We start from the raw sequence: 57,671 nt of genomic DNA on the forward strand, positions 1-57,671 counted from the left end.
AAAATCAGCGGAGTCGAAGTTGACGGGTCAATCGACCCAGTCCCATGGCTCACTCTGGGCGGCAGCGCCAACTACACGAACGCCCGCTTTACCAGCAACATCGTCAACGTCGTCGATAATCCGCAGGCGCGTTTCGATACCTATCCCGATACGCCAAAATGGGCTGGCGCGGCGTATGCCAATGTGAAGGTGCCCGTATCGGACCGGCTGACGGCAAATCTGCGCGGCGACGTCTACGCTCAAACCTTCACCTATTTTAGCTCCACTGCCAAAAGCTTGACGCCCGGCGCACGAATTCCCGGATACGCACTTATCAATCTACGCGCTGGCTTGGGTGACGTACAAAAGGGGTGGTCATTGGCGGCAGTGGCGAAGAACATCTTCAACACAGTGTATTATACCGGTGGTGTAGGTTTTGCGAACATCTTCACCCTAAACACTGCGGTGCCCGGCGATCGCCGGACCTTCCTTATCGAGGCACGCTTTAACTTTTAACGAAACGGAGAATCACCATGGGGGAACGCCTGCAGGGGAAGGTCGCCGTCGTCACCGGCGCAGGTTCTGGTATGGGCTTGGCAATGGTAGAACGATTCTGTGCCGAAGGTGCTAAGGTCGTCGCGGTGGACGTTACGGGCGCGCAAAATGACCTGGCCATGCGGATCGGACCTAACTGTATCGGCGTGATGGCCGACGTGTCGCGCAGCGCCGATGTCATAATGATGTTGAACACCGCAATCGATCGATTCGGACGGCTTGATATCCTCTGCAATAACGCCGGAATACAGGGACCTCTCGCACTGACCGCCGACTACGCGGAAGCTGATTGGGATCGAGTGTTAGCCGTCAATCTGAAAGGTGTCTTTCTTGGCATGAAATACGCCATTCCGCTGATGTTGCAAACGGCGGGCCGAGGATCCATCGTCAACACCTCATCCATGGCGGCACTGGTGGCCTTTCCGCAACTTCCGGCCTATTCGGCGTCAAAAGGCGGCGTATCGGTCCTCACGCGTCAGACGGCAGCCGAATATGCCAGTCAGAATATTCGGGTGAATGGCATCCTGCCCGGGGCAATCGATACTGGCATGACCCGCGGCATGCCAGCAGACTATCTGAAAGGCGCTGTCGATGCCACGCTGATGGGCCGGATCGGCACACCGGCCGAAATCGCGAACCTCGCCCTATTCCTCGCAAGCGACGAAGCTTCGTTCATCACCGGCACTCTTACCGCCGTCGATGGCGGCTACACGCTCCTGTAATGACACCGCCGCAGCCCTACCGTCTCGTCAACGCGCGTCCTAGCCCCTACGGACGCAAGGTCGCCATCGCTTTGATCGAAAAGGGGATTCCATTCGAAGTCATCGATGACGAGCCTTGGTCCGATCATACCCGCACGGGCGACTATGGTCCCTTGCGTCAATTGCCGATCCTTATCACGCCGGATGGGTACAATGTCTGCGATTCGAGCCATATCCTTGACTGGCTGGAGATTGTTCACCCCACCCCCAGGCTCCTGCCTGCCATGCAGTCCGAAAGGATCTTCGCTCTAAACATGAGGACGTTGGGCGAGCGATTGATGGAGATCGCGCAGGGTCTCATCTTCGAGATGTACCGTGATTCGCCAAGCAGCGCCTATATTGCTCGGCAGACACAAAAGATCTACGGCGGCTTGGTGGAGCTCGAACGGTTATCGGCGCTGCTACCAGCGCGCGCGACTCACGACATTCATCACGGTCATATCGCAGTCGCAACCAGCCTCCTGGTCTGGGAGTTTGTCGTTTCCGACGGCGTAAGTTTGCCAATCGATGCCCTTATCTGGCGAGGAACTTACCCTTGTTTGACGTCGATGATAGAAAACGTATCAAGGAGACAATCGTTCGTCGACACCCTCCCAATGTCGATGACCGTTAATATAAAGTCAAAAATTGCATGATCCTTGGTAGAGTTTGAGTCTATTTTCAGTCAAATATTCTTGAAATAACTGGGGATAATATTAATTTGCCATAAGTACTACGCGTCCGGGCACGTGTGATTTCTTAAAATGTGTAATGATACGATGTGTTACCGGATCGTCACGACCTTGACGTCAACGGCATCCGCGATTTTCTTCCAGTTTTGGTCGCTCGTCCATGCCGCCAATCCGTCGCGCTGGCAAGCGCAAGGCTGAGCCCTGCTTCGGCCGTTATCGCGTGCGTCCTCCCGGCAATCTGGGCACGGGCTTTGTCCGCTGACACAACGGTGAATGGCAACGGATCTAGCATAGCGTCGACCTCCCGCTCGGGCATACCTGCATGAATGAAGTGGGTCACCACCTCGGCATAATTCACGCTGCTCACGCGGGCGCCCGCAATTCCTGCGGCGACCTTAGCCGATCCCTTTTCGCCCTTGATCATGGCAATAAGCGCCGACGCATCCTGCACCATGGTCATTCGCCGCTATCCTCGCGACGACGATTAACGAATGCGTCAAGCGATGCCTCCGGATTACCACCGGTATACTGCTTGACTAGCGCCTGGGCTCTCGCCGCCGCTTAGTTCGGAGTTCGCAAAACGACCCCGTCTGCTGTCTCGTCGAGTAGATTGCACCTCCACCGGTCAGGTCCAGCCGCTTACGAACGTCAGCTGGCAGGCTCATCCGCCCGTTCGGAGTTATGTTGATCTGTAGCGTCATAGCGACACCTACCCACATCTGTAGCCTTATTATTAATCGGTAGCTTCTCGTGCCATAGGTGGCAATCGAGCCAAGCGTTTTCACATTCAGCTAGGTATGTCGTACTCAACGAATTAATCCCGGATTACGAAGCCGATCTGTCGCAAATCATCATCGTGGAGAACGTGGATTTGGATCCCGCATTGGAACCCAGTCCGTCAGTTCAGCTTTTCTCAAAACAGGCGACTGTCGGTCGCTATGGACTCTTCCCGACGGCAAGCGAGAAATTCCCGAGGGCTGAGCCTGCGTGGGCAAGTGCTATTAAGTCTTAAGCGTTCTCGTTACCACGCCCCACGCTTCGTTCTCACCGCACTTCAAAAAGGTTGATCCGATTGCCATGATGACGGAATGCGCAGTCACGGCAGGTCAGCAGAATGACCTGCATTCGTGTTGCAGCGTCGGTTAGCATCTCGGTCAACAGATTTAAGCGGGTATCGTCCGAATAGACGAGCGGGTCGTCCAGGATCAGCGACACCGGCACACCTTGCCTGAGTAGCTTGTCAGCGAAAGCTAGCCGAGTGAGCACCGCCAATTGCTCCTGCGTTCCTCGCGCGAGATCGCCACAAATCTCACCCAGGCCACCACGCGTGATCGACGTCAGGTCCAGATCATCCCCAAAGCTCGGATCGTAACCAGGCAGTAGCCGTTCGATGTGCCGACGCGCATCACGGTCGTACCATGCTCGCGCGCTTCCTCCAGTTCGAATTCGAGAAGAAGCAGTTCGGTGTACCGCTGGCGAGCCCGGCCGACTTCAATGTGGCATGCTCGTGCCGCAACCAATTTGTTGCCGGCCTCGAGTACGGCATGCGCAATTTGTTGCCGGCCTCGAGTACGGCATGCGCCTTGCGCCTTGCGCCTACACGTACGGGCTACCCGTAGTTACTCAAGCATGGCGTTTCGTCGGGCGACACCAGCAGAGGCCCGTTAGCCCCCTGCCCCACAGCCTGAACGAACGTCCGTTTACCGCGATCGCCACCCGATAGCGGCCGTTCCGCTTTCCACCAAAATGAGCAATCTGACGATGTAAAACTGACTGAGACTGTTGAAAACGCTTGCGTGGGATTGGCGTCACCGATGGCTGGTAACGAATGGCTTTGTAAGAAGCGCCGCGTATCAGACCGGCGATTCCTGCCGGGCAAGCAGCCGAGATTGTATGTCGCGGCAGCCAAAGTGAACTCCTCGACTGCTCCGGCCAGGCCCCGCAGCTTGAGCGTTCGTAGCTTAAGGTTACGTTTCAGGTGACCGAACACGCGCTCGATCCGCTGACCGGCAAAAATAAAGCGGTTTAGCTCGATACCGCATCATCGTTTCGTACACCCTGACGGGCAAAGCATTTTTAATCACGTCTTGCAGAGTGACTTTTTGTCACTTATGGCTGGTAGCAGTTGTTCACGAGGAAGGCCGATGCCTAACCACGAGCCGATTCTACGCGGCGATATCATGGCCAAGGCTGAAATTCCTCGAGACGTAATGACGTTTTGGGTTCGCGGGGGTGTGCTGCGTCCGATTGCAGCGCCTACGGGGACCGGCTTCAAGCTCCGCTTTCCTTGGTATGAGGCGAATATCGCCGCGATCATGAACCAGCTCCGTATCCTCGGGGTGAATATTGAGGGGATGCTTTCGATAGGCCGCGTCTATCGCGAGGCCATTGCCTATTTCGACGGATTTGGTCTGAACCGTGACCAAGTTTATGGCCTGTGGTCGCTTTTTATCATCGAAGGCAATTTCGTCGCGAGCGAGTTGAAGCGGGCAGAGTTACGGGACCTCGTAAACTCACCAGGCTTCGATCGTGACCAGCACCCGCGCATTGTGGAAGCGTCCGTCGCGCTTTCCGAAGCAGAGCAGCGAGAAGAACTTAAGACGGCTATGCTCGCAGCAGCAGGTGAAATTCACGGAGAAAGGCGCCTGACTCGCGAAATCATCGAAATCCGGGAGAAGATGGAACGCGAGGACTTTTACCGGCACCTGGACGCTTATTTGACCGTCACCGAGCAACCAGACGCGGATGATCCCGCTGGCTACAGCGCCGACCTTGAAGAAATGACCTATTTTTGGCGGACCGGCGAAGGCGAGGAATATCGCTTTGCATGGGGCGCGGAAGCGAGCGACGAGGCCACCGGGGATGGCGCAAAGTCCATGATCGCTGTCGACGTCACAGCCGTTCTATACGAAGTCTGGAACCGTTCGAAAGACGGAACTTCCGCATGATCGTGGGACCTAGCAACCCGGCTGGCCCGTACGCTTCGTTGGAGTCGGTGCCGAGGCCCTGCCCGGTTAGCGAGGCTTCCCAAGTTTTATTGGTCCGCTGGTGGCTGTCGCTACTCGAGGCGTACAGCGTAACCAGCAAGCCGCGCCTGCGACCGCCAAAGGCCAAGCGCACCCGCTAATTTCGACACGTCCGCCCTTACCTTCGCTCGGAACGCGCTTCCGAGAACGTCACCACCTTGCCGGAACGCATTTGATGATGAACGCCAAGTCAATGGCCGCCCCAACAGCAGCTTCCGTTGCAGCGATCGATAATCGGCAGGCTCCGCGTACCGTTCGCGCAACGCCACCCGTCGCCGGCAAGACGCTTAACCCTGACCGCAAGTACAAAGAGCCAAGTAGCCGGAATGGTCGTGTGTTCGAAAGCACGAAGAGCGTCGGCGGGACCGCTGCCAAGGGGGCAGCATGAACGCCCCATCAATCGTGAAGCTAGCAGGGAAAATGACCCGCGCTGCCGAGCGAGGGAAAGGGCTTCGGATAGACTCACCCGACCTCGACCTACTCGGGAGCCTCGGGCTCTTCGACATCATCAATCGCGCAGTAGCCGACTACCTGAAAGAACAGACACAATGTCGCGACGCACTCCGCCGCTTTACCAAAGAGGAAAATACTGGCTTGCAGCAGATGAACGGGCAGACGGAACCCTTCGGACCCCCAATCTCTACATCTGGTGGTACGACAGCGAAACGCGACGCGAGCGCAGCACGTCGACGGCTACAAGCGACGTAGCGGCGGGCATTCTGGCGCTCGACAGGGTCTACCTAGCTGACAAGAACGAAGCACCAGCGTTCTGCCACGCATGCGGTCAGCCGCTCGCGCAGGCGCAGGCGTATCTGCTGACCGACGCCATCGCAGACTATAAAATCGAGTGGGGCAACACGCGTGCCTCAGCCGACACAATCTCGGGCCGGCTGGCACATGCCGTCGCGTTCCTCGATGCGGAGCAGGCTTTGGGCGCGGAAAGTCGCTTCGGTCACTCCACGAGCTGCGCCACTGCGTGCGGCACCGTCTTCGTCAACGCCTTCCGCGCCTGGTCTCGATTGCAGCCGGTCGAATGGCGAAATGGCAAGGGCGAAGTGACTGTGTCCCGGCCGCGCTCGCCGGCCGCGACCGAGGCATCGATCGCGCAGTTGATCGCCGTCTTAAATCATGCCGCGAACGCGGAGCCTGCGCGCTCCGACAAGCGACCCATCTACAAACCGCTCCCAGCCCGCCAAGTACAGCGGCAGCGCCGCACGCGAATCGGTGTCGAGGAGCTGGCGAAAATGTTCGCCTATGCAGCCGAGCCTGATCGTCAGCGCGGTTCGCTCCACGCTTTCCTCGTTGCTTCGGTCTGCACGATCGCGCGCCCTGGTGCGGTCGTCGACATCAGCGTCGCCCCGGATCGCGAGCAGTGGTGGCCCGGCTCACCGACGATCGACCTCAATCCCCAGGGGCGCACGCAGAACAAGAAACATCGCGCTGTTCTGCCGGTGCTGCCGCTGCTCGATCGCTGGCTGCGCGAAGAATACGAGACGTACATGGCGCTGAAGATACCGGATCGCGCCGGTCGGGGCTGGCTCGTGAACTATCACGGTCGCGCCATTCAAGACGTTGATCGCGCGTGGGATACGATGCTCAAGAATATCGAAATGCCGGCCGGTCGCGAGTGGCGTCCATACCTGCTGCGTCACAGCCTCGCAACGCTCGCCCGCAACAACGGCGCGGAGAAGTGGGATCTGGAAGGCTTCATGGGCCACCGTGCCGGAAGCCAAACCGAGGTCTACGCCATCGGTGAATTCCCGACAGTCGTGCGCGCCCTGAACCACATCATCGCCTCGATTGAGAAGCTTGCTCCGGGCTCGATGCACCGGAACGCTACCGGAGTTGTCGCCGCTGGAAAGCTGGCAGGAGACAAAAAAATGTGATTGTTTTCAACAAGATGTCGATGGTGCCGCTTACAGGACTCGAACCTGTGACCCCCGCATTACGAATGCGATGCTCTACCAACTGAGCTAAAGCGGCCCGATGCCAGACGTGCCTGGTCGAGGGGGCGGCAACTACCAGCGGTTTTGCGGACTGACAAGCGGTTTGCGAGTTTACCCGGTGTTTACCAAGCGCAGCGCACAAGCGCGGCAACGATACGGGGATCTTAGGGCATGACGACGGCACGCAGCGTAGCGGACGGACGCGAAGCGGGCGCGGATATTTTAGCGCGAGGGGAAACCGCGACGCAAACGACGGCGGACGCCGACGCGCGCGCTTCGACCGATGCAGGCGTCAACGACGTGATGTTCGATCTCGGCGGCGACGAGCGAAGGATGCACGTCCGCGCCTATAACCACTGGGTGTCGCTGCTCGACGGCCGCCCCTATCCGTCGATCGCGAACCTCGAGCCCGAGACGATCACCGATTTCGGCCCGCACAGCGTGCTGCTCGATTTCAGCCACGGCATGGGCGACCCAAAGATCGCGTATCTCGGCCGCGCATTGCGCGAGGAATGTGGGCTGGAAGGGCCGATCGCAACGATCGCCGACGTGCCGAGCCGCTCGCTGCTGTCGCGGCTGACCGATCACTATCTCCAGATCATCGCCAATCGCGCGCCGATCGGCTTCGAGGCGGAATTCGTCAGCAGTCGGGGGCGGACGACGCTGTACCGCGGGATCCTGATGCCGTTTGCATCGGGGGGCGTGACGATCGACTTCATCTACGGCGTGATCAACTGGAAGGAACTCGCGGACGCCGATTTGCAGGCGGCGCTGTCGGCGGAGCTGGATGCAGCGGTTCACGCGACGCCGCAGGGCTCGGGCACAGCCGCGCAGGTCTGGGCCGATGGTCCGAGCGGCGGCTTCGATGTGTTGTCAGCCGAGCCGATGCCGGTTCAGGCGCTGGTGCTGGATGATCCCTTGGCTGCCGACTATGTGCTCGCCGGTCCATTCGGCGAGCAACTGGCGATGGCGCGTGAAAATGCGGCGCAGGTCCGCGCCGCCGAGGCGCGCAGCCGCGCCGCGCTCCACCGGACGCTGGGTCGGGCGCATGATCTTGCGGTGTCGACCGAGCACGACGACGGCGATCTCGCCACGCTGTTCGCGGCCGCCTGCCTGCCCGGCCAGACCGACGTGATGATGCAGATCGTCACGCTGGTCTTTGGCGCCAATTTCGAGGCGGCCCGGCTGGAGACGTTCGCGGCGGTGTTGCGCCATGCGCAGCGGCATCAGGTGCCGGCAGGTGGTTTCGCAAGCTTTATCGGTGGTTTCGACGGCGATCTCGCCGCCATCGCGGCCGCCGAACGATCCGCATCTTAGGTGCGCCGCAGCATATTCCTTCGCACCTGCCACAAGGGTTGAGATAGCAGAATTGCGAGCGCATAGGCCTTGACCTATGGCTGACCAATCGCTGAAAACGCTCACCGAAACCCTTGCGGGCCGGTTGACCGAACGGGCCCTTCCGGGCGAACTCAAGGACTTCGGGGCGAGCGAGGTCGCGCAGGCCGCGGCGTTCGTCGCCGCGACTGCCGCGCACCGCGATGACGGTGCGCCGGCGATCGCGATCGAGCCGATCAGCGCGGACGACACGCGGCGGCGGATGCGGCTGGCGATCGTCAACGACGACATGCCGTTCCTGGTCGATTCGATCGCGGCGGCGATCGGCGCGCAGGACATCGCGGTCGATCGAATCATCCACCCCGTCGTCCGCACGACGCGGACGCCCGACGGCACGCTCCATGCAATCGATGCGGATGGTCAGGGCGCAGGCCGACCCGAATCGATGATCTATCTCGAGATGGAGCGTGCCGATGCGCGCGACCGTCGCGGGCTGATCGAGGACCTCACGGCTGTATTGGCCGACGTCCGTGCGGCGGTGACCGATTGGCGCGCGATGCAGGCTGCGCTCGACGACGATATCGCGACACTGCCCGAGGGCGAAGGTGCCGCTCTGTTGCAGTGGTTCCTGAACGGGCATCTTACTCTGCTTGGCCACCAGATCTGGCACCGTGACGGCAGCGGCCACGCCGCGCTGGGCATCGCGCGCAACGAACACCGCGTGCCGATCCTCGCCGAGGCGTCGCGTGCGCTCGCGATCACGTGGTTCGAGGCTGGCAACGATGCGCCGTTGTTGCTGAAGTCGAACCTGATCTCGACCGTCCACCGCGCCGTGCCGCTCGACCTCGTCGTGGTGCCAGTGATGGAGGGCGCGACAGTCGCCGGGCTGTCGATCTACAGCGGGCTGTGGACCAGCGCCGCGTTGGCCGCGATGCCGCGCGACGTGCCGGTCCTCCGCACGCGCCTCGCCGCGATGAAGGCAAAGTTCGGGTTCGATCCGCGCGGTCATGCGGGCAAGGCGCTGACGCATGCGTTCACCGCATTGCCGCACGACCTGGTGATAGCGTTCGCGCCTGACGCGCTGGAGGATCTGGCGCTGACCGCGATGAGCATCGCGGATCGGCCGCGGCCGGCGCTCGTACTCGTCGAGTCCGCGCTCGGGCGTCATTTGTTCGGGTTCGTCTGGCTCCCGCGCGACGACGTCACCACCAGCCGCCGCGTCGCGATCGGCGACATGCTGGCGGAAGCGGCGAATGCCAGCGTGCTCAACTGGTCGATCGCGCTGGAGGACGGCGAGGTCGCGATGATCCGCTACACGCTCGATCTGCGCGGCGATGGCCGGATGCCCGACGTCGCGCCGCTCGCGCTCCGGTTGCAGCGGATGGTGCGCGGCTGGGTGTCGGACGTCGAGGCCGCACTGGTAGAGACGTTGCCGCCGCCGCGTGCGGCGCGTCTTGCGCTCAAATGGGCGGCCGCGTTCCCGCAGAACTATCGCAACCTCAGCACGGCAGCCGAAGCTGCCGAGGACATCCAGCGCATCGCCGCGCTGAACGATGCGGATGCACGCGGCGTGCGCCTCGTTCCGGGCGAAGCGGGCACCGATCCGCAGCTGAAGATCTACAAGCTGGGCGGTGCCCTCCCCCTGTCCGACGCAGTCCCGGTGCTGGAGAATTTCGGCTTCCGCGTGATCGGCGAATTGCCGACGCGGTTGCGCGACGACAGCGTGCCGTTCGTGCATGACTTCGTGCTGGAGGCGAACGACGCGGCGCAGCAGAGCGATGCGCCCGTGCTCGAAGGCGCGATCGCCGCAGTGCTGGAAGGCGCGGCCGAGAACGATGCGTTCAACCGGTTGATCGTCGAACTCGGGATGCGTCCCGAGGCGATCGTGCTGTTCCGTGCGTGGTTCCGGTATCTGCGCCAGGCGGGGCTTCCGTATGGCCTGACCACCGTGGTCGATGCGCTCCGGCGTGCGCCGAAGGTTGCCACCGCTCTGATCGCGCGGTTCACCGCGGTCCACCACCCCGATCACCCCGGCGACGCGATCGAGGCGGACCATGCGATCGAAGCCGGGCTCGATGCCGTCACGGCAATCGACGACGACCGCATCCTGCGTGCGTATCGCAACCTTATCGCGGCGACACTGCGGACCAATGCGTTCACTCCGGCGGCGTCGGAAGCGCTCGCGTTCAAGCTCGACAGCCACCTCATTCCGGGCCTCCCCGCCCCCGTGCCGTGGCGCGAAGTCTGGGTGTATTCGCCTCGCGTCGAAGGCATTCATCTGCGTGCAGGCCCGGTCGCACGCGGTGGCCTGCGCTGGTCAGACCGTCGCGACGATTTCCGCACCGAGATCCTCGGGCTGATGAAGGCGCAGCGCGTCAAGAACGCGGTCATCGTGCCAACCGGCGCGAAGGGCGGCTTCTATCCGAAGCAACTCCCTGCCCCGTCGAACCGCGACGCATGGCTGGCCGAGGGGACCGAGAGCTACCGGATCTTCATCCGCACGTTGTTGTCGATCACCGACAACATCGTCGAGGGCAAGGTCGTGCATCCGGACGGCGTGACGATCCTCGACGGCGAGGACCCGTATTTCGTCGTCGCCGCCGACAAGGGCACCGCGACGTTCAGCGACGTGGCGAACGCGCTCGCGCTCGAACGCGGCTACTGGCTAGGCGACGCGTTCGCCTCCGGTGGCTCGGTCGGCTACGATCACAAGGCGATGGGGATCACCGCCAAGGGCGCATGGCTCAGCGTCCAGCGGCACTTCGCCGAGCGCGGGCTCGACGTGCAGAGCGAGAGCATCACCGTCGTCGGCTGCGGCGACATGTCGGGCGACGTGTTCGGCAACGGCATGTTGTTGTCGAAGACGCTGAAGGTCGTCGCGGCATTCGATCACCGCCACATCTTCCTCGATCCCGATCCCGATCCAGCGACCAGCTGGGACGAGCGCAACCGCATGTTCGCGCTGCCGCGGTCGAGCTGGGCGGATTACGACGCCAGCCTGATCTCGAAGGGCGGCGGCGTGTTCGCGCGTACCGCCAAGGTCGTGAAGCTGTCGCCTGAGGTGCAGGCTGCACTCGGTGTGACCGCGAGCGAGATGGAGCCGGGCGCGCTGATCTCGGCGATCCTCAAGGCGCCGGCCGACCTGCTCTGGTTCGGCGGCATCGGCACCTATGTGAAGGCGGCATCGGAAGCGAACGTCGCGGTCGGCGATCCGGCCAACGACCGCCTGCGCGTCAATGCCGAGGACCTGCGCGTCATCGCGATCGGCGAGGGTGCGAACCTCGGCGTCACACAGGCGGCGCGTATCGCGTTTTCGGCACGCGGGGGTCGGATCAACACCGACTTCATCGACAATTCGGCCGGCGTCGACTGCTCGGATAACGAGGTCAACATCAAGATCGCGCTCAACCGCGAGATGATCGAGGGGCGGCTCGAGTATGAGGACCGCAACACCCTGCTCGCCAGCATGACCGACGACGTCGCGCACCTCGTGCTGGAGGATAACCGACTCCAGACGCTAGCGCTGTCGATCGCCGAGGCGGATGGCGCGGTCGCAGTGCCAAGCTATGTGCGCGTGATCGAGATCTTCGAGGGCGGCGGCAGGCTTGATCGTGCGGTCGAGGGGTTGGCGTCGAACGACATTCTGCTGCGTCGCGGCCAGGATGGACTGGGCCTCACGCGGCCTGAGCTGGCGGTGCTGCTGGCGACCGCCAAGCTCGGATTGCAGGACGCGATCGAGCATGGCGATATCGCCAAGGACGATGCGCTCAAGCCCGACCTGCACGCTGCCTTCCCCGCAGCGATGCGCGCGCGCTTCGAGACGGCGATCGACGAGCATCGGCTGCGGCCCGAGATCGTCGCGACCAAGCTCGCCAACCGGATCGTCAACCGACTGGGCATTCTCTACCCGTTCGAACTGGCGGAAGAGGAAGGCGCGGCGATGGGCGATATCGCGGCGATGTTCGTTGTTGCCGAGCGCCTGTTCGACCTGCCGGCCTTGTGGGCGGAGATCGAGACGGCGGTGATGCCCGAGGCGGCGCGGATCGCGCTGTTCGACGAGGTGGCGGTCGCGACCCGCTCGCAGATCGCCGACCTGTTGCGCGTGTCGGCGCCGGGCGCCGTGCCGGGCGAAGTCCTCGCGCGGCTGGCGAAAGGGATCACGCAGCTCGACAGCCAGACCGCGGCGTTGCTGCTCGAAGAGGCGAGCGCGCAGAGCAGTCGCATCGCGGGGCAGCTCGAAGCGGTCGGCGCGCCGGGTGATCTGGTGCGCAAGGTTGTCCGCCTGTTCGAGATGGACGGCGCGGTCGGCCTGGCCGATCTCGGCGAGCGGATGACGCTCGACGAGGCGATCCTCACGCGCGCGTTTACGCATCTGGGTCAGGCGCTCGGACTCGACTGGGCGCAGGCGAATGCCGCGCGGATCAGCCCGACCGATCCGTGGGAGCGCCTGCTGATCGCGGGCCTCGCGCGCGATTTCCAGCAGTTGCGGCTCGAATTCCTCGCACGTCGCGGCGCGCAGGATCCGCAGGGTGCGGTCGAAGCGTGGCTGACGGCAAACGCTACGCGGGTGGCGCAGTTCAAAGCGGTCATCGACCGCGCGCGTCATGCGGCGGTCCCGAATGCGGCGATGCTTGCGCAGATCGCCGGCCAGGCGCGGGTGCTGCTGGGGCGGTAACTGGCAAAACCCCTCTCCCCGCCGGGGAGAGGGAGGGGCCCGCACGCGCTTGCGTGTGGGAGGGTGAGGGGCATGAGGCTCGGGGCGTGGATCCCAATTACCCCTCACCCTCCCGTCGCGAGAGCTCCTCCTTCCCTCTCCCCGAAGGGGCGAGGGAAAGCTTACGCCGCCCGCCGCGCCGCCAGTTCCGCCTTCCACCCCCGCGCGCGCCACCACATGATCACCCCGGTCACCGCCAGCACCGCCGGCAATATCCCGCCCAGGAAAATGATCACCTGCCACAGCGCACCCATGTTGGTGCCGTCGTGGATCCGCCGCATCCACCGCGTCACGCCGCCTTGAAGCCGCGCCGCCGCCGCGGTCGCACCACCGGTATCGTCGGCGATCTTCACCCCGACCGGCGTCGTCCCGCGCGCGAACGTCACCGTCCAGTCGGCACTGAGATCGGTCGGCCATGCGACACTGCGGAGTGGCGCACCACCCGCCAGGACGCGCGCCTTGCCAATCACCACGGCGAGCGGCTGCGCCGGCTTGGCCAGCGGTTTCGCGCGCATCATCGCGCCGCGATCGGGCCCGCCTCTCGGCCGCGACGCCTCCCCCGTGATCTTGCCGAAGAATTGCGGGAACGAGATCCACGCGCCGGTCAACGACAGCACGAACAACGGCAGCGCGATCCAGAACCCGAACAGGTGATGCAGGTTGGTATCGACGTTGCGATGTCGCCGAAACCGCAGCCCGCGCGACCATTTGCCGACCGTCGGCCACCACAGCCATAGCCCGGTGAAGCACGACACCATCATCGCCACGCCGATCCAGCCGACGATCGAGCGTCCGACGCCGGGTATTTGGAGGCTACCGTGCAGCACGTGCAGAAACCGCACGAGCCCACCGTTCGACGGAGACATCTCCAGCACGCGCGCGGTCGGCGGATCGAGATACACCATCGTCCGCTGCGGCGGTCCCGGTCGACTGGGCGCGGTCCCGTCCACCGCTGCCGCGATCACCACCGGCCCGCCATCCTCGGGCATCGTCAGTTGCGCGATCCGCTCGCCGTGCGTGAGCCGTGCCGCCGCCGACGCGACATAGGCGTCCGGACTGAGCACGGTAGTACCCGACACCGCATAGCGACTCGGATCGACGATCCGGTCGAGCGCATCGTGCCACACCAGCGCCGCGCCGCTCAGCGACAGCGGAATGATCAGAATCGCCAGGATCAGCCCGATCCACTTGTGGACCTGGAACCACGCCCGTCGCATCGCCAGCTTGCTCATCACTCGAATACCCCCTGCACGCCGAGCGTGGCACGACAGGTAGCCTCAAGTCCATTCGCTCGAACGCTGGAAACCGCGGGAATGAATAGGCGGCAGCCTCAGGAAGTGCCGATCCGAGCCCTCACCCGCCAGCACCGCCATACGCTCTTGCCGCTCCCCGACACCCCAGGGAGCGGCAAGCTCGTTTTTAGAACCGGTCGGCGCGCTGCCCCAGCAGCGTTACCTCGACGCGACGGTTGAGGCGCATGCCGGCCGCCGTCGCGTTGGTCGCGACCGGCTGGTTCTCGCCGTGGCCGACCACGCTGAACCGCGCGCGCACCACGTCCATGTCGTCGAACGCCTGTCGGACGCTCGCCGCGCGACGCTCGGACAGGTCCTGGTTATGCGCATCCGTTCCACGCGAATCCGTGAAACCGTCGATCGCAACACGGACACCAGGGTTGCCGCGCAGATAGCGCGCGAGCGGCCGCAGCTTCTCAATCGCGCCGGGACGCAACACGTCGCTGTCGGTGCGGAACAGTACGTCCTCCTGCAGCGTCAGCGTCGCGCCGCGCGGGGTCTGGCGGAAGCCGTAGTTGCGCATCGCGCCACGGTCCCAGGTCGTAGTGGTCTCGACGACGGTGGCGCCGCCGCGGTCGCCGCGATAGCCGCGCGGGTCACGACCATAGGCATCCCAGTCGAAACGGTCGCGGCGGGCGCCCGCAATCCGTGCGAATTCGCGGTTGGCGTCGTCGGCCTCCCGGGGGCTGATCCGGCCATCGCCGTTCGCGTCGAAGTTCGGCATCACGAACGCGCGACCTCGCGGCGTATTGCGCAGTTCGGGGAAAAGCACCGGAACGCCGGCGCCTTCCAGACGATAGCCGGGGCGCAACCACGGTGCGCGGCTCATGTCGTAACGACCCTCCGGGCGACCGCCGTCACGGACCTGCGCAAAAACGGGGGCGGTAGTCGCTGCGACCATCAGTACGCCGAGCGCGGCGCGCGTGAAATTCCGGGTCATCTTGATCTCTCCGTGTCTTCGATGAACGGAGCTTTGCCCGCGCCCGCTTGAACGCGCGGTGAGTCCGATCGACAGCGCGCGTTCAGCCTAACGCCCGACCGCGATCCGCGTTGCACCGCCGTCGATCGCGTCGAACAGCGCGTCTTCGGTACCCGTCATCCACACCTGCCCGCGACCTGCGAGCCGGTCGAACAGCGCCGCGCGGCGCGACGGATCGAGGTGCGCGGCGACCTCGTCGAGCAGGAGGACGGGCGGCTGGCCGGTCCGCTCGGCGACAAGGTCGGCATGCGCGAGGACGATGCCGAGGAGCAGCGCCTTCTGCTCGCCGGTCGAGGCGAGCGAGGCGGCGCGGTCCTTGTCGAGGTGCGTGACGATCAGGTCGACGCGGTGCGGGCCTGCGAGCGTGCGCCCGGCGGCGGCGTCGCGCGCGCGGCCCTGTGCAAGGTCGGCTTGCAGACGGATGGTGTCGCCGGCCCACCCTTCAAGCGTGAGGCCGGCACGAGGGAACGGGCCGTCGTCCTGTTCAGCGAGCCGCGTGCCGAGCAGCGCAACCGCCTCTCGCCGGGCGGCATCGACCGCGGCACCGTGCTCGGTCATTTGGGCTTCGAGCGCGGAGAGCCAGTCGCCATCGGGTCGGCCTTCGTCGGCGAGCAAACGGTTTCGCGCGCGCATCGCGGCGTCGTAGCGGGCGGCGTGATGGGCGTGGCTAGGGGCAAGGGCGAGCGTGAGGCGGTCGAGGAAGCCGCGGCGTTCGCCGGCGGGGGCGACGAACAAACGGTCCATCGCCGGGGTGAGCCAGAGGATCGTGAGCCACTCGGCGAGCGCGTTGGCCGTGGTGGTGGCGCCCTGAATGCGGACGATGCGGCGTTCGGGGGCTGAGGCGAGAGTCCCGGTTGCGACGTCGACTTCGCCGACTGCGGGCGCGTCCTGTTCCGCTTCTAACTCCCCTCCCGCTTGCGGGAGGGGTCGGGGGAGGGGCGCGTTTTCCTCGACGCCGGACGCCAGTACGTACGTCGCGCCCTCCCCTAACCCCTCCCGCAAACGGGAGGGGAATTCTGCTCCGTTCTTCTGCGAGCGCTCTGGAAACAACGTGGCCGCGACGCCGAAACCCCCTGCCCCACCTTGTCGCGCCATTTCGCCGAGTGCGGCTCTCCGCAGCCCACGGCCGGGCGCTAGCAGCGACACCGCCTCCAGGATATTCGTCTTGCCCGCGCCGTTCTCGCCGGTCAGCACGACGAACCCTGGTCCCGGCGTTAGCGTCAGGCTGGCGTGATTGCGGAAATCGGTGAGGACGAGACGCGACAGCATTGCCTCGGCCTTAGAGCAGTTTCGAAACCGATTGCATCGCCCTTTTCCATCCGCCCTGAGCGAAGTCGAAGGGCATGGCGGAAGCGCCGGTGCTTCGACTTCGCTCAGCACGAACGGGGTGAGGGATCGATCCGATCACAACCGCGCTAGCGACACGCCCAGTCCGCTATCGAGCACAATGCGCTATCGAGCCTCGCGTCAGGCGGCGATCCGCCCCGGCGCCATCGCGGGTGCGGCCGTCGCGGTCGCGGCCTTCTGCGTGCTCAGATACGACGCAAGCGCCGGCCCGAGCTCGCGCTGTGCACGCAGATATGCGACCGGCGTGACGATCCCAAGCCGGGTGCGGGCGCCGTCGAGCGGCTCGTGCAGCAGCTCAAGATAATCCTCACCGGAAATCCACTTCGCTTTGCGCCCGTTGCGATAGCCTTCCCAGACCGCCTTCGCGAACAGCTTGCTGCCGGTGACGCGCATGCTCTTCAGCGCCGCCGCCGAGCCGATCAGCGCCCAGCCGAGCCCGCCGACCTGCGCGTAACTGAACGCGACGAGTGCGGCCTCGCCCATGCTCTCGTCGGCCTTGTAGCCGGTCAGCACGTGCCAGATGTCGTGCGTGTCGCGCACTCGCCGGCCGAACCACGCATAGGGATGCGCCAGATCGTCCTCGCTCGGCTCGAGCCGCGAGACCTCGACGAGGCCGTCCGCGGAATAGCCCGTCGTCTCGAGAAAATCGCGATATGCAGCCCCCACCGTGCCGGGCGCAAAGCTCGCCACGAATGCGGGGTCGGAGAAACGCTGCGCCAGTTCGACGCGGTCATAGGCGATCCGCCCGCCCTGCTCCGTTGCGATTAATCGCGCGTAATTCATTGGCGCATTGCCGACGTTCAGCGCGCGCATGATCCGGAACACCTGCGTCGTGTCGTCGCCGTTCGCGAGCAATTTCTTGATCGCATCGAACGCCGTACGCCAATCGCGACGACCGGTCGTACCGGGAAACGGAGGAAGCTTCGCCATCGAGTCGACTCCTTACTGACATTACTGTTAGTATTGAGCAGCGGGCGAGGAGTCAATCGAGGACGGTATCTACGTCGACGCGTATCTGCGTCGCCGCTTGCGCAAGGTCGTAATCGAGCGTCGCTAAGGACCAACCGCGCGCGACGACGATCGCGAGGTGAAGGGCGTCTCCGGAGCGCAGCTTCAGATCACCGCGATCGAGCAACGTCGCCGCCAACGCAAAATCGGTTTCGGTGACCGACTCTACGTGAAGTTCCCCGGCGCAAAACCGTTGCCATGCCTTCATCACACCGTTCCAACCAACCGTGTCGATGACGTCCAATCGCCGTTTCATCGCAAGCGCACCGGAAAACTCGGTTGCGACCCAATGGCTGACCGCCAGAGTATCAGCCCGTCGCGATAGCCACGCGCGTACGTCCTCGCTTTGCGCCTCGGCGGTGAAGGCCGACACCATCACCGCCGTGTCGCAGTAGAGGGTCAATACCGCGAGTCGTCACGCATCTGCCGGACCAGGTCACGCGCAGATGTCGGATCGTATGGCAGCGACTTCGCCAGCGCCTCGAGTCCGTCGACATCAATAGGCTTGCGGCGCGGGAGCGGCGGGGCCTCGGGCGTCACGCGGGCGAAAGGTCGGCCGTTGCGCGTGATCTGCACTGCTTCGCCCGCTTCGAGCCGGTCGATCAACCTGTCCAGCTCGTCCTTGAGGTCGGCGATATTGATCGAGTCCATGATCCGGCTCCTGCCTGCCGCCCCTCTATACCATGAGACCACAGGCGGACCGAATCACACGCGCATCGGCATCAGCACGTACAGCGCGGGCGACTTGTCGTTTTCGCGGATCAGCGTCGGGGCGGCGGCGTCCGCCAGATGGACCTCGACCATGTCGCCGTCGATCTGTGCCAGGATATCCATCAGGTACCGGCTGTTGAAGCCGATCTCGAACGGGAGGGCGACGTACTCGCCGGGAACTTCCTCCGCGGCGGTGCCGTTTTCGGGCGAGGTCACCGACAGCGTGATCTTGTCGCGATCGAGCGCCATCTTCACCGCGCGCGTTTTTTCCGTCGCGATCGTGGAGACGCGGTCGACGCCTTCCATGAAGCTCTTGGGATCGATCTTGAGGATCTTGTCGTTGCCGGTCGGGATCACGCGGCTGTAATCGGGGAATGTGCCGTCGATCAGTTTCGAGGTCAGGATCGCCTGGCCGAGATCGAAGCGGATCTTGGTCGGCGACAGCGATACGCCGACCGAACCGTCGACCTCGTCGAGCAGTTTGCGCAACTCGCCGATGCATTTGCGCGGCACGATCACGTCGGGCATCGATTCGGCACCCTCGGGACGCGGCAGCGTGACGCGCGCGAGGCGGTGACCGTCGGTCGCGGCGGCCTTCAGCACCGGGTTCGAGCTGTCGCCGTCGGCCACGTGGAGGAAGATGCCGTTAAGGTAATAGCGGGTCTCTTCGGTCGAGATCGCGAAGCGCGTCTTGTCGATGATCTGCTTGAGCGTCTCGGCGGGCAGTTCGAACTGGGTCGGCAGTTCGCCCTCGGCGATCACCGGGAAATCGTCGCGCGGCAACGTGCCGAGCGAGAAGCGCGCGCGGCCTGCGACGATGCTCATCCGGCCTTCCGACGCGGCGAGCTGGACCTGACTACCCTCGGGAAGCTTGCGCGCGATGTCGAACAGCGTGTGCGCGGACACGGTGGTCGCGCCGGGCTGGTCGACCGCTGCCGCGATCGATTCGTTGATCTGGAGATCAAGATCGGTCGCCATCAGCTTGAGCGTGCCCTCGGCGGTCGCCTCGATCAGCACGTTCGACAGGATGGGGATGGTGTTGCGCCGCTCCACCACGGACTGGACATGGCTCAGCCCCTTGAGGAGCGTTGCGCGTTCGATCGTCGCCTTCATGAAAATCCCCCATGCCGCCGCGGTCTGACTCGATACCGGGGGCAACTCCAAACCTACCTACCCAACAACAAAGGGCCGGGGCAAGCACCCCGACCCTTCGGTCATGCAGGTAAATTCAGCGTTAACCGACTCAGAAGCGGAAGCCGTAGCTCGCCACGACCTGATGGCGGTCGGTATCGACGTCGAAGCGGCTGCTGGTGCCGCCGGTCGCATAGTCGATGTTGCCGCGCTCATAGTTAGAATAGCGGTATTCGAGCTTGGCGTAGCTGTTCGGGCCCATCGCGTGCTCGGCGCCCGCACCGACGCGCCAGCCGTCGAGCTTGAAATTATTGTCGGTGGTCTGGCTGGTGCTGCCGGCGAGCACTTCGAGCTTTGAGTTGGTGTAGCCGCCCTTGACGTACAGCATCGTCGTCGGTGCGACGACATAGCCCGCGCGCGCGCCGACATAGATGTCGCGGCCCTGCTTTACGCGGCCATAGCCGAAGTCGCTGGTGTAATCGTTGCGGTCGCTCTTCGCGGTCGAACCGGTCAGTTCGGCTTCGGCACCCAGCACGATGTTGTCCGAGGTCGCGATGTCGTAGCCGATGCCGCCGCCGTACAGCAGTCCGTCGATCTTCTGGTCGTCGCGCCCGTTGTTGTTGGACACGCTGCTGCCGGCGCCGGTGTGGTCGTAGCCGAGCGTGGCCTCGACGCGGGGGCCGGTGAAGGTCGGGTTGGTCTGTGCGAGGGCGGGTGCTGCGACTGCGGTGGTGGCGAGCAGCGAGACGGCGATAAGCGTACGCATTGGGTTACTCCTTTACTGATCCGGCGCCCCATTACGCGGGGCGGATCGTTCCAATGGACCAACCGCGCAGGCGTTGCATGAACCCCAGATAAACACGGAAATCCGTTGCTTTTGCGCCACAGGGGGTTGAAACGCGGGCTATGATTCCAAGCCAACGGCAGGGTGAAAGCGACGCCCGATCAACCGACATTCCGCCATTGCGCAACGGTCGCGATTTTGTCGCGCGGCACGGTGAAACCGTGTTCAACGCAGCGCACCGGTTGCAGGGGGATGCCGCGCATACGCCGCTGACGCGCGCTGGATTCGCGCAGGCGGACGAGCTTGGGCGGGCACTTCGGGACCTGCTCGGGGTAAAGCCAGAGTTGACCCTGTGGTCCTCGCCGACCGGCCGCGCTTTGCAGACTCTCGCGGTGATCTGCGAGCATCTCGAGCTCGATTGGCACGACGCGCGCACCGATGCCCGGTTGGTCGAGATCGACATGGGATCCTGGGGCGGGCGCTATTACGCGGACGTCATAGACGAGGTCGGGCCGGTGATGCTGCCCGGCGGTACGCTCAAGCCCGCGCCGGACGGCGAAACCTACCCGCAGATCGCAGCGCGCGTGAGCGGTTGGATCGCGGATACCGCGGACGACGACGGCGACAAACTCGTGATCATGCACGGCATTTCCAGCCGGGTGATGCTCGGCGTGATGACGGATGCGCCGGTCGATCCGCTGCTCGGCGCGCCGATCGCTCCGGGGTTGCCGCAAGGGTCGGTGACGCTGGTCGAGAACGGTCGCGCGACCGTGCCGCATTTCGGCACCGGTTTCGCCCCGGCGTGAGACTCGCTGGAGCGAGTCTGGCAGCGCTGCTGATCCTCGCGATCGCGGTTCCGGCATCGGCGCGCGACATGATCGGCATCTACAAGAACTGGGGCACGTTTCGCGACACGACACCCGACCGCTGTTACGCGATCGCGCGCCCGGTGATGGCGGGGGGCCGATCGAGCGGCTTCGCCAGCATAGCATCCTGGCCCAAACGCGGCCTGCGCGCCTCGCTCCACATCCGCCTGAGCCGCGCGCGCGATCGATCGGCAGGCGTTACGTTGACCGTCGGCGAACGCCGATTCGCGCTGGTCGCCAATGGTCTGGACGCCTGGGCGAGCGATGCACCAAGCGACCGCGCGATCGTCGCTGCGTTGCGCTCCGGGCGTAGCATGAGCATCGAAGCGGTCGGTGCCGGCGGACGCCCGTTCGCCGACGTCTATGCGCTGTCGGGTGCAGCGACCGCCGTCGATGCCGCGATGCTGGCGTGTTCGGAACGCTAAAAACCGCTCACCGACGAGAACGGCTGGAGGCTGATCGACGATCCCGGTGACGCCCACTAGCTTGGGCGCCACCGGATTTGCCGTTCAGGGCTTCCGGAACTTGTAGACGAACTGGTCCGTCTTGCCGCGGATCTCGGGATCGAACACCACCTTGCTGTGATCGTCCGCCGGGTTGCGCAGCACGGTCGATTCGCCGACGAACTTGAACCCCGCCGCCTGGACCTGCGCCTTTACCGCCGCGGGATCGATCCGGTGGCGCGTCTCGGTGCCGCTCATGCCGGTGCCAGCCGCGTCCGCATGGTCGATGACGATATACGTGCCACCACGCTTGAGCATCCGGAACACCGCGGCATCGAACGCCCGCAACGCCGGCTCGCCAGCGCCGTTATTGGGAATGTCGTGATAGTTCTGCGCGGTCCAGAACACGTCGACCGGCTGGGGAGAGGTCGGCAGGTTGGTGGTCTGAACCTCGGCGGTCACGTTGGCGAGACCCCGCGCCTGCAACGCCGGGAGTGATTTTGCAGCATATTTGGCACCCGCGGCCGGCCATAGAGCGAAGACCCGACCTTTGGGACCGACGACGCCAGTGAATATCCGCGTCCAATATCCTGCACCTGGCAGGTAATCGACCACGACGTTCCCCGGCTTCACCCCCGAGAATGCCAGCACTTCGGCGGCTTTGCGGCGTGCATCGTCGCTCTGCTGGTCGGCACGCGCGGGATCGGCCAGTGCTTTCGTGATCGCCGGGCTCGCTCTCTGCGCGTCGGCAGCACCTGTGCCAGCGGCCATCGTCATCGCCAATACGGCGCCCGTCCAGATCGACTTCATCATCCATCTCCCACCAGTCCGGACGACACTGCCGGATCGGTGGGCAGGATCGTCCGGAAGCAACCACTAGTCCAGATCGTTCTCGCTGATCACCACGATCTCCTGATCGGGATCGCGCGCTAGCGCGGTCGCACCCAGTCCGGCGATTTCGTCGGTATGCTGCTTGAAGATCGCCACGGCATTGCCCTCCGGCGACACCGTGCTCAGGGCCTCGATCACGTCGTACTGGACCGCGAACTGATACCGCTCGTCGCTGATTTCCGCTTCGAATTCGACTTGGCGAAGGTCGCTATTGTCCTCGAGCGTTTTCATATCGATGTCTAACCGGTCTTCGGCCATGTGCGTTCACTCCTTGATCTCTGGAGCGACAACAGTCCGGGCGGAGAATCGAGCCATCTCCCGCCCCCGAAATACCCGCCGCTACAGCCCGATCTGCAGACTCGCGCGCAGCGACAGAGCGACGCGGCCCTGCTGCTGCTCGGCGTTGAATTCGCCGCCCATCCGGAAGAGGCCGTTGCCGCCGACGCCCCGCAGCTTGCCGACCCAGCCGCTGGTGCGCTTGTCCGGGGTCAGCGTGAACGACTGGCCGCCCTCGAACGCCGCGGTGGTTGCGCCGAGCCCGCCACCGACGATCTGCCGGCGTCCACCCTCGGCCTCGACGCGGAACCAGCCCTCCTGATAGTCGGGACCACCGAAGTTCAGCCCCAGCGCGCCGCTGCCCGTGACCGCGAGTTCGTCGCTGGTGCGTGCCTGGACGACGAGGTCGATCGCCTTGCCGCCGCCGGTCTCGCTATAGCTGTCCTCCTTGAGCTTGTAATAATCGATCGCCAGCACCGGGCGGAAGATCAGCTTGCCCGTGCCCGCTTCGTACGACAGTCCACCGGACGCTGCGTAGAGCGTACCGTTCCAGTCGCCCTCCGACGTCCGGGCAACCGCCTCGCTGCCGATCGCGCCGGTGAACTGGCGCGATCCGTCGAACGTGATCTTGGCGCCCGATCCGCGCGCGTTGGCTTGCAACCGCCCCCAATGCCCACGCCAGTATCCGGCCAGTTCATACTGGTCCGAATTCACTTCGTTCGCCGTGCCGTCGTCCGCATCCCGGCCGTGCAGATACGCGAGCGACGTGCCGAAATTGCCGACGGCGGTCTTGTATTCGGCGCCAGCCGAAACGCCCCAGCCGCTGATGTCGTAGCCCGCGGTATCGGCGATGCTCTTCGACGTACCCCACGCGACCTGCGTCACCCAATAGCCCCATTTGCCTTCGTCCTTGAACGGACCATGCGGGTCGGCGAGCACCCGAGCGGTCGCGCGCGAAGCCATCGTGACCGCCTCGAACGTGCCGCCGGCATGCTCGGGCAGCATCTGGCGGACCGAGCCGCGGAACGCGTCGCCGTCGGTGATGTTGAGAAACGCGCCGCCGACCTTGGCGTCGCTGCCGAGCGCCTTGTAGATCGCGTCATAGGCCGAGGCCTGCGAGCGGTTGAGCCCGAGTTCGCTCGACGACTTGCGCGCGACGTCGACCGCGAGGTCGTTGCCCGTGCCGGTCACGATGCTGCCCTTGTAGAGGAACGGTAGCAGCGTGGTGGTCGCGGTAAGGTTGGCGGCGCCCGTCAGCGTGCCCGCGCGCAGAACGGTGTAGCGACCTTCGGCATCGACGACGCTGGTGAGCTTCAGCGCCAGCTCCGAATCCTTGTCGAACGATGCGGTGCCGGCAACCTGGATCATCGTGCTGGTGCCGCCCGCCTTGTCGAGCGTGACCGCGAGCACGCCGCCGCCGCCAACCGACAGCGAGGCGATCGACGCCGCCTTGGTGATGTCGAGCGTACCGCCGTTGACCGCGACCGCGAGACCGCCTGCATTGGCGAGCGTGCCGGAGAAGCGCGACGTCCCGCCCAGCGTCAGCGTGTCGCTGCCACCGCCAAAGTCCGCCGTACCGTTGAATACCGATGTCCCGGCGAGCGTGAGCGCGTCGTTGCCCGCACCGAACACCGCACCACCGGTGAAGGTCGCGTCACCCGACAGTGCCAGCCGGTTGTTGCCGCTCCCAAACCGTGCGGTACCAGCTACGGTGCCGTCCGCGACGTCGAACACGTCGTTGCCGCTGCCGAAGCGTACATCGCCGGCGATCGCAGGCGCGGCGATGCCGGTCGCGACCGCGGTCTGGCGAACGATCGTGCCGGTCGTGTTCGCCGAAAGGTCGATCGCGACGTTGCGCTCGGACGTCGCAAGCGCGCCCGACGCGCCGATCCCGCCGCTGTTCTCGACCAGCGTGACGGTGCCCGACCGATCGAGGATGGCGATCGCGGTGCCGTCGGCTGCCTGCGCGGTCGCCTTGATCGTACCGCTGTTGCGGATCGTGGCGACGGATGCGCCGGTGTCGACCAGGACCGCCGTCGAACGCGATGCGGCTGTGCCGCCGCCTGCCGCGGAGATCGTGCCCGCGTTGCGGATTTCCGGGGTCGACGCACCGCTGCCGAGCTTCAACCCGGTCGCGCTCGCGCCGTTCGCTACCGCCGCGACGGTCCCGTTGATGCCGATCCCACCGGCGATCGTCACCGCGCCGCCAAGCCCACCGATCGCGAGGCCGTTGCCCTCGACGCCGCCATAGACGCCGCTACCGGCGATGCCGCCATCAACGATCAGACCGAACCCGGTTCCTGTCCCCGCCACTGCGCCGATCGCGACCGCACGCGTTGCCGAGCCGATCTGTACCGCAGGGGCCGCGCCGTAGGATGTGATCGCCGCCGAGCCTTCGGTGGCATCGGGCAGGCCGTCCTTGTCCTCGTCGGTATCGGTCGTGCTCGCGTCCTTCGGCGGCACCGCGAAGATGATCCCGCCCGACACGTTGCCCGCGACGACCAGCGCCGATCCGCCCTGCAACAGATCGTCGGCGTCGAGCTTGGTCGTATCGGCCGGCGCCGTCGCATAGCGATAGCCGGTCGAGCCGAGCGCGCCCTGAACCACCAGCGCACCCGCGATGTCGCCATCAACGCGCGCGGCGACTGCACCCTGGCCGATTGCCGCAATCGTGCCCGCGAGCCGGACGTTGCCGGTGACGTCGGCGATCCGCACGCCGGTCGATCCGTTGCCGGTGACCGCGGTCTGGCCGTCATGCGTGAAGGCGCCGGTCAGCGGTCCGCCGAGCCAGATGCCGGCGGAGTTGTTGCCCTTCACGGTGATCGCGCCGCTGTTGACGATCGCCCCCGTGTACGCGCCCGCGGTACGGATCCCGGTGCGTCCGGTGCCCGCCGCGAACGGGCCGTCGAGATCGCCGTCCTTGTCGGTGTCGGTCGCGACATAGCTTTCGTCGATGATGATCTTGCCGGTCGCCGCGTTGGTGATCCCGCCGCCGGTGCCCGCGTTGGCGAGGATGCCGGTCGATCCGTCGGCGTTGGTCACCTGGATCGTGCCTTCGTTGCTGACCGAGTTGACGCTGTCGACTGTTACCGCGGTGCCGGTGGTGGGCGTCACCGAACCCGCAGCAGCGATGCGGATATTGTCGGGGGCGCCGGCCTTGATCGTCGAGGTCCGCACCGTGTCGGTCCGCTTGGTATCGATCACAGTCTGCGCCTGGGCGCCCGTCGTTACCGCGAACAGGCAGGTGGTGGTCAGCAGGAGACGACGCATACGGAACCCTTTTCGATGTGTTTTCGAGAAGAGGACGGAGACGCGGCTCGCGAACCTTGAAGCGCGCTCTATTATCGTGCGGCACAATGGCCGCAGCGGCGCGTTGTGCGGCGGATATCTTCAGGGAAACGCCAGCATGATCACCACCATCGCCGAACTCGACCGCATCCGCGACGACAGCAAGCGCCTCGTCACGACGCGCTCGATGATGTCGGCGGGTGCGGCGGTCGTGCCGATCCCTGGTGCGGACATCGTCGCGGACATCGGCCTGCTCACCAAGCTGCTGCCCGAGATCAGCAAGCGCTTCGGGCTCGATCACGAACAGGTGCAGAAGCTCGAGCCGCAGCTCGCGCAGCAGGCGCTGGTGATGGCGTCGAGTCTCGGCAACACGATGATCGGCCGGATGGTGACCAAGCGCATCGTCGTCGCGCTCCTCCGCCGCGTCGGCGCGCGCGTCGCGGTCGGCTCGATGGCGAAGTTCATTCCCTTCGCCGGCTCCGCGGTGGCCGCGACGATCAGCTTCGGCGCGATGAAGCTGGTTGGCAATTCGCACGTGGAGGATTGCTACAAGACCGCGCTGGCCCTCCTCCCCGCGGACCAACGCGCACTGGTGAACGCGAAGAGTTGAACTGTCGCCTTCTAGCTCCCCTCCCTGGAAGGGAGGGGCTGGGGGTGGGTCGGCCCGCTCGAGCCACCACGGTTCGAATGCGCGGAAGCCGACCCACCCCCGACCCCTCCCTTCCAGGGAGGGGGGACGTCAGAACGCCGCGTCCAGCCCGATGCGGATCGTCCGCGGACGCTGCGGCGTAATCTGGCTGCTACCCACCTGGAACGGCGTCCCCAGCGCGAACCGGTTGCCGACACTGTCGGTCAGGTTCGCTACCCCGAGCGTCACACCCAACGACGGCCGCCCGATCCGTGCAGTAAGCGCCGTATCGAGATAATCGCCCTGCTCTTCGCCCAGCACCGGGCCGACACCCAACCGGGACCGCCCGACATAGCGCGCCCAGCCATACACCCGCAGTTCCAGATCCCGCCCGACATCCCGCCGGTAATCCGCCCCCAGCCGCCCGGCATAACGCGCGATGTTCGGCACCTGGCTCATCCGCGCAAGCGCCACGAACAGCGCCGCGCTCGGCTCCGTCACGCGGCTGTCGTTGTAGGTCAAGCCAGCGTCGAGCGTCAGCCCGCCGACCGGCTTCCACCCGCCCATCGCACTGAACGTCCAGATCCGCCCGTCGCCGATGTTGGCGGTACTCGGCAGGCCGGTGGCGTCGATGAAGTCCGCCTGAATATCCTGCCAGATCGTGTGCGACACGCTCGCCGTCAGGTACGCGCGATCGACACCGGCGAGCCCGAAGCGCATGCCGGTCTCCAGCGTCCGCACGCGATCATTCTCGAACCTCCGGACGAAATCGCTCTCGATCGCCAGCCCGCCGGGTCGAAACCCCTGCTGGTATCGTCCGTACAGCGACACCTTCGGCAACACCGCCGCAATCAGCGAGGCGGACGGCAGCACGCTCGTCTCGATCCGGTCCGCCGTGACGCGCGCGCGGGCGAGCGCGACCGCCTCCAGCCGCGTCGGCGCGATGTCCTCGCCGGTCCCCGCGAGCGACGCCCGGGTCACGCGCGCGCCGGCAGTGGCGGTCAGCCCTCGCACCAGTTGCACGCTCCCCTCGCCGTACAGCGTCGCCTCGTCGATGCTGTTGGTCACGCCCGTTACCGGCGCGGGCGCATCGACCGGCCCGAGCGAGCGCGACAACCGCGTGCGATTATGCGTGTAACTGCCGCCTACCACCCAGCCGAACCCGTTGCGCATCGGCCGCCATACCCGCGTCTCGTTCGCGACCATGTCGGTCGCATTGCGCTGCGCGAACACGCGCGGGCTGCCCGCGGCCGTCGTGAGGGGGCTGCCGAATGCAGGCCAATTGGCAATCGGTAGCGTCGGATCGACTGCTGGCAGGGTCGCGTCGTAGCGTTCGGTCAGCGTCTGGCTGACGATCCCGGTCGAGGATTTGATCTTCAGCCCACCGATCGCGCCCGAGACGACGACCTGCCCCATCGTGTAATCCGCCGAAAACCCCTGCACGATCGCGCTCGACCGGGTCAGCGGCGGCGCGTCGCGGTCGGCATATTGGCTGTCGTCGCCCTTGGTCCATTGCCCGATCCCGCCGAGGTCGACCGTCCAGCCATTCCCCGCATCGAGCCGCAGCGCTGCCCGACCGCCACCGATCCGCGTCCGGTTGACGTCGCGGCGGTCGAGCACCGGATTGTCGATATACCCGCCCTCGCTCACGCCGTAGCCGACGACACGCAGCGCCACGCGCTCGCCGAGCGGCACGTTCAGCGTCGCGCCGAGGTCAGCGCCCGGATCGCCGTGCCACGTCGCGGAAAGGCCGCCCGCGATCGACGCCGATACCGCGCCCAGTTCCGGCGCGTTCGGCACGGTGCGGATGATGCCGCCGAGTGAGCCTGCGCCGTACAACGTCCCCTGTGGTCCTTCGAGCACCTCGACCGAAGCGATATCGTAGAGCCGCAGGTCGGGATCGGGGGCGTTGTAGCTCAATCGCAGGTCGCCGAAATACTGGCCGACGGTAGTCTGGGTCGGCCCGGTGAAGCTGGAATCGGCGATGCCGCGGATGAACAGCTTGTTGCGGCCGGCGCCGAGATGCGTCGACGATACGCTCGCCAGCCGCGCAAGGATCGCCTCGGTCCCGCCCGCGCCGCCGAGCGCGAGGTCTACCCCGTCGAGCAACGCGACCTGCCCTGCGAAATCGCGCAACCTGACGTCGCGCTTGCTGCCGGTGACGACGATGTCCGCGCCCTGGATGGCCGGAGGCGCGGGGATCGGAACGACCTTAGGCCGCTTCACCCGAACGACGCGGGGCGTGTGGGCAGTCAGCCGCCACCCAACCGCGCCCGCTGCGACGACATCGGCATTCGCGGCGGTCGCCAGCCGGTCGAGCGCCTCGCGCGCGCTCATCCGACCGCGTACCGCGGGCACGCGCCGCGCCCAAAGCCCCGGATCGCCGACGACGATACTTGTCCCCAACTGCCGCCCGAGCGCCAGCACCGCATCCCCAAGACGCCCCGCCGGCAAGTCGACCGCCCCCTGCCCCGCCTGCGCGGGAGCGGCGACGGCGAGCGCCGCGACGACCAGACATCCGCGCATCCTCACGAGCGCGAGGACATCACCCAGTGACCGCCACGCTTGCGGATCGCGACACCCAGCAACGGCGCGGCAAGCCGGGGATCGCCGGACAGCTTGGCGGTCGCGATGCTGCCACTGAACGCGCGCTTCGCAACGCCCGGATCGGCGCGCAGGTCGACGCCGAGTGCGCGCGACAGGTCGTCCGCGACTTCCGCGAGCGTCGCGCCTTCATACGCCAGGACGCTGTCGCGCCACGATCCGACGCTGGCCACATCGACTGCGGTCACGGTCGCCTTGCCGTCGCGCACCACCAGCCCCTGCCCCTTCACGAGCCGGATGCCGCCCTGTCCCGGATTATAGTCGACCGCGCCTTCCGACACCGCGACACGCGTTTCGCCCCGCGCGCGCTTCACGTCGAACGCGGTGCCGACATCGACCAGCCGCGCGCCGCCGACGCTGACCTCGAACGGATCGCTGTCGTCGTGTCGGACCACGAACATCGCCTCGCCGCGCTCCAGCGTCGCGATCCGCGGATCGTCGCGATCGAGCATAAGCCGCGTCGCACCACCCATCGCGATCGTACTGCCATCGGCAAGCCGAACCGTCCGCATCGTCCCCGCCGCGGTTTCGACTGCATAAGGATGCGCGCGCGTTTCGAGTGACTCATACCCGACGAACAGCGCAAGCGAGGCGGCGATCGCGCCACCGGTCCAGATCGGCCAACGTCTCCGCGCAGGCTGCATCACGATCGGCGCGACCTGCACCGGAGGCACCGTCGCCGCCATCTCCTCGATATCCATCGCCGTCGCGTGATACGCCGCAGCATGGCGCGGGTCCGCCTCCAGCCAGGCGTGGAACGCCGGCCAGTCGTCGAACGCATCGCTGCCGGTCCGGACGACCCAGTCCAGCGCGCGTGCTTCGATGTCGTCATGCTCCGCCATCATGGCCTCCTATAGCCGAAGACGGAGACGTTGCGATCAAGCCTCATCATAACGTCGCTTTGCATCGATCATCGCGCGATAGGCTTTCCGCAGATCACCCTCGACGGTGCTGAGGCTTACGCCAAACTCGGCCGCGACCACGCGCTGCTCGACGCCGTCGATCCGGTGGCGCCGGAAGATCCGCGCCGCCCGGTCGCCTACCGACTGCAACGCCGACTCTGCCAGCGCCGCCTGCTCGCGTGCGATCACGACGCGTTCGGCGGAGGGCTCCTCGGAGCGATCGAGCGACGGTCCCCCCGTCGCCTTGGTCCATTCGCGATCGCGCTTCTCCGCTTGCCGCACTGCGCGGTGGCGATCGAGCATCAGGTTGTTCGCCATCCGGTAGAGATACGACAGCGGCGACGCGATCGGCCCGGTCGGCGCCGTCTGGATCCGCACCCACAGTTCTTGCAGCAGATCCTCCGCATCGCTCGCGCCGAGCGAACGGATAAACCGCAGCAGCGTATCGCGATTTGCTAGGAAAACGGCCTCAAGGCCCGAGGAGTCCATGTCATGCCCGTGTCGATAGGCCGCCGATCGGCGCTCGGCGGCACCGTGTTCCCGGCGGGACGTACAGCGCTTGGCGGGGAGACACAATCGGCGCGCCCGGCACCGTGTTACTCGTGCAACAGCGTCCAACCCTGCGGCAGGTAGTCGGTCGACATATAGTAGTAGAACAGGCACGTCCCGTCGCGGCGATAGGTGCCGCCCTTGACGAGGCCCAGCGCGGTGCTGCCCTCGAACACCGGCGCGCCGCTGTCGCCGGCCTTGCACGTCGGCCCCTCGACCGCGACCCAGGTCGGCAGGCACGCGCCGCCGCACAGATCGCCCGCCGGCGCGAAATCGACCATCGCGATCACCGCACAGCTATAGCCGGTCCGCTCGCCGCGATGACATACGAAGTCCCCGGCGCGCGTGCTTGTGCGGTAGCGCCACGTGGCGACGGGCCGCGCGAGCGTCTTGGCTGTGTCGGCGTAGAACAGCGGTGCGTAGCCGACGTCAGGCGCGGTCGCGACGTTGACCTGTACGTCCTGATACCCCCAGCCCCATTGCCCGACGAACGCCAGCGGCCATTCCTCGCGACTGCCGTCCGAAGGGCGCTTGCCGACATAGGAGAGCGCGTCCGGGCAATGCGCCGCGGTGACCACGCCGCTGCGCATGCCATCGGACACGACGAAGCCGGTCGTGCAGGCATAGCGCTTGCCGTCGACCGTCCCGACGACGCGCCCCCCGCCCTCGATCGCGCCGCCGTCGACCGGGGCGGGTATGAGCGTGGGGACCGGAGCGACCTGATCCTGCGCCATGTTCGCAGACGGCTTATCAACGGCTTCGATCCGCACCGGCACGCCGGTCATCGTCGCAATTCGGTTGCGGAGCGCGCCATCGCCGTCGAGATCAGCATCGCCCGATGCGATCATCACAACCAGTTCGCCCGTTCGCTGATCGACTCCAAGCCCAGGCGGATGTGGGAGGGACTCGCGAATCTTCGCCTGATACGCCGTGATCGCGGCGAGCACCGCCTCGCGCGTCGCAGGTGCGCCGGTGCGGAAGACGATCGGCACGACCATCCCACCCGCCGTCACCGATTGCTCCGCGACCGGATCTGTGCCGGTCAGCAGAACGACGATGCGGTAATTCGGCTGATGCTCGATCGCGATGCCGGCCCAGCGATCCTTGTAGGTTTCGCGGAGCGCGTCGGTCGTCGGCACGCTGGCGCCCTGCGCGCGCATCCGTCGCAGCGCCTCGTCGAACGGCACGCCGAACCGGGTCGCATACTCTCCCGCGTCCTGCATGAGCGCATCGACCGGCAGTTGCACCTGCGCCGCCAATGCCGGCCCCGCCCCGAGTGCAAGCAACACCGCCGCCATAAACCACCGAACAGATATAGTGAACATGAACGACGAAATCCTGGGCGCGCGGGTCTTCTGAGGCGTCATACCGCCATGATCTGAACCGGTGCTTTCACGCAAGCGAAGCTGGGCGTGCAAGCGATCGAGGTGATTGCGTGCGATCTCGCAAGCGTCCTATCAAGCACACCATGAAAATCATGCTCTCCGCCAGCCTCGCCGTGCTCGCCTTTGCGAGTGCCCCTGCCGCCGCCCGGCAACTCACCATCGACGACGTCACGATGCTCAGCCGCGTCGGTGCGCCGACCGCGTCGCAGGACGGGCATTGGCTCGTCTGGGCGCAGCGCGAGACCGATCTCGCGGCGGACAAGGGGCGCTACGATCTCTGGCGGCTCGATCTGACCACGCCGGGTGCGACGCCGGTGAAGCTGCTTGCCGATCCGCAGGTCAACGAGAACGACCCGCAGATCGTCGGCAACACGGTGTATTTCACGTCGGACAAAGGCGGCGAGGATGCGGTCTGGTCGGTGCCCGTGACGGGCGGCACGCCGCGCAAGTTGACGAATTTCAAGGGCGGGTTCAGCGGCTTCAAGGTCGCGCCGACGGGCGACAAGCTGCTCGTCTGGGCCGATCGCAAGCCGGGCGCGCCGAGCCTCGAGCCGGCGATGGTGAAGAAGGATCCGAACGCGGGGGCCGGCCGGACGTACGACCAGCTGTTCGTGCGGCATTGGGATACGTGGGCGGACGGCACGCGCTCGCAGCTGTTCGTGTTGCCGCTGACCGCCGCAGGTGCGACCGGAAACGGCGTTCCGCTGGTCGGCGCGTTGGTTGGTGATACGCCATCGAAGCCCAATGGCGGCGGCGAGGAAATCTCGTGGAGCCCGGACGGCCGCACCGTCTATTTCGCGCTGCGCGAAGCTGGGCGGATCGAGGCACTGTCGACCAATCTCGACATCTTCTCGGTGCCCGCGGACGGCTCGGCGGCACCGGTCAACCTGACCGTGACGAACAAGGCGACCGACAACCTTCCGACCGTGTCGCCCGATGGCCGCACGCTCGCCTATTTCGCGATGCGTCGGCCAGGGTTCGAGGCGGATCGCCAGGTGCTGACGCTGCGCGACATCGCCACCGGCAAGACGGTGTCGCTGACCGAGCGCTGGGACCGGTCGGTCGGCTCGATCGCGTGGGCGCCCGACTCGAAGTCGCTCTACGTGACGGCGGACGACACGCAGGAGACGCCGCTGTTCCGTGTCGATGCGACGAGCGGTGCGGTCACGCGGCTGACGCAGGAGGGTCACGTCAGCGCGGTCGCGATCACGCCGCGGGGGCCTGTGGTGGCGATCGACAGCCTCACCGCACCCGCCGATTTCTACCGTGTCGCGGGCACCGGCACACCGCAGCGGCTGACGCAGGTCAACGCCGCAAAGCTCGCCGGGATCGACATGCCGACGGTCACGCGGTTCAACTTCAAGGGCGCGAACGCGGACACCGTCTGGGGCTATGCGGTGAAGCCGTACGGTTCCACCGGGAAGGTGCCGATCGCCTATATGGTCCACGGCGGGCCGCAGGGATCGAGCAACAACAGCTGGTCGTATCGCTGGAACCCCGCCGTTTTCGCCGGCGCGGGCTACGGCCTGGTCGCGGTCGATTTCCATGGGTCGACCGGCTACGGACAGGGCTTCACCGACGCGATCAGCAACAACTGGGGCGGCTGGCCGCTCGAGGATCTGAAGAAGGGGCTGACTGCCGCGACCGACAAGTTCGCATGGCTCGACGCCGACAATGCGTGCGCGCTCGGTGCGTCGTACGGCGGCTATATGATGAACTGGATCGAGGGGCAGTGGCCCGATCGCTTCAAGTGCATCGTCCAGCATGACGGCGTGTTCGACGCGCGTGCGATGGCGTACGAGACCGAGGAGCTCTGGTTCGACGAATGGGAGCATGGCGGAAAGGCCTATTACGAGGACCCGCAGGCGTTCGAGAAATGGAACCCGGTCAATTACGTCGCCAAGTGGAAGACGCCGATGCTGGTGATCACCGGCGAGAAGGACTTCCGCATTCCGTACACGCAGGGGCTGGCGACGTTCACCGCGTTGCAGCGGCGCGGGATCCCGTCGCGGTTGCTGGTGAACCCGGGGGAGAACCACTGGGTACTGAAGCCGAAGAACTCGCGGCAATGGTATGGGGAAGTGCTGGGCTGGATGGGGAAGTGGACGGCCAAGTAGGGCTGGTTTCTCCCTCCCTATACCGCCACCCCGGCGAAGGCCGGGGCCCAGTTGGAAAGGTCGGAGTAACGGAGCGCACGCTCAGTTAGCCACGTTCCCCAACTGGGCCCCGGCCTTCGCCGGGGTGGCGCTTGGTGGTGGTAGCGCCCCATGACCAACCGCGACATGTTTCCCCGCGAAGGCGGGGACCCAGACTGGGCTCCCGCCTTCGCGGGAGAACAAGGAAGGGCGGGGAACGCCTGTTGGTCAGTGCGCCTTCGGCTTCTTCACCGCATGCAACCCCAGCGCGATCGCACCACCGAGGATCAACCCGACGATCCCTGAAAAGAACGCGTTCATCACCCAGTTCACCGCGCCCTTGGCGAACGGCACCGCATGCGAAGCTGCCTCCGCCGTATCGTGGATCCAGTGCGGCAGCGTCGTGAACCCGAACTCCTCGATCCCGTGAACGATGATTTGCCCGCCGACCCAGACCATCGCCGCCGTGCCGATCACCGACAGCGCCGACATCACGATCGGCATGCCTTTCACCAGCCCACGTCCGATCGCCTGCACGACCGCGCTGCTGCGCTGCGCCAGATGCAGACCGATATCATCCATCTTCACGATCAGCGCGACCACGCCGTAGACGCCGATGGTAATCACGATCCCGACCAGCGCCAATACGATCGCCTGCTCCCAGATCGGCTTGGTCGCGACATCCGACAGCGCGATCACCATGATCTCGGCGGACAGGATGAAGTCGGTGCGGATCGCGCCCGAAACCTTCTGCGCCTCGAGCGTCGCCGCATCGACCGGCTCGGCGACGACCTCCTCGGCATGACCGCCGCCGAACGCCTCGAGAATCTTCTCCGCGCCCTCGAAACACAGATACGTACCGCCGATCATCAGCAACGGTGTCAGCAGCCACGGCGCGAACGCGCTGAGTGCCAGCGCGGCGGGCAGGATGAAGACCAGCTTGTTGCGGAACGATCCCAGCGCGATCTTGCCGATCATCGGCAGCTCGCGCTTGGGCTCGAACCCGACCATGTAGCGCGGCGTCACCGCGGCATCGTCGACCACCACGCCGATCGCCTTGCTGCCCGCCTTGCCGGTGGTCGCAGCGATATCGTCCAGACTGGCGGCGGCGAGCTTGGTGATCCCGGCAATGTCGTCGAGCAGTGCGACCAATCCTGTCGGCATCGATGGTGTCCTTCGCGTGGGTATCGCCGCTCGGTAACGTGACAGGATTGTCATGCAACGGCTTTCGCACTTGCGGTAGTGCACGGCGGACGGAATGGTTGCAGCCACCGCGACCCAAGCGACAGGATCCGACATGACCGATGACTTCATCACGAACCTGCCCAAGGCCGAACTCCACCTCCATATCGAGGGCAGCTTGGAGCCGGAACTCATGTTCGCGCTGGCCGAGCGCAACAAGGTCGCGATCCCGTTCAAGAGCGTCGAGAACGTCCGCGCGGCGTACAGCTTCACCAATCTCCAGACCTTCCTCGACATCTATTACGCCGGCGCCGCGGTGCTCCAGACCGAAGAGGATTTCCGCGATCTGGCGGTCGCCTATTTCGACCGCGTCGCGCAGGACGGCGTCGTCCATGCCGAGATCTTCTTCGACCCCCAGACGCACACGCATCGCGGCATTCCGTTCGACGTCGTCGCGCGCGGTCTGTTCGCGGGGATCGACGAGGCACAGGCGAAGCACGGCATGTCGGTCGGGCTGATCATGAGCTTCCTGCGCCATCTCGATGAGGAGGACGCGTTCAAGACGTTCGCGCAGGCCGAGCCGTGGCTCGACCAGTTCATCGGCGTCGGGCTCGATTCGTCCGAAGTCGGCCATCCGCCATCGAAGTTCGCGCGCGTGTTCGCGGCGTCGGCGGATGCCGGGCTGATGCTATGCGCGCATGCCGGTGAGGAGGGCCCGCCCGCCTATATCCACGAGGCGCTCGACATCCTCCAGGTCGATCGGATTGACCACGGCAACCGCGCACTGGAGGATCCGGCCTTGGTCGCTCGCCTCGCACGCGACGCGATGACGCTCACCGTGTGCCCGTTGTCGAACGTAGCGCTGCGCAACGTCGACCGGCTGGAGAACCATCCGATCGACCGGATGCTCGATCTCGGCCTGCGCGCGACGATCCATTCGGACGATCCGGCGTATTTCGGTGGCTATATCGGCGAGAATTTCCGTCAGACCGCACGCGCGAAAAACTTGTCTCGCGAGCAGGTCGTGACGCTGGCACGCAACAGCTTCCTCGGCAGTTTCCTGGATGACGACGCGCTCAGCGGCCATCTCGCGACGCTCGACGCCTATGTGAAGGCGCATCCATGATCGGACGGTTCCTGGCGGTCTTCGAGCCGTTCATTCTGATGCTGCTCGGCACCGTGGTACTGGCGAGCCTGTTGCCGGCACGCGGCGAGATGGCCACAATCGTCGGCTACGCCGCCGATATCGGCATCGTCCTGCTGTTCTTCCTGCACGGCGCGAAGCTGTCGCGTGATGCAATTTGGGCGGGCCTGCGCAACTGGAAGCTGCATCTGGCGGTGCTGGCCATCACTTTCGTCGCGTTCCCGCTGTTCGGGCTGGGGCTGACCGCGTTGCCGTTCGTGACCGGACCGCTCGCCGCCGGGCTGTTGTTCCTGACGCTGCTCCCCTCGACCGTGCAGTCGTCGATCGCCTTCACCGCGATCGCGCGCGGCAATGTCGCGGCGGCGGTGTGCAGCGCGTCGTTCTCGAACCTGTTGGGCATCCTCGTCACGCCGGCGCTGGTCGCGTTGTTGATGAAGACGTCCGGCAGCGCCGGGATCTCGCTTCAAAGCATCGAGGCGATCGTCTTGCAACTGCTCGTCCCATTTATCGCAGGCCACCTGTTGCGGCCGTGGATCGGCGCGTGGGTTACGCGAAACAAGGGCCTGCTGACGGTGGTCGATCGCGGCTCGATCCTGTTGGTCGTCTACAGCGCGTTCGGTGCCGCGGTGGTGGAAGGCCTCTGGACCAAATTGTCGATCGGCGACCTGCTTCTGATCGGACTCCTATGCGCCGCGCTGCTCGCCTTCGTCCTCGCACTCACCTTCGCAGTCGCCCGCCTGATGAAGCTGCCCCGCGAGGATGCGATCGTGCTGCAATTCTGCGGTTCGAAGAAGAGCCTCGCGTCTGGCGTGCCGATGGCCGGCGTGCTGTTCCCGCCCGCGCAGGTCGGCGTGATCCTGCTGCCCGTCATGCTGTTCCACCAGTTGCAGCTGATCGCGTGCGCGGTGATCGCGCGGCGTTATGCGGAAGGCTCCCCAAACGATACTGCTCCAGGTTAATACCGTAACCCCTTGCCGGTATTTGCTTTGTTCCACCGGTGGCGACATGATCGCGGCGCTATTACAAGAGTTTTGAGTTCATGAGCGCGCCAAGCGATATTGCCGTCCCCGCTACTGACGTGGGGCTCGATCTCACCGCGTGCGACCGCGAGCCGATCCATATCCCCGGCGCGATTCAGCCGCACGGCCTGATGCTGGTTGCCGACGCCGCTACCCTCGCGGTCGTCGCAGGAGCCGGCGACATCGAGATCCGGCTGACTGAAAACTGGCTGGGACGCGACCTGTCCGCGCTGCTGGCTCAGGACATCGCGGCGCTGGTCGCGACCAGCGAGACGATCGCCGGAGTCGCGCTGACCGGCACGCCGGTGACGGGGGTTTCCGAACGCTTTGACGTCACGATCCATCGCAGCGCGGACCGATTGCTGGTCGAGCTCGAACCGGTCGATGCCGTACCAGTCACCGCGGCCGCGATGCTCGGCCGGCTCAACGCGATGGCGATGACGTTCGAACGCGCGAGCAATCTCCAGGCGCTGTGCGAGCGCGCGGCGGTCGCGTTCCGGCAACTGACCGGGTTCGACCGCGTCATGGTGTACCGCTTCCTCGACGACGAAGCCGGACGCGTGATGGCCGAGGACAAGGCGTCGGGTCTTGGCACCTTTCTCAACCACCATTTCCCCGCGTCGGACATCCCGAAGCAGGCGCGCGCGCTGTATGTGCGCAACCGGACGCGGACGATCCCGACGATCGATTACGCGCCCGCGGTCCTGCGGCCGGCAGGATACGAGACGCTCGATCTGAGCGACGTCGCGCTGCGCAGCGTGTCGCCGATCCACCTGCGCTATCTGGCCAACATGGGCGTGGCCGCGTCGGCGTCGATCTCGATCGTCAAGGACGGCCTGTTGTGGGGCATGATCGCGTGTCACCACGGCACGCCGAAAGGCCTGACCCCCGACATCCGCGCCGCGTCGGCGACGCTTGCGAGCGGGCTAGCACGCCAGATTCGCGCGAAAGAGGAGGCCGAGACGTACCGCGAACGGCTGCGGCTGCGCGCGGCCGAGGACGCGGTGATCCCCAAGCTCGCGACCGAGCCGGCGCCACGCAGTATCGTCACCGCGCTGCGCGATGATCTGCGACGGATGCTGGATGGCGACGGGTTCGCCTATGTCGAGGGCATGATCGTCGATACCGACGGGCTCTGCCCGGCGACGGACGACATTCTCGATCTCGCGGCGTGGGCACGCACCCGCGGCAAGATCGAACCGTTTGCGACGCACGAACTCCCGTCGGTCTTCCCCAATGCGCGCGCCTATTCGGCCACCGCCAGCGGCGTGCTTGCGCTGCCGCTGGTCGACGATGGCGCGATGCTTTTGTGGTTCCGCGCCGAGCAGATCGAAGAGGTTGAGTGGGCCGGCAATCCCCACAAGGCCGTCTCCGTCGATCCAAATGCGGTCCTGACACCGCGTACCTCGTTCGAATCCTGGACGCAGGCGGTCAGCGGCCGGTCACGTCGCTGGACGCGCGAGGAGATCGAGGCCGCGCATCGCCTGCGCCGCGCGTTCCACGACGCGCACGTCAACCAGCGGCTGCGGTCGCTGAACGTCGACCTACAGCGTACGCTCGCCGACAAGGACGCGTTGATCGCGCAGAAGGACGTCCTGATGAAGGAGGTCAATCACCGCGTGCAGAACAGCCTTCAGCTGGTCGCGGCGTTCCTGTCGTTGCAGGCCAAGTCATCCGACGACGCGAAGGTGAAGGAGCATCTCGCCGAGGCGCAGGCGCGGCTCGCGGCAGTCGCGCTGGTCCATCGGCGGCTGTACCGCGACGATCAGGTCGAGTCGGTCGACCTCTCGCGGTATATCGAGGAACTGGCGGGGGACATGAAGACCTCGCTTGGTGACGACTGGGCGTCGCAGATGACGCTCGATCTCGCCCCCATCCTGGTTGCCACCGATCGCGCGGTGAACATCGGGCTGGTGCTGACCGAACTCGTCATCAACGCCAGCAAATATGCGTATCGCGGACAGGCCGGTCCGATCCAGATCGTCCTCGAACAGCATCGTAACCGGTTGCGCTTGATCGTCGCGGACAACGGCGTCGGCAAGTCCGGGACGCGCGTGGGCTTTGGCAGCCGGATGATGACCGCGATCGTCGCCGGGTTGTCGGGTGAGATCGAGCAGGACGACAACATGCCCGGCTTGCGTGTGATCCTGAGCGCACCGATCGACGACGTGCGCTGACATCGGGGGTATCAGCCCCCGATGTCAACGCAGCGACTACCAGTTGAAGCGGAGCGATCCGACGACGGTGCGCGAGGCACCGAAGTAGCAGCTGTTGACGAAGAAGCAGCTGGCGATGTGGCGCTTGTCGAACAGGTTGGCGACATTCGCGGTCAGGCTCATGCCCTTGAGCGACTCGTCGAACTTGCCGAGATCATAGCCGAGCACCGCATCGACCAGCACATAGCCCGGCGACTGGAACCGGGTGGTGAGCGTCTGGTTCGCCGCCACCCGGGTCGCGGTGCCGTCCGACTTGCCGACATAGCGGACGCCCCCGCCGATGTTGAACCCCGACAGCTTGCCGCTACCGCTGCGTGACAGGTCGTAGTTGACGAAGCTCGACGCGCTCCACTTGGATATGCCGAGCGGCTTGGTGCCGGTGACGCCGCTCAGCTGATCGCCGGTACCGACGACCGGCGTACCTCTCGTAACTTCGGGGACGGTATAGGTGCCCGCGACCGTGACGGTCAGGCCCGGCGTGATCTCCCCTCGCCCATCGAGTTCGATGCCGCGCACCGCGACCTCGCCGATCTGGATCGAAAAGTTCGGGTTGGCGGGATCGGTGGTCGGTACGTTCTGGCGACGCAGGTCGAACGCGGAGAGCGTGAAGAGCGCGCTGGTGCCGCGCGGCTGGTATTTCAGGCCTGCTTCGTACTGGCGGCCGGTGACGGGCACGAACGACGCGCCATCGAAGCCGGTGCCGGTCTGCGGCTCGAAGCTTTCCGAATAGCTGACGAACGGCGCGAGACCGAACTTGGTCTCGTACAGCGCGCCGAGGCGGCCGGTGAACGCGGTCTGGTGAAGCCGCGTCACGCCGCTCGCCGCCCCTGCCGCGGCGTTGCGGTTCACCGTCGTCTGGTCGTACCAGTCGTAGCGGCCGCTCGCGATCAGCTGCAGCCCGCCGATCGCGATCTGGTCCTGCACATAGGCGCCGACCTGGTCGATCTTGCGGAAACTGCGCGTCTGCGTGAGCGGGAAGTTCGGCTGCACACCGCCATAGACGGGCGCGAACAGGTTCAGGTTCGGGATGCTGGTCGCCGGATTGGTGGTGACGCCAGTGTTGAACTGCTGGTCGTTGTTACCCTGGTTGTTCTGCCAGTCGACGCCCGCGAGCAGCGTGTGCTGCAACGGCCCGGTCGCGAACTTGGCAGTCGCGTGGTTGTCGATCGTGATCGTCCGGAACGACTCGTCCGACCCGCCGCCGCCGCGCACGATCGTCGAGAAATCGGTGTTGCGATTGGCGCCCGTGCCGGTCGTGGCGAACGCCGAAAGATAGATCTGGCGATAGTGGAGGTCGACGTCGAGGTAGCGCGCGCTGGTCGCCCAGCTGAGCTTGTCGTTGAAGTCGTGGCGAAACAGCAGGATGGCCGATTTCTGCTTGCGATCGAATGCCTCGTACGCCGGTTCGCTCACGTTGAAGTCGGTTGCGAACTGGCCAAGCGGATTGGCAAGCGCCGAGCCATAGACCGGCACGCCGCTGTACGACGCCGACTCGGGATCGCGCTGGTAATTGAGGATCAGCGTCACGCTGGTCGCTTCATCGGGCGCGAAGGTCAGCATCGGCCGTGCATAATAGCGCCGGTTGCCGGTCATCGCGACGAACCCGTCCGACCGTTCGGCGCCGGCGATGACGCGGAACAGCCATTTGTGATCCTTGTCGAGCGGCTGGTTCACGTCGATCGCCGACCGCAACAGGTCGAAATTGCCGCCTGCCAGCTCGATGCGCCCACCGGACTCCGCATACGGGACCTTGCTGGTGAGATTGACCAACCCGCCTGGCGTCGAGTTGCCATAGAGGACCGACGCTGGGCCCTTGATCACGTCGACTCGCTCGACGAGGTGGAAGTCGATCTGCGGCGTGGAATAGACGCCGCCGAGCAGCCGCATCCCGTCCATATACTGGCCGGGCGCGAACCCGCGGACGTAGAGCTGGTCGTAGCGGGTTGCGACATTGCCGCGCTGGTTAGGTGAGACGCCCGCGACATAGCCGAGCGCTTGGTTGATCGACAGCGCGTTGCGAAGCGTCAGCTCCTTCTCGTCGATGCTGGTGATCACTTGCGGCGTGCGGATCAGCGGCGTCTCGGTCTTGGTGCCGGTGCTGCCGGTCTTGCGGATGCGTTCGCCGCTGACGACGATCTCGTCGCTACGCGTCTGCGTATCGTCGTCCTTCAGCGCGAGGTCGATCGCGTCAACGACTGCCGAGGCCGGCACATGCTCGCCTGCGAATGCCGGCACCGCGATGCTGCCCAACGCCGTTCCCAACAGCATCCCGACCGAGAAACGTCCCCGCATAAGCGATACCCACTTTGATATTGATAATGACTCGCAAAGCCCGCTAAAGGCGGTTTGGAAGCACGGCAAGGAAAAATGACAAAATGTTCATGCACGGCCGGATCCTGAAAGCCGGCCCTTTTCCGTCGGGTCGAAGAGTGCGTCCGCTCGTCTGGAGCATGGCGCTCCAAAGCCTTACGGCACTGGTCGGCGGCTATATCGCGGCGGCTGTGCTGGCGACCCTGCTCGCCCGTCTACTGCCCATCGCGCGGGTCGAAGCGACGAGCTGGGGCATGATCCTGTCGTTCCCGATCTATGGCGGCATTGCCTTGTGGTGTTTCCACGAACACCGGCTTTTGCGGGTAGCGGCCGGGGTGTGGGGTATCGCGATCGTCGGCGGCGGATTGCTCTGGCTGCTTGGCGTTCGTCCATGACTTCGGCGGTCGGAACCACCTTGCGCCAGAGCATGGCGTGGATTCACGGCTGGTTGGGCCTGCTGGCGGGATGGATCCTGTTCGCGATGTTCCTGACCGGGACGGCGAGCTATTTCCGGCCGGAGATCACGCAGTGGATGCAGCCTGAGTTCCGCGCGACGCCCGTCTCGACCGCACACGCCGCGCAGACTGCGATAACGCACCTGCAACGCGTCGGAGCGGACGACATCCAATGGTATATCTATCTTCCGGATGCCCGCACCGCGGTCACGCGAGTCTTCGAACTGCGCAAGCCTGACCCCAAGGCCGCCAAGCGTCGCGCGCCGGAGGTCGTGCTCGATCCCGCGACCGGTGACGACGTGCACGCCCGCGAGACGCGCGGCGGCGAGCATTTTTATCGCTTCCATTTCCAACTACAATTGCCGCATCCCTGGGGACGCTGGCTCGCCGGGCTGTGCGCGATGTTCATGCTCGGCGCGATCGTGTCGGGCGTGATCACGCACAAGCGGATCTTCGCCGACTTCTTCACGCTGCGCTGGAACAAGGGGCAGCGGAGCTGGCTCGACGCGCACAACGTCTCGGCGGTGCTGGCGCTGCCGTACCACGCGATGATCACCTATACCGGGCTCATCACGCTGGTGGCGATGTACATGCCGTGGCCGGTCGTCGCGAACTACGCGAAACCCACCGATTTTGCGCAGGCGGCATTCGGCACGCCGACCGAGCGCGCGGCGACGGGCGTGCCCGCACCGCTGGTCGCGATCGGCCCGCTGGTCGCGGATGCGGAGCGACGCTTCGGTGCGTCCGTCGCGACCCTAGTGGTGCGCAACCCGAACGACGCCGCGAGCACCGTCACGCTGTACCGCCATGCGAGCGCCTCACTCAATGGACGCGGACCGTCGGTCACCTATGCGGGCCGCGACGGACGGTTCCTGGAGGGGGCCGACGATGTGGGGCCAGCCCTCGCCACCGCGGGCGTGATGCTCGGGCTGCACGTCGCGCAGTTCGCGGGACCTGCTTTGCGCTGGGCGTATTTCGTGCTGGGGCTGACCGGCGCGGCGATGGTCGGGACCGGGCTGCTGCTGTGGACCGCCAAGCGCCGCAAGCCGGGCGCGGTGCCGTTCTTCGGACTGAAGCTGGTCGAGCGGCTGAACATCGGCGTCATCGCCGGCCTGCCAATCGGGATGGCCGCCTATCTGCTCGCCAACCGCCTGATCCCCGCCGATGCCGCGAACCGCGCCGATACCGAAGTTGCGACGATGTTCTGGGTATGGGGCGGCGTTGCGCTCCTGCAATTGCTGCGACCGGCGCGCCGGGCTTGGACCGAAGGCTTCGCGATCGGCGCGCTCGCGTTCGCGGCGATCCCGGTGGTCGATACGCTCACCACATCGCGCGGACTACCGGGATCGATGCTGTCGGGCGATACGCTGTTCGCAGCTTTCGACTTCGCCATGCTGGCGGTCGCCGCGCTGCTCGCGCTCGGCGCATGGCGCTCCGCCCGGAGCAAACCCGTCGCAAAGATCCGCAAAACACTCTCGGAGACCGTTCATGCTTGAAGCTACGATACTGTGCTTCTTCGGCTGGCTGCTGCTGGCGGCGACCGCGTTCAAATATCGCCGCGACCTCGGTATCGTTGCGCCGTCCGCGATCCGCGCGTTGCGAGTTGTTGCGGCGCTCGTGCTCGCGGTGGCGCTGTTCCACTGTGGCGCACCCCTGACCGGCGAGCGGTTCGTGCGGTTCCTAGGCGCAGCGTCGATCGCTGGCGTCGCGCTGGTGATGCTGCTGTCGTTTAAGCCAGTCCAGACGATGCAGCCGGTCCGAATCGCGCTGAAGGCCGTACGGCCACGGCGCTGATATACGGTTCGGAACGCGCGCGATCCGCTGACGTTTCAGGAGGATAGCGTCCCATCGGCGCATTCTCCGTGAAGGACATATCGTGCGCCGAACCACAATCTCCGCTCGCCTCTGCACGATCGCCTTCGCGGCATCGGCCCTCACCGCCGGATCCGCTACCGCGCAGACGATCGCGCTGACCGGTGTCCGGTTGATCGACGGGCGCGGTGGCGCTCCGGTGGAAGACGCCACGATCGTGATCGAGAACGGACAGATCGTCGCGGCAGGCAAGGTCGCGGTGCCGGCAGGCGCGGAACGGCGCGACTATCGAGGGCGGACCGTGATGCCCGGCCTCGTCTCGGACCACAGCCATGTGGGCCAGGTGAGCGGCACAGAGACGGGCGCAAAGAACTATACGCGCGCCAACATCGTCGCACAGCTCGCCCAGTATCGCCGCTACGGCGTGACGACAGTGACGGCGCTCGGCAATAACGGCCCAGCCTTCGTCGGGATACGCGCCGACGCGCATGCCGGACGGATCGACGGCGCGGACCTGTTCGGCGTGATGCAGGGGATCGGCGTTCCCAACGGCGCGCCACCGCAAGCGATGCTAAAGGTCGGGGCCGACCAGCTCTTCCGACCCTCGACGCCCGACGAAGCGCGCAAGGCGGTGGCGATGATGGCGGCCGAGAAGACCGATCTCGTAAAGCTGTGGCTCGACGATTTCGGCGGCAGCGTACCGGTCAAGATGAGCCCGGCCATCTACCGTGCGGTGATCGCCGAAGCACATGCGCGCGGGTTGCGCGTGGCTGCGCACATCCACGACCTTGAGGATGCGGAAGCGATCGTCGCGGCGGGCGCGGATATCATCGCGCACGGTATCCGCGACCAACCGGTGCCGCCCGCATTCGCCGCGACGCTGAAGGCCAAGGGCATCTGGTACATTCCGACACTCCAACTCGACGAGGCGACGTTTGCCTGGGCGGATCGTGCTTCGTGGACGCAGACGCCCTTCGCGCGGGCTGCGTTGTCGCCTGCGCTCGCGCGCCAGATCGACGATCCGGCATGGCGCGCCAAGGTGCTCGCCGATCCCAAGACGGCCGACGCGCGGAAATCGCTCGCGATGAACCTGCGCAACCTGAAGACGCTGTACGATGCCGGTGTGAAGATCGGGTTCGGCACCGACAGCGGCGCGAGCGCGGTGCGCGTGCCGGGGATCGCCGAACACCGCGAACTCGCGCTCATGGTGCAGGCCGGACTGACGCCGGTACAGGCCGTACGCGTCGCAACGTCTGAGGGAGCCGCTCTGCTGGCGCTTCGCGACCGTGGTATCCTTGCTCCGGGGATGCGGGCGGACCTGATCGTGATCGACGGAAATCCAGTTCGATCGATCGGTGATGCGGACAAGATCGTCGAGACCTGGGTCGCCGGGAAGCGCGCTCCGTTTTAACCGCTGACAGACTCGTTTCGGCCCGCGTAAAGACGTTCGGTATGAGACAGTTACATCGGATCGCGGGAACGGAAGCGACGCGTTGAGGTTCTAAGCGGCGAGTGGGGGCACTCGAAACAGGATACCGCATCACATGGCCATTCGTTCGTCGCGCATTTTGCTGATGGTTGCTACCGCTGCTCTCGTCACAACCTCAGGCATCGCGCTGTCGAGCGAAGCGACGGCGCAGTCCGCACGCTCGGCCGATGCGTTACCGCCGCCGGTAGCGCCGGTCGCCTCGACGGAGCCTGCCAAAGCCGCGCCGGACATGCAGACCGTGCTCGATCAACTGGCGGCACTGGGCGGCAAACCGATAGAGACGCTGACGCCAGCGGTGGCGCGGACGCAGCCGTCGCCTGCCGATGCCGTCAAGCAGGTCATGATCAAGCATGGTCTGACGGCAACGCCGGATGCGACGGTGACGACGCGTGATATGTCCTATGGCAATGACGCCAGCCAGTTCGCGCGAATCTACAAGCCCGCGTCGCTGGCGAATGCGAAGAACCTGCCGGTGGTCGTATATTATCACGGCGGTGGCTGGGTAATCGCGACGGTCGACACCTATGACGCGGCACCACGTTTGCTCGCCAAACAGCTTGGTGCGATCGTCGTCTCGGTCGAGTATCGCCATGCACCGGAATTCAAGTTCCCGGCACAGCATGACGACGCAGCCGCCGCATATCGCTGGACGCTGCAGAACGCGGCAAGCTGGGGTGGCGATCCACGCAAGATCGCGGTCGCAGGCGAGAGCGCCGGTGGCAATCTGGCGGTCGCGACGGCCATCTACGCGCGCGACAATCGGCTGACCACGCCGCTGCACATCGTGTCGGTCTACCCGATCGCGAACAGCAGCATGACGCTGCCGTCGCGGATGGACTCGGCCAACGCAAAGCCGCTGAATGCCGCGATGCTGAAGTGGTTCGGCTATTACTACCAGACCACGCCCGCCGATGCGCAGGATCCCCGGCTGAACCTAGTGAAGGCGAACCTGCGCGGCCTGCCGCCGACGACGATCATCAACGCGCAGATCGATCCGCTGCGTTCCGATGGCGAGACGCTGGCGGCCGCAATGCGCACGGCCGGCGACAAGGTCGAGCAGCGCACCTTCCCAGGTGTCACGCATGAATTCTTTGGCATGGGCATGGTCGTACGCGGTGCGCAGGACGCCAACACGCTTGCGATCGCGCGGCTGAAGGCGGCGTTTGCGGCTAAGCCTAAGCGGTAATCACGAAACATCGGGGCGGTCTTGGCCGCCCCGATATGATGCCGATGGAGTTACCGTTCCCGCGTCGCCGCAAAGCGGATCTTGGCATAGCGCTCGGCGATGTAGTTCACTTCCCAGGCACTCTTGGCGAGGAAGACGGGGTTGCCGTCGCGGTCCTTGGCCATTGCGCCGCGGTTGATCTCGGCGAAGGTTTTCAGCTCAAGCGGGTCTTCCGCCGAGATCCAGCGCGCGGTCTCGTAGGGGGCGGGTTCGAGCCCGGCGGCGACCTTGTATTCCGCGTCGAGGCGCGACAGCAGCACTTCGAGCTGTAGTTGCCCGACCACGCCGATGATCCAGTTCGAGCCGATGTCGGGATAGAACACTTGCGTGACCCCCTCCTCGGCCATGTCGTCCAGAGCTTTGCGCAACTGCTTGGTCTTGGTGAAGTCCTTGAGCACGACGCGGCGCAGGATTTCGGGGGCGAAGTTGGGCAGGCCGGTGAAGCGGATCGCCGCCTTCTCGCTGAGCGTGTCGCCGACCCGGAGCGTGCCGTGGTTGGGAATGCCGATGATGTCGCCGGGGAAGGCCTCGTCCGCCAGCTCGCGGTTCTGCGCGAAGAACAGGATCGGTGAGTGGACCGCGATCGGCTTGCCGTGACCTGTCGGCGTGAGCTTCATGCCGCGCTTGAACACGCCCGAGCACAGCCGCATGAACGCGATCCGGTCGCGGTGATTGGGGTCCATGTTCGCCTGCACCTTGAACACGAAGCCGGTGACTTCGGGCTCGTCGGGCGAGATGGGGGCGGGCTCGGCCGGCTGCGCGCGGGGTGGCGGGGCGTAGTCGGCGAGAGCGGCGATCAGTTCGGCAACGCCAAAGTCCTTCAGCGCCGAGCCGAAATAGACCGGCGTCAGATTGCCCGCGCGATAGGCCTCGGGGTCGAAGCTCGAATAGCCGCCCTGCGCGAGTTCGGCCTCGTCGTTCAGGCGGACCATCGCTTCGGGACTGAGGATCTTCGCGAGCTCGGGATCGTCGATGCCGGTGAACGGGATCGCCTTGCCCATGAATTCGCGGCTGTCGCCTTCGGGGCGGCTCAGTGTGTTCGCGTAGAGATCGTAGACGCCCTCGAACTCGCCGCCCATGCCGACCGGCCAGCTCATCGGGCAGACGTCGAGCTGGAGCATCTCGGCCACCTCGTCGAGCAGCGAGAACGGATCGCGGCCCTCGCGGTCGACCTTGTTGACGAAGGTGATGATCGGCACGTTGCGCAGGCGGCAGACCTCGAACAGTTTCCGCGTCTGCGGTTCGATGCCCTTGGCGGCGTCGATCACCATGACCGCCGAGTCGACCGCGGTCAGCGTGCGGTAGGTGTCCTCGGAGAAGTCCTCGTGGCCCGGCGTGTCGAGCAGGTTGAAGGTGATTCCCTGGCGCTCGAACGTCATCACCGAGGACGTCACCGAGATCCCGCGCTGCTGCTCGATCTTCATCCAGTCGGAGCGGGCGCGGCGGGTCTGGCCGCGCGCCTTCACTTCGCCGGCGAGATGGATCGCGCCGCCGAAATACAGCAGCTTCTCGGTCAGCGTGGTCTTGCCGGCGTCGGGATGCGAGATGATCGCGAAGGTGCGGCGGGGGAATTGAGTCATGATACGGGTCCGGTGCGCCGAGTCTGGGCTCGGAAGGTAAGGAAGTTCAGGCTACGTGCCGCGCGCAATCCCCTTCCCGCGCAGGACGCGGCGGGATCGGGAGGAGGCGGCATGCAGCGATCATCGCGTGCTATTGGCAGATGCGGGGCGTGTAGGACAGAGGGGAGCCATTGGTCATCCCCTCGAGTTGGGACCGATGTTCGATCCTCCCCCGCCAGGGGGAGGTGGCGCGAAGCGTCGGAGGGGGAGGACACGGAACGGCTGTGGTCGCTTTCCTCCCCCTCCGTCTGGCAAGCGCCAGCCACCTCCCCCTGGCGGGGGAGGATCGCAGAGGTCCGATGCAGTTGATTCAAATGGTGGTAGTCACCAGCGTCACGCTCATTTCGATGCGCTTCGTACCGCCAGCGGGGATCTCGAACACGCCGGGTTTGTCACGATAATCGCCGGTATAACCTTCGGGGTCGGCGATCCCGTGCCACGGCTCGACGCAGACATAGGCCGCACCGGGCTTGGTCCAGATGCCGAGCTTGGGCGTGTCGGGGAAGGCGATCCGCAACTGCGGGCCGGTCGTGGCGCCGTAGGCGACAGCGTCGGAATGGATCGGGTCCCAGACCAGCGCATCCTTGGCGAACAGCTCGTCGCGCAGGGCGATGACGCGGTCCTCGACCGGCGAGGGGCGCTCGTCGACGGCGATCTGGCCGTCGGGGCTGATCGCCTTGAGCCTGCCGGGTTCGTCCGCGTCGAACGTGATGCGGTGGTCTGCGCGGGGCTCGCCGTACGGCAGCGGCCAGGCGAAGGCGGGGTGGAAGCCGAAGCTTGCCGGCATCGCCGCGTCGGTGCGGTTGTGGATGTGCGCCTCGAGCGTCAGCGTCGCGCCGTCCAACGTGAAGACGATGTCGAGTGCGAACGCGAACGGGTAGGCCTTCCGGGTTTCCTCGCTGTCGGTGAGGCGGAAGGTGGCGGAGGTTTCCGACTGCGCGACGACGTCGAACGTCGAATGACGCGCGAAACCGTGCTTCTGCATCGGGTAGGCCTGGCCGTCGAGGCGGATGACGCCTTCGTTGACGACACCGACGACGGGGAAGAGGATCGGCGCGTGACCGGTCCAGAAGGCCGGGTCGGCGTTGGTCATCAGTTCGCGGCCGTCGGCGTCGTGGAGGTGGGTGAGCTCGGCACCGTGCGGGTTGATCTGCGCAGTGAGGTGGTCGTTGGCGATCGTGATCAGGTCGGTCATGGGATTCCTTCCGTGAGCCTCAAACGCACGAGGCTTTAAAACGCTCACCATGCCATCCGCGCACCACCCCGGCGAAGGCTGGAGCCCAATTGGGAAACGTCGCGAACTGCGCGCATCGGTCCGTTACATTGGCCTTGCCACTTGGGCCCCGGCCTTCGCTGGGGGGGGGCTAAGGTGCATGGAGCGTGCCCTCACCCTCGCCGCCTTCGGCGTCTCTCCCTCTCCCCTCCGGGGAGAGGGAAGGGGCCCGCGACCGCTTGGTCGTGGGAAGGGTGAGGGCATGTTCAGACGCGCAGGCTCGCGCCCTGTTTTGCGGCGGCCGCTACCACCTTGTCGGCGATCGCCTTGATCTCTTCGTCGGTGAAGCTCTTGGCGGTCGGTTGCAGGACGATCTCGACCGCGACCGACTTGTGCCCCTCTTCCACCCCTGCCCCGGTGAACACGTCGAACACGCGCACCGAGACGATCGCGACCTTGTCTGCGCCCTTGACCGCGCGAACCAGCGTGTCGGTGGCGAGCGCCGCCGGCACGAGGAAGGCGAAGTCGCGGCGGACGGCTTGCAGCGCCGGCGGCGTGTAGGCCGGACGCGCGAAGCCAGACGCACGCTTGGGCGGGATCGCGTCGAGGTAGACTTCTACCGCGGCGACCGCGCCGTCGAGGTCGAACGCCTTCAGCACCGACGGATGGAGCATGCCGAAGCTCGCCAGCACCGTCTTCGGCCCGAGGCGAAGCGTGCCCGACTGGCCGGGGTGCCATGCGTCGCCGGCTTCACCCATCACTTGCAGGTTGTCGACCGGCGCACCCGAGGCCGCGAGAAGCGCCAAGGCTTCGGCCTTCGCGTCATACGCGTCGAAGGTCGCAGCTTTTCCATCGCGCCAACCGCGGGGGCGGCGGTCGCCGGCGAGGACTACGCCGAGAGTCGCGCGCTCGGCTTCGGCGAGGTAGCGGCGGCCGATCTCGAACAGGCGGACGCTCTGTGCCCCGCGCTTGAGGTTGCGGCCGGTCGCTGCGAGCAGGCCGGGGAGCAGCGACGGGCGCATGACTTTCAGGTCTTCGCTGATCGGGTTGGCGAGCGTCCAGGCACCGCCGCCGAAGGGGGCTGCTTCGGCTTCGGAGAGGAAGCTCCACGTTACCGCCTCGTCGAGCCCTCGGGCGGCGGCGGCGCGGCGCGCGCGACGTTCGAGCTTCTGCTCGGGCGTGGCGGTCGGCTTGGCGACGCCGGGCATGCGGGGAAGCGGCGTCGAGGGGATATTGTCGATGCCCTCGATGCGGACGACTTCCTCGACAAGGTCGGCGGGGCCGTCGACGTCGCGCCGCCAGCTCGGGATCGTGACCGGCCATTTGCCCTCGATCGTCGAGAACAGCGCGTCGCTGAACGCGTCGGCCGACTTGATCGCGCCGATCGTGAAGCCGAGCGACAACAATGTCCGCGCCTGGCGTTCGGGGGCGACGTGGAGGCCACCGAGGTCCGCGCTCAAGCGCGGATCGTAGTGGATCACGCGCGGTTCGAGCGGGGGTTCGCCCGAGCGGGTGACGTCGCTGGCAGTGCCGCCGCAGATGTGGAGCACGAGCGCGGTGGCGATCGCTAGGCCGTCCTCGAGGAAGGCCGGGTCGACGCCGCGTTCGAAGCGGCTCCGCGCGTCGGAGGTGAGCGTCAGCTTCTGCCCGGTGCGCGCGATGTGGTCGGGATCGAAATAGGCGCATTCGATCAGCACGTCGGTGGTGTCGGCCGAGACGCCCGAATGTTCGCCGCCCATGATGCCGCCGATATCGTGCACAGCGGTGTCGTCGGCGATGACGGTCATGGTTGCGTCGAGCGTGTAGGTCTTGCCGTTGAGCGCGACGACCTGCTCGCCGTCCTTGGCCTTCCGCGCGACGAGGCCGCCGGAGAGCTTCGCGCGGTCGTAGACGTGCAACGGGCGGCCGAGGTCGATCATCAGATAGTTGGTGATGTCGACGAGCGCGGAGATCGGCTTCTGGCCGATCGCGAGCAGGCCGCGGCGCATCCACTCGGGGGAGTCGCCGTTGGTCACGCCGGTGACGGTCTGGGCGAAGAACGCGGGGCAGCCAGCGGTGTCGTCGGCGCGGACGTCCGGGCCTGCGCCCTCGCTCTTGAACGCGTCGAACGTCAGCGGTGTAAGCGTGCCGAGGCCGGCGGCGGCGAGGTCTCGCGCGATGCCGCGGACGCCCATGCAGTCCTGGCGGTTGGGTGTGATCGCGACGTCGATGACCGGGTCGGTCAGGCCGGCATAGTCCGGGTACGGCGTGCCGATCGGGGCGTCCGCGGGCAGTTCGATGATGCCGTCGTGATCCTCGCCGAGTTCCAGCTCGCGCGTCGAGCACATCATGCCGTTGGATTCGACGCCGCGAATGCTGGCGAGCTTCAGCGTGAAGTCGAGGCCGGGGACGTAGGCACCCGGCGCGCCGAACACGCCGACCAGGCCGGCGCGCGCGTTGGGGGCGCCGCAGACGACTTGCAGCGGGCCGTTACCGGCGTCGACCGACAGGATCTGGAGCTTGTCCGCTTGCGGATGGCGTTCGGCGCTGAGCACCTTGGCGATCTTGAACGCGGCGAGCTTCTCGCCGGGGTTCTCGACGCCTTCGACTTCGAGGCCGATGCGGGTCAGCGCCTCGACGATCTGGTCGAGGGTCGCAGTGGTTTCGAGGTGCTGCTTGAGCCAGCTAAGGGTGAACTTCATGCGCCGACTCCGCCGGACAAGGTGGGGACGTCGAGGCTCGAAAAGCCGTAATGCCTGAGCCAGCGGATATCGCCGTCGAAGAACGGGCGGAGGTCGTCCATGCCGTATTTGAGCATGGCGAGGCGGTCGATCCCGCAACCGAACGCGAACCCCTGCCATTCGTCGGGGTCGAGCCCGCACGCTTCGATGACTTTGCGGTGGACCATGCCCGATCCGAGGATCTCGAGCCAGCCATCGGGTTCGGCGCCGCCGACGACGCGCTTGCCCTTCACCAGCGTGTAGCCGACGTCGATCTCGACCGAAGGCTCGGTGAACGGGAAGTAGCTGGGGCGCAGGCGAAGGACGATGTCGTTACGCTCGAAGAACGCCTTCACGAACGTCTCGAGCGTCCACTTCAGATGGCCGAGCGTGATGCCCTTGTCGATCACGAGGCCCTCGACCTGGTGGAACATCGGCGTGTGCGTGGCGTCGGAGTCCGAGCGGTAGGTGCGGCCGGGGGCGATGATGCGGATCGGCGGCTTCTGTGACAACATCGTGCGGATCTGGACCGGCGACGTGTGCGTGCGGAGGAGCGAAAAGGTCGTCTTCTCGTCGGCGGTGCCGGCGGTCTTCGCGTCGATCCCCTGCTGGAGGTAAAAGGTATCGTGCATCGCGCGCGCGGGGTGCGTCTCGGGGATGTTGAGCGCGGTGAAATTATGCCAGTCGGTCTCGATCTCGGGACCGGTCGCGACCGCGAAGCCCAGGTCGGCGAAGATTTCGGCGAGTTCGTCCATGACCTGGCTGACCGGGTGGATCGTGCCGGCGGGCGTCGCGTCCGCAGGGAGCGTCATGTCGAGCGTTTCGCTGGCGAGGCGCGCGTCGAGTGCGGCGCGTTCGAGCGTGGCCTTGCGCTCGGCGATGCCGTTGGCGACGGCTTCGCGGAGGCCCTGGATCTGCGGGCCCTGCACGAGGCGTTCTTCCGGAGTCATCTTGCCGAGCGTCTTCAGCAGCGCGGTGATCGTGCCCTGCTTGCCGAGCGCCTCGACCCGGCACGCGTCGAGCGCGTCGAGGCCGGATGCGGCAGCGATCGCCGTCAGCATGTGGTCGCGCATCTGGTTCAGGTCTTCGGTCACGTTTTCGCCATCCTAACTTCGTTCGTCATCCCCGTGCTCATGGGGCTGCTGGAGCGGAGGAAATCCGAGACCGATCGCCAGATCGTCCCAATCGAGATTGCCCTCTTCGATCAGCCGCAGCTTCCAGTCGCGGTTCCACTTCTTCAGCTGCTTCTCGCGCGTGATCGCCGCTTCCATCGTATCGGCGATTTCGTAGTGCACCAGCCGATGGATGCCGTAGCGGGAGGTGAAGCCCTTGATCAAGCCTTCGCGGTGCTGGTGGATGCGACCGAGCAGGTTCGACGTTACGCCGATATAGAGCGTGCCGTGCCGACCGCTGGCGAGGATGTAGACGCAGGGCTGCCAGTCCATCCGCTATCCTCACCCGCCATTCCCGGCTTAGTCATCCCCGCGGATGCGGGGACCCATACTGGCTGACGTTTGGGGTAATCACAACGGTTCGGAGTTTATGGGTTCCCGCCTTCGCGGGAATGACGGTTTGGGGGCGCGCAGTGCTCCGCCCCAAACGCAGAAAGGACGCCGGTGGTCTCCCACCGACGCCCTTCCGAAACTCACCTCGGTCGCGGATTACGCGGCCTGGGGGAGAGCCGCCTTCACCTGGGCGACGATAGCGCTGAATGCAGCGCCCTCGTGCATGGCGATGTCGGCCAGGACCTTCCGGTCGAGTTCGATCCCTGCAAGCTTCACGCCGTGCATGAACTGCGAATACGTCAGACCCTCGGCGCGGACGCCGGCGTTGATGCGCTGGATCCAGAGGCCACGGAACGTGCGCTTCTTAACCTTGCGGTCGCGGTAAGCGTACTGTCCGGCCTTCTCGACGGCCTGACGGGCGATGCGGATGGTGTTCTTGCGACGGCCATAATAGCCCTTCGCCTGAACCAAAATACGCTTGTGCTTGGCGCGGGTGGTAACACCCCGTTTTACGCGTGCCATTGTCTAATTCCTTCTCAGCTCAACGCAGGCCGTAAGGCGCCCAGGCCTTCACTGCTGCGGTATCGGCCTTCGACAGCAGCTTGGTGCCGCGGTTCTGACGGATGTACTTGCCGTTGTGATGCGCCAGACGGTGACGCTTGCCGGCGACGCCGTGCTTGAGTAGGCCGGTGGCGGTGAGCTTGAAGCGTTTCTTGACGCCGCTCTTGGTCTTCAGCTTGGGCATTTTTATCCTTTCGGTTACGAAGGAGGACGCTGAAATCGCCGCGGCAGCCCACACTGGCCGGGCGATTCGTAGAACGCGTTCCCTTCGAGGAAGCGGGCCGCATAGACGCATTAATGCGGCATATCAACCGTTGTGGAACTGACGCGCGCGTCGTGCGATAGGCCAAGCATGGACGACAGCCCGACGCAGCCGATCGAGACCCCTCCCCCGGCCCCTGCGCCGGTCGATGCGCAAAAACGTCGCAAGCGGCGGATACTGCGGAACATCCTGCTCGGGATCGTCGCGGTCATCGTCGCGATCTGGCTGGTGCTGTACATCACCAAGGGGCGCTTTCTGAAGCATCCGTTCGAGCGCGTCGTCGGGTCGCTCACGCACCGAACGCTGACCGTGCGCGGCGATTTCCAGCTCTATTTCGCGCCGTTCCGCATCAAGCTGTACGCGGAGAACTTCACGCTCTCGAACCCCGACTGGGCGAGCAAGCCCAATCTGTTCCAGGCGGACAAACTCGACACGCGGATCGCGCCGCTGTCGCTGCTCTTCGGCAAGCGGCGGCTGTACTGGCTCGATCTGGTCAACGGCGCGGTCGACCTGGAATGGAATGCCGCACACTCGGCGAACACCTGGACGTTCAGCGAGAAGAAGGGCGGCAAGCCGCTCGAGTTCCCGCGGATCGACGTCGCCACGGTGACCGGCACGACGGTGCGGTATCTCGATCCGCGGATGCGCGTGCTGGCGGACCTCAAGGTCGCCGACATCCGCTCGGTCGATGCGACGATCGGGCGCGCGGTCGGGCTGACGGGCAAGGGGCGCCTGCGCGAGACGCCGTTCACGGTGACGGCGCAGTTGCTGTCACCCGATGCAACCGCCAATCGCGGGCAGAACAAGCTGGTCGCGCGGGCGCGGGCGGGGGGGAACATCATCGACGTCGCAGGCACGCTGCCGAGCATCGCCGATGTCGAGAACGTGCCGCTCGCCGTCACTGCTCGCGGCGCAAACCTGTCGACGCTGCTGGGCGTGATCGACGTCGCGATCCCGAACACGCGGACCTACAAACTGCGCGCGCAGCTGATCAAGCAGGGCGACGAATACGCCTTCACGCATCTGCGCGGTGTGGCCGGCAATACCGATCTCGCGGGCAAGCTGACGATCGTCAACGGCGAGCGCATCCACCTCGATTCGGTGCTCACCACCAAAAGCCTCGACATCATCGATGCCGCGCCGTTCATCGGTTTCAATCCCGACATCGTCGAATCGAAGGGGGCTGTCGCGGCGGCAGCGGCGACGGGCGCCGCACCCCAGCGTCTATTGCCTGACGGGAACCTGCCGGTCGCGACGATGCAGATCTTCGATGCCGACCTGAAATGGACGATCGGCACGGTGAAGTCGCGCAACCTGCCGATCTCCAACGTCGACCTGACGCTTGATTTGGAACGCGGGCGCCTCGCGCTGTCGCCGCTGACCTTCTCGATGGCGCGCGGCAACGTCGCATCGGACAACATCTTCGATACGCGCGCGCGGCCGAGCGCGGTGTCCTACGATATTCGCCTTGCGCCGACGCCACTGGGTCGGCTGCTCAAGGGCTATGGCGTGACCGAAGCCGGGACGACAGGCACTATCAAGGGTCGGATCAAGCTGGAGGGACGCGGCGATTCGATCCACGATTCATTGGCGTCGTCGCGCGGGAGAATCGCGTTCGTGCTGCCGTCCGGAGCATTGTCGGTGCGCAACGTTCAGTTGGCCGAGCTCGATATCGGCACGTTTGCGCAGCGAATGTTTCAGGGGAAGCTCGACGAGCCGGTGCAGATGAATTGCGGGCTGATCGGCTTCACCGTGCGCGGTGGCGTGGCGGCGGCGGACCCAATTTTGATCGATACGCGCAAGAACGTGATCGTCGGGCGCGGTGGGTTCAGCTTCCGGAATGAGGCGGTGGACCTGGCGTTTCGGGCGGATTCGAAGAAGTTCAGTTTGTTTGCCGGGCAATCGCCGGTTGGGGTCGGCGGCATGTTCGCGGCACCGAAGCTGAACGTGATTTCGAAAGATTTGCTTGCGCGGGTCGGCAGCGGGCTCGGGCTGGCGCTGGTGGCGACGCCGGTCGCTGGGATTCTTGCGTTCGTCGATGTCGGCGATGCGAAGTCTACCGCGTGTGGTCCGGTGCTGGCGGGGGCTAATGCTGCGGCACAGCGGACCACCAAGGGCCAGCCGCGCGATGACGTGGGGCATGGGACGACGGCCAAGGCCGAGGATGGGAAGACGTCGGACGCGGAGAAGAAGGGGCAGCGGAAGAAGTTTCTCGGGATCTTCTGAGGGCGCGGGGCGGGATTTGCTGCCCCGTCCCTACTCCGCGTATCCTTAGGTCAGGCGGGCGCCGGTGCTGATGGTGGGGCGCACGTAGACGGCTGGTGTTGCGTATCCGTGGGTCCCGGCGTCCGCCGGGATGAGGGATTGGGGGGTGATGACGTGGGGGCGTTGCGCTTTGCGATGCCTCCTTCTCCCCGATTCGGGAGGGGAATCTTTCTTAGTGGTCGTGGCCGTCGTGCCCTTCATGGGCATGCCCATCATCCTGCAAGCGGTGCATCGCTTCGAGCACGTCGTCCATTCGCGCGGGGTCGCCGATCGCCAACACGTGCCCCTCGCTGTCCGCCGTCAGCGGGTCGCCGTTCCAGTCGCACATGCGGCCGCCGGCGCCTTCGACTACCGGCACCAAAGCGGCGAAGTCGTAGAGCTTGAGGCCTGACTCACAGACGACGTCGAGATGGCCGCTCGCGAGCAGGCCGTAATTGTAGCAGTCGCCGCCATAGACCGGTCCCTGCCGCGGGTTGCCACCCGAGATCG

Annotated in this window: 46 protein-coding genes, 1 tRNA gene and 3 pseudogenes (2 of these 50 cut by a window edge); 20 read left to right on the top strand and 30 right to left on the bottom strand. The window is 65.6% G+C overall.

Annotated elements, in window-relative coordinates; all coding sequences use genetic code 11:
- The 3 genes in view from O6W96_RS14175 to O6W96_RS14185 are tightly spaced (at most 17 nt apart) and all read left to right on the top strand, a layout consistent with a single transcriptional unit that may run on beyond the window.
- Nucleotides 1–495, top strand: partial view of a TonB-dependent receptor gene (locus O6W96_RS14175; RefSeq protein ID WP_353470177.1) — the 3' portion only. 1,881 nt of this gene lie to the left of the window's left edge; only the last 495 of its 2,376 coding nucleotides appear in the window; the start codon falls outside the window, past its left edge; the stop codon is at nt 493–495.
- Nucleotides 496–512: 17 nt separating this feature from the next.
- Nucleotides 513–1,256, top strand: coding sequence for an SDR family NAD(P)-dependent oxidoreductase (locus tag O6W96_RS14180; protein WP_333929761.1), 744 nt, complete (start codon nt 513–515; stop codon nt 1,254–1,256).
- On the top strand, nt 1,256–1,930 hold the full coding sequence (locus O6W96_RS14185; protein ID WP_353470178.1) for a glutathione S-transferase N-terminal domain-containing protein: 675 nt from the start codon (nt 1,256–1,258) through the stop codon (nt 1,928–1,930). The genes O6W96_RS14180 and O6W96_RS14185 overlap by 1 nt, the downstream gene beginning before the upstream one ends.
- Nucleotides 1,931–2,058: 128 nt before the next feature.
- Here O6W96_RS14185 and O6W96_RS14190 read toward each other — a convergent pair.
- From O6W96_RS14190 to O6W96_RS14205, 4 genes and pseudogenes are all read right to left on the bottom strand, one after another.
- Nucleotides 2,059–2,426, bottom strand: a pseudogene (locus tag O6W96_RS14190) (PIN domain-containing protein).
- Nucleotides 2,423–2,667: pseudogene (locus O6W96_RS14195) on the bottom strand (AbrB family transcriptional regulator). Before O6W96_RS14195 ends, O6W96_RS14190 begins: the two co-directional pseudogenes overlap by 4 nt.
- Nucleotides 2,668–3,010: 343 nt before the next feature.
- Entirely contained in the window at nt 3,011–3,181 is a 171-nt protein-coding gene (locus tag O6W96_RS14200; RefSeq protein WP_333929759.1) for a hypothetical protein, read from the bottom strand.
- 638 nt (nt 3,182–3,819) lie between these two features.
- Nucleotides 3,820–3,971, bottom strand: a pseudogene (locus tag O6W96_RS14205) (transposase); the annotation flags it as partial.
- Nucleotides 3,972–4,110: 139 nt separating this feature from the next.
- On the opposite strand from O6W96_RS14205, the gene O6W96_RS14210 reads away from it, so the two are divergent.
- Together O6W96_RS14210 and O6W96_RS14215 are read left to right on the top strand one after the other, a co-directional pair.
- Nucleotides 4,111–4,914 carry a hypothetical protein gene (locus O6W96_RS14210; RefSeq protein WP_187502611.1) on the top strand — a complete coding sequence of 268 codons (804 nt, stop codon included), beginning with the start codon at nt 4,111–4,113 and terminating at the stop codon, nt 4,912–4,914.
- Nucleotides 4,915–5,540: 626 nt separating this feature from the next.
- A complete protein-coding gene (locus tag O6W96_RS14215; protein WP_353470179.1) occupies nt 5,541–6,878 on the top strand; it encodes a hypothetical protein in 1,338 nt (445 codons plus the stop codon).
- A gap of 21 nt (nt 6,879–6,899) precedes the next feature.
- Here the strand turns inward: O6W96_RS14215 and O6W96_RS14220 are convergent.
- Nucleotides 6,900–6,975: transfer RNA gene (locus O6W96_RS14220), tRNA-Thr, on the bottom strand.
- A 134-nt stretch (nt 6,976–7,109) separates the two neighbouring features.
- Here O6W96_RS14220 and O6W96_RS14225 point away from each other — a divergent pair.
- Nucleotides 7,110–8,255: a PAS domain-containing protein gene (locus O6W96_RS14225; protein WP_353470180.1), complete on the top strand. Its 1,146-nt coding sequence runs from the start codon at nt 7,110–7,112 to the stop codon at nt 8,253–8,255.
- A gap of 76 nt (nt 8,256–8,331) precedes the next feature.
- The gene (locus tag O6W96_RS14230) at nt 8,332–12,948 is read left to right on the top strand and encodes an NAD-glutamate dehydrogenase (protein ID WP_353470181.1); all 4,617 of its coding nucleotides are present in this window, start codon (nt 8,332–8,334) and stop codon (nt 12,946–12,948) included.
- A 161-nt stretch (nt 12,949–13,109) separates the two neighbouring features.
- Here the strand turns inward: O6W96_RS14230 and O6W96_RS14235 are convergent, their stop codons facing one another.
- From O6W96_RS14235 to O6W96_RS14270, 8 genes are all read right to left on the bottom strand, one after another.
- On the bottom strand, nt 13,110–14,219 hold the full coding sequence (locus tag O6W96_RS14235) for a PepSY-associated TM helix domain-containing protein (protein ID WP_353470182.1): 1,110 nt from the start codon (nt 14,217–14,219) through the stop codon (nt 13,110–13,112).
- A gap of 187 nt (nt 14,220–14,406) precedes the next feature.
- The gene (locus O6W96_RS14240) at nt 14,407–15,219 is read right to left on the bottom strand and encodes an OmpA family protein (protein WP_353470183.1); all 813 of its coding nucleotides are present in this window, start codon (nt 15,217–15,219) and stop codon (nt 14,407–14,409) included.
- An 87-nt stretch (nt 15,220–15,306) separates the two neighbouring features.
- A complete protein-coding gene (locus O6W96_RS14245; RefSeq protein WP_353470184.1) occupies nt 15,307–16,527 on the bottom strand; it encodes a DNA replication/repair protein RecF in 1,221 nt (406 codons plus the stop codon).
- A gap of 198 nt (nt 16,528–16,725) precedes the next feature.
- A complete protein-coding gene (locus O6W96_RS14250; protein ID WP_353470185.1) occupies nt 16,726–17,535 on the bottom strand; it encodes a Coq4 family protein in 810 nt (269 codons plus the stop codon).
- 52 nt (nt 17,536–17,587) lie between these two features.
- Nucleotides 17,588–18,016, bottom strand: coding sequence for a type II toxin-antitoxin system VapC family toxin (locus O6W96_RS14255; RefSeq protein ID WP_353470186.1), 429 nt, complete (start codon nt 18,014–18,016; stop codon nt 17,588–17,590).
- Nucleotides 18,013–18,264: a type II toxin-antitoxin system Phd/YefM family antitoxin gene (locus tag O6W96_RS14260; RefSeq protein WP_353470187.1), complete on the bottom strand. Its 252-nt coding sequence runs from the start codon at nt 18,262–18,264 to the stop codon at nt 18,013–18,015. The genes O6W96_RS14255 and O6W96_RS14260 overlap by 4 nt, the downstream gene beginning before the upstream one ends.
- Nucleotides 18,265–18,318: 54 nt before the next feature.
- Nucleotides 18,319–19,437, bottom strand: a complete 1,119-nt coding sequence (gene dnaN, locus O6W96_RS14265; RefSeq protein WP_277983735.1) for a DNA polymerase III subunit beta — start codon at nt 19,435–19,437, stop codon at nt 18,319–18,321.
- A gap of 130 nt (nt 19,438–19,567) precedes the next feature.
- Nucleotides 19,568–20,221, bottom strand: coding sequence for an outer membrane protein (locus O6W96_RS14270; protein ID WP_107951824.1), 654 nt, complete (start codon nt 20,219–20,221; stop codon nt 19,568–19,570).
- A 140-nt stretch (nt 20,222–20,361) separates the two neighbouring features.
- Between O6W96_RS14270 and O6W96_RS14275 the strand changes: the two genes are divergently transcribed.
- Both O6W96_RS14275 and O6W96_RS14280 read left to right on the top strand, forming a co-directional pair.
- A complete protein-coding gene (locus tag O6W96_RS14275; RefSeq protein WP_353470188.1) occupies nt 20,362–21,045 on the top strand; it encodes a histidine phosphatase family protein in 684 nt (227 codons plus the stop codon).
- Between the two features lie 68 nt (nt 21,046–21,113).
- The gene (locus O6W96_RS14280; protein ID WP_353470299.1) at nt 21,114–21,530 is read left to right on the top strand and encodes an invasion associated locus B family protein; all 417 of its coding nucleotides are present in this window, start codon (nt 21,114–21,116) and stop codon (nt 21,528–21,530) included.
- Between the two features lie 84 nt (nt 21,531–21,614).
- Here O6W96_RS14280 and O6W96_RS14285 read toward each other — a convergent pair whose 3' ends face one another.
- From O6W96_RS14285 to O6W96_RS14295, 3 genes are all read right to left on the bottom strand, one after another.
- The gene (locus O6W96_RS14285; protein ID WP_353470189.1) at nt 21,615–22,358 is read right to left on the bottom strand and encodes a class I SAM-dependent methyltransferase; all 744 of its coding nucleotides are present in this window, start codon (nt 22,356–22,358) and stop codon (nt 21,615–21,617) included.
- Between the two features lie 66 nt (nt 22,359–22,424).
- Nucleotides 22,425–22,697, bottom strand: a complete 273-nt coding sequence (locus O6W96_RS14290; RefSeq protein WP_353470190.1) for a hypothetical protein — start codon at nt 22,695–22,697, stop codon at nt 22,425–22,427.
- Nucleotides 22,698–22,778: 81 nt separating this feature from the next.
- Nucleotides 22,779–25,985 carry an autotransporter outer membrane beta-barrel domain-containing protein gene (locus O6W96_RS14295; RefSeq protein ID WP_353470191.1) on the bottom strand — a complete coding sequence of 1,069 codons (3,207 nt, stop codon included), beginning with the start codon at nt 25,983–25,985 and terminating at the stop codon, nt 22,779–22,781.
- A 136-nt stretch (nt 25,986–26,121) separates the two neighbouring features.
- Between O6W96_RS14295 and O6W96_RS14300 the strand changes: the two genes are divergently transcribed.
- Entirely contained in the window at nt 26,122–26,613 is a 492-nt protein-coding gene (locus O6W96_RS14300) for a hypothetical protein (RefSeq protein ID WP_353470192.1), read from the top strand.
- Between the two features lie 129 nt (nt 26,614–26,742).
- Here O6W96_RS14300 and O6W96_RS14305 read toward each other — a convergent pair whose 3' ends face one another.
- The 4 genes from O6W96_RS14305 to O6W96_RS14320 form a co-directional block, all read right to left on the bottom strand.
- On the bottom strand, nt 26,743–29,157 hold the full coding sequence (locus O6W96_RS14305; RefSeq protein ID WP_353470193.1) for a TonB-dependent receptor: 2,415 nt from the start codon (nt 29,155–29,157) through the stop codon (nt 26,743–26,745).
- Nucleotides 29,158–29,159: 2 nt separating this feature from the next.
- Complete coding sequence (locus O6W96_RS14310) at nt 29,160–30,077, bottom strand: FecR family protein (RefSeq protein WP_353470194.1); 918 nt, start codon at nt 30,075–30,077, stop codon at nt 29,160–29,162.
- Between the two features lie 36 nt (nt 30,078–30,113).
- Complete coding sequence (locus O6W96_RS14315; RefSeq protein WP_353470195.1) at nt 30,114–30,626, bottom strand: RNA polymerase sigma factor; 513 nt, start codon at nt 30,624–30,626, stop codon at nt 30,114–30,116.
- A gap of 107 nt (nt 30,627–30,733) precedes the next feature.
- The gene (locus O6W96_RS14320; protein ID WP_353470196.1) at nt 30,734–32,011 is read right to left on the bottom strand and encodes a hypothetical protein; all 1,278 of its coding nucleotides are present in this window, start codon (nt 32,009–32,011) and stop codon (nt 30,734–30,736) included.
- Between the two features lie 143 nt (nt 32,012–32,154).
- On the opposite strand from O6W96_RS14320, the gene O6W96_RS14325 reads away from it, so the two are divergent.
- Entirely contained in the window at nt 32,155–34,188 is a 2,034-nt protein-coding gene (locus O6W96_RS14325; RefSeq protein WP_353470197.1) for a S9 family peptidase, read from the top strand.
- Between the two features lie 246 nt (nt 34,189–34,434).
- On the opposite strand, the gene O6W96_RS14330 is transcribed toward O6W96_RS14325, so the two are convergent.
- Nucleotides 34,435–35,370, bottom strand: coding sequence for a DUF808 domain-containing protein (locus O6W96_RS14330; protein ID WP_107951847.1), 936 nt, complete (start codon nt 35,368–35,370; stop codon nt 34,435–34,437).
- A 133-nt stretch (nt 35,371–35,503) separates the two neighbouring features.
- Here O6W96_RS14330 and O6W96_RS14335 point away from each other — a divergent pair, with 133 nt between their 5' ends.
- From O6W96_RS14335 to O6W96_RS14345, 3 genes are all read left to right on the top strand, one after another.
- Nucleotides 35,504–36,514 (top strand): adenosine deaminase, encoded by a 1,011-nt coding sequence (locus O6W96_RS14335; RefSeq protein WP_353470198.1) that lies wholly within the window; start codon nt 35,504–35,506, stop codon nt 36,512–36,514.
- Nucleotides 36,511–37,491 carry a bile acid:sodium symporter family protein gene (locus O6W96_RS14340; RefSeq protein ID WP_353470199.1) on the top strand — a complete coding sequence of 327 codons (981 nt, stop codon included), beginning with the start codon at nt 36,511–36,513 and terminating at the stop codon, nt 37,489–37,491. The genes O6W96_RS14335 and O6W96_RS14340 overlap by 4 nt, the downstream gene beginning before the upstream one ends.
- Before the next feature lie 80 nt (nt 37,492–37,571).
- Nucleotides 37,572–39,728: a histidine kinase dimerization/phosphoacceptor domain -containing protein gene (locus O6W96_RS14345; RefSeq protein ID WP_353470200.1), complete on the top strand. Its 2,157-nt coding sequence runs from the start codon at nt 37,572–37,574 to the stop codon at nt 39,726–39,728.
- Between the two features lie 36 nt (nt 39,729–39,764).
- Here O6W96_RS14345 and O6W96_RS14350 read toward each other — a convergent pair whose 3' ends face one another.
- On the bottom strand, nt 39,765–42,059 hold the full coding sequence (locus O6W96_RS14350; protein WP_353470201.1) for a TonB-dependent siderophore receptor: 2,295 nt from the start codon (nt 42,057–42,059) through the stop codon (nt 39,765–39,767).
- Nucleotides 42,060–42,217: 158 nt separating this feature from the next.
- On the opposite strand from O6W96_RS14350, the gene O6W96_RS14355 reads away from it, so the two are divergent.
- From O6W96_RS14355 to O6W96_RS14375, 5 genes are all read left to right on the top strand, one after another.
- Nucleotides 42,218–42,472, top strand: a complete 255-nt coding sequence (locus O6W96_RS14355; RefSeq protein ID WP_353470202.1) for a hypothetical protein — start codon at nt 42,218–42,220, stop codon at nt 42,470–42,472.
- Nucleotides 42,469–44,028: a PepSY-associated TM helix domain-containing protein gene (locus O6W96_RS14360; RefSeq protein ID WP_353470203.1), complete on the top strand. Its 1,560-nt coding sequence runs from the start codon at nt 42,469–42,471 to the stop codon at nt 44,026–44,028. The genes O6W96_RS14355 and O6W96_RS14360 overlap by 4 nt, the downstream gene beginning before the upstream one ends.
- Nucleotides 44,021–44,326 carry a hypothetical protein gene (locus tag O6W96_RS14365; RefSeq protein WP_353470204.1) on the top strand — a complete coding sequence of 102 codons (306 nt, stop codon included), beginning with the start codon at nt 44,021–44,023 and terminating at the stop codon, nt 44,324–44,326. Before O6W96_RS14360 ends, O6W96_RS14365 begins: the two co-directional genes overlap by 8 nt.
- Nucleotides 44,327–44,408: 82 nt before the next feature.
- Nucleotides 44,409–45,755 (top strand): amidohydrolase family protein, encoded by a 1,347-nt coding sequence (locus tag O6W96_RS14370; RefSeq protein WP_353470205.1) that lies wholly within the window; start codon nt 44,409–44,411, stop codon nt 45,753–45,755.
- A gap of 133 nt (nt 45,756–45,888) precedes the next feature.
- The gene (locus O6W96_RS14375) at nt 45,889–47,019 is read left to right on the top strand and encodes an alpha/beta hydrolase (RefSeq protein WP_353470206.1); all 1,131 of its coding nucleotides are present in this window, start codon (nt 45,889–45,891) and stop codon (nt 47,017–47,019) included.
- Nucleotides 47,020–47,069: 50 nt separating this feature from the next.
- Here O6W96_RS14375 and O6W96_RS14380 read toward each other — a convergent pair whose 3' ends face one another.
- From O6W96_RS14380 to rpmI, 7 genes are all read right to left on the bottom strand, one after another.
- Nucleotides 47,070–48,638, bottom strand: coding sequence for a peptide chain release factor 3 (locus tag O6W96_RS14380; RefSeq protein WP_353470207.1), 1,569 nt, complete (start codon nt 48,636–48,638; stop codon nt 47,070–47,072).
- 349 nt (nt 48,639–48,987) lie between these two features.
- Nucleotides 48,988–49,872, bottom strand: coding sequence for an aldose 1-epimerase family protein (locus O6W96_RS14385; protein WP_353470208.1), 885 nt, complete (start codon nt 49,870–49,872; stop codon nt 48,988–48,990).
- A 284-nt stretch (nt 49,873–50,156) separates the two neighbouring features.
- On the bottom strand, nt 50,157–52,571 hold the full coding sequence (gene pheT, locus O6W96_RS14390; protein WP_353470209.1) for a phenylalanine--tRNA ligase subunit beta: 2,415 nt from the start codon (nt 52,569–52,571) through the stop codon (nt 50,157–50,159).
- Nucleotides 52,568–53,662: a phenylalanine--tRNA ligase subunit alpha gene (pheS, locus tag O6W96_RS14395; RefSeq protein ID WP_435372229.1), complete on the bottom strand. Its 1,095-nt coding sequence runs from the start codon at nt 53,660–53,662 to the stop codon at nt 52,568–52,570. The genes pheT and pheS overlap by 4 nt, the downstream gene beginning before the upstream one ends.
- A gap of 33 nt (nt 53,663–53,695) precedes the next feature.
- Entirely contained in the window at nt 53,696–54,034 is a 339-nt protein-coding gene (locus O6W96_RS14400; RefSeq protein WP_353470211.1) for a GIY-YIG nuclease family protein, read from the bottom strand.
- Between the two features lie 216 nt (nt 54,035–54,250).
- Entirely contained in the window at nt 54,251–54,616 is a 366-nt protein-coding gene (gene rplT, locus O6W96_RS14405) for a 50S ribosomal protein L20 (RefSeq protein ID WP_056054375.1), read from the bottom strand.
- Between the two features lie 19 nt (nt 54,617–54,635).
- Complete coding sequence (gene rpmI / locus O6W96_RS14410; RefSeq protein ID WP_031395289.1) at nt 54,636–54,839, bottom strand: 50S ribosomal protein L35; 204 nt, start codon at nt 54,837–54,839, stop codon at nt 54,636–54,638.
- A gap of 168 nt (nt 54,840–55,007) precedes the next feature.
- On the opposite strand from rpmI, the gene O6W96_RS14415 reads away from it, so the two are divergent.
- A complete protein-coding gene (locus tag O6W96_RS14415) occupies nt 55,008–57,143 on the top strand; it encodes an AsmA family protein (RefSeq protein ID WP_353470212.1) in 2,136 nt (711 codons plus the stop codon).
- Between the two features lie 211 nt (nt 57,144–57,354).
- Here the strand turns inward: O6W96_RS14415 and O6W96_RS14420 are convergent, their stop codons facing one another.
- Nucleotides 57,355–57,671, bottom strand: partial view of an inositol monophosphatase family protein gene (locus tag O6W96_RS14420; RefSeq protein ID WP_353470213.1) — the 3' portion only. 523 nt of this gene lie beyond the right edge of the window; the window shows 317 of its 840 coding nt (coding positions 524–840); its start codon lies beyond the right edge, outside the window — the gene reads right to left on this strand; it ends in the stop codon at nt 57,355–57,357.

The sequence above is a fragment of the Sphingomonas faeni genome (genome assembly GCF_040407495.1).
In the GTDB taxonomy this organism is placed as follows: Bacteria; Pseudomonadota; Alphaproteobacteria; order Sphingomonadales; family Sphingomonadaceae; genus Sphingomonas; species Sphingomonas faeni_D.

Coding starts and splice junctions, on each gene's coding strand:
- O6W96_RS14180 (WP_333929761.1), top strand. CDS start 513: ATGGGGGAACGCCTGCAGGGGAAGGTCGCCGTCGTCACCGGCGCAGGT.
- O6W96_RS14185 (WP_353470178.1), top strand. CDS start 1,256: ATGACACCGCCGCAGCCCTACCGTCTCGTCAACGCGCGTCCTAGCCCC.
- O6W96_RS14210 (WP_187502611.1), top strand. CDS start 4,111: ATGCCTAACCACGAGCCGATTCTACGCGGCGATATCATGGCCAAGGCT.
- O6W96_RS14215 (WP_353470179.1), top strand. CDS start 5,541: ATGTCGCGACGCACTCCGCCGCTTTACCAAAGAGGAAAATACTGGCTT.
- O6W96_RS14225 (WP_353470180.1), top strand. CDS start 7,110: ATGACGACGGCACGCAGCGTAGCGGACGGACGCGAAGCGGGCGCGGAT.
- O6W96_RS14230 (WP_353470181.1), top strand. CDS start 8,332: ATGGCTGACCAATCGCTGAAAACGCTCACCGAAACCCTTGCGGGCCGG.
- O6W96_RS14235 (WP_353470182.1), bottom strand. CDS start 14,219: ATGAGCAAGCTGGCGATGCGACGGGCGTGGTTCCAGGTCCACAAGTGG.
- O6W96_RS14240 (WP_353470183.1), bottom strand. CDS start 15,219: ATGACCCGGAATTTCACGCGCGCCGCGCTCGGCGTACTGATGGTCGCA.
- O6W96_RS14245 (WP_353470184.1), bottom strand. CDS start 16,527: ATGCTGTCGCGTCTCGTCCTCACCGATTTCCGCAATCACGCCAGCCTG.
- O6W96_RS14250 (WP_353470185.1), bottom strand. CDS start 17,535: ATGGCGAAGCTTCCTCCGTTTCCCGGTACGACCGGTCGTCGCGATTGG.
- O6W96_RS14260 (WP_353470187.1), bottom strand. CDS start 18,264: ATGGACTCGATCAATATCGCCGACCTCAAGGACGAGCTGGACAGGTTG.
- dnaN (WP_277983735.1), bottom strand. CDS start 19,437: ATGAAGGCGACGATCGAACGCGCAACGCTCCTCAAGGGGCTGAGCCAT.
- O6W96_RS14270 (WP_107951824.1), bottom strand. CDS start 20,221: ATGCGTACGCTTATCGCCGTCTCGCTGCTCGCCACCACCGCAGTCGCA.
- O6W96_RS14275 (WP_353470188.1), top strand. CDS start 20,362: ATGATTCCAAGCCAACGGCAGGGTGAAAGCGACGCCCGATCAACCGAC.
- O6W96_RS14280 (WP_353470299.1), top strand. CDS start 21,114: ATGATCGGCATCTACAAGAACTGGGGCACGTTTCGCGACACGACACCC.
- O6W96_RS14285 (WP_353470189.1), bottom strand. CDS start 22,358: ATGAAGTCGATCTGGACGGGCGCCGTATTGGCGATGACGATGGCCGCT.
- O6W96_RS14290 (WP_353470190.1), bottom strand. CDS start 22,697: ATGGCCGAAGACCGGTTAGACATCGATATGAAAACGCTCGAGGACAAT.
- O6W96_RS14295 (WP_353470191.1), bottom strand. CDS start 25,985: ATGCGTCGTCTCCTGCTGACCACCACCTGCCTGTTCGCGGTAACGACG.
- O6W96_RS14300 (WP_353470192.1), top strand. CDS start 26,122: ATGATCACCACCATCGCCGAACTCGACCGCATCCGCGACGACAGCAAG.
- O6W96_RS14305 (WP_353470193.1), bottom strand. CDS start 29,157: ATGCGCGGATGTCTGGTCGTCGCGGCGCTCGCCGTCGCCGCTCCCGCG.
- O6W96_RS14310 (WP_353470194.1), bottom strand. CDS start 30,077: ATGGCGGAGCATGACGACATCGAAGCACGCGCGCTGGACTGGGTCGTC.
- O6W96_RS14315 (WP_353470195.1), bottom strand. CDS start 30,626: ATGGACTCCTCGGGCCTTGAGGCCGTTTTCCTAGCAAATCGCGATACG.
- O6W96_RS14320 (WP_353470196.1), bottom strand. CDS start 32,011: ATGTTCACTATATCTGTTCGGTGGTTTATGGCGGCGGTGTTGCTTGCA.
- O6W96_RS14325 (WP_353470197.1), top strand. CDS start 32,155: ATGAAAATCATGCTCTCCGCCAGCCTCGCCGTGCTCGCCTTTGCGAGT.
- O6W96_RS14330 (WP_107951847.1), bottom strand. CDS start 35,370: ATGCCGACAGGATTGGTCGCACTGCTCGACGACATTGCCGGGATCACC.
- O6W96_RS14335 (WP_353470198.1), top strand. CDS start 35,504: ATGACCGATGACTTCATCACGAACCTGCCCAAGGCCGAACTCCACCTC.
- O6W96_RS14340 (WP_353470199.1), top strand. CDS start 36,511: ATGATCGGACGGTTCCTGGCGGTCTTCGAGCCGTTCATTCTGATGCTG.
- O6W96_RS14345 (WP_353470200.1), top strand. CDS start 37,572: ATGAGCGCGCCAAGCGATATTGCCGTCCCCGCTACTGACGTGGGGCTC.
- O6W96_RS14350 (WP_353470201.1), bottom strand. CDS start 42,059: ATGCGGGGACGTTTCTCGGTCGGGATGCTGTTGGGAACGGCGTTGGGC.
- O6W96_RS14355 (WP_353470202.1), top strand. CDS start 42,218: ATGGCGCTCCAAAGCCTTACGGCACTGGTCGGCGGCTATATCGCGGCG.
- O6W96_RS14360 (WP_353470203.1), top strand. CDS start 42,469: ATGACTTCGGCGGTCGGAACCACCTTGCGCCAGAGCATGGCGTGGATT.
- O6W96_RS14365 (WP_353470204.1), top strand. CDS start 44,021: ATGCTTGAAGCTACGATACTGTGCTTCTTCGGCTGGCTGCTGCTGGCG.
- O6W96_RS14375 (WP_353470206.1), top strand. CDS start 45,889: ATGGCCATTCGTTCGTCGCGCATTTTGCTGATGGTTGCTACCGCTGCT.
- O6W96_RS14380 (WP_353470207.1), bottom strand. CDS start 48,638: ATGACTCAATTCCCCCGCCGCACCTTCGCGATCATCTCGCATCCCGAC.
- O6W96_RS14385 (WP_353470208.1), bottom strand. CDS start 49,872: ATGACCGACCTGATCACGATCGCCAACGACCACCTCACTGCGCAGATC.
- pheT (WP_353470209.1), bottom strand. CDS start 52,571: ATGAAGTTCACCCTTAGCTGGCTCAAGCAGCACCTCGAAACCACTGCG.
- pheS (WP_435372229.1), bottom strand. CDS start 53,662: ATGCGCGACCACATGCTGACGGCGATCGCTGCCGCATCCGGCCTCGAC.
- O6W96_RS14400 (WP_353470211.1), bottom strand. CDS start 54,034: ATGGACTGGCAGCCCTGCGTCTACATCCTCGCCAGCGGTCGGCACGGC.
- rplT (WP_056054375.1), bottom strand. CDS start 54,616: ATGGCACGCGTAAAACGGGGTGTTACCACCCGCGCCAAGCACAAGCGT.
- rpmI (WP_031395289.1), bottom strand. CDS start 54,839: ATGCCCAAGCTGAAGACCAAGAGCGGCGTCAAGAAACGCTTCAAGCTC.
- O6W96_RS14415 (WP_353470212.1), top strand. CDS start 55,008: ATGGACGACAGCCCGACGCAGCCGATCGAGACCCCTCCCCCGGCCCCT.